Annotated in this window: 53 protein-coding genes, 1 tRNA gene and 2 pseudogenes (1 of these 56 cut by a window edge); 27 read left to right on the top strand and 29 right to left on the bottom strand. The window is 61.2% G+C overall.

Going from position 1 to position 57671, the window contains the following annotated elements:
- Positions 1-24: the 3' portion of an Lrp/AsnC family transcriptional regulator gene (locus ASG79_RS22865; RefSeq protein ID WP_056394529.1), read on the top strand. Its footprint begins 480 nt before the window's first position; only the last 24 of its 504 coding nucleotides appear in the window; its start codon lies beyond the left edge, outside the window; its stop codon occupies positions 22-24.
- 728 nt (positions 25-752) lie between these two features.
- Here the strand turns inward: ASG79_RS22865 and ASG79_RS24275 are convergent.
- Both ASG79_RS24275 and ASG79_RS24540 read right to left on the bottom strand, forming a co-directional pair.
- Positions 753-1292, bottom strand: coding sequence for a DUF2520 domain-containing protein (locus ASG79_RS24275; RefSeq protein WP_056394526.1), 540 nt, complete (start codon positions 1290-1292; stop codon positions 753-755).
- Between the two features lie 63 nt (positions 1293-1355).
- Positions 1356-1667 (bottom strand): annotated as a pseudogene (locus ASG79_RS24540) (NAD(P)-binding domain-containing protein); the annotation flags it as partial.
- A gap of 649 nt (positions 1668-2316) precedes the next feature.
- Between ASG79_RS24540 and ASG79_RS22850 the strand changes: the two are divergent.
- Complete coding sequence (locus ASG79_RS22850) at positions 2317-2973, top strand: GntR family transcriptional regulator (RefSeq protein WP_056394519.1); 657 nt, start codon at positions 2317-2319, stop codon at positions 2971-2973.
- Here the strand turns inward: ASG79_RS22850 and ASG79_RS22845 are convergent.
- Both ASG79_RS22845 and ASG79_RS22840 read right to left on the bottom strand, forming a co-directional pair.
- Positions 2970-3938, bottom strand: a pseudogene (locus ASG79_RS22845) (IS481 family transposase). The gene ASG79_RS22850 and the pseudogene ASG79_RS22845 overlap by 4 nt on opposite strands.
- Positions 3939-4180: 242 nt before the next feature.
- Complete coding sequence (locus ASG79_RS22840; protein ID WP_056394516.1) at positions 4181-5299, bottom strand: 3-isopropylmalate dehydrogenase; 1119 nt, start codon at positions 5297-5299, stop codon at positions 4181-4183.
- A 397-nt stretch (positions 5300-5696) separates the two neighbouring features.
- Here ASG79_RS22840 and ASG79_RS22835 point away from each other — a divergent pair, with 397 nt between their 5' ends.
- The 9 genes from ASG79_RS22835 (at position 5697) to ASG79_RS22790 (ending at position 17021) form a co-directional block, all read left to right on the top strand.
- The gene (locus ASG79_RS22835; RefSeq protein ID WP_056394515.1) at positions 5697-7166 is read left to right on the top strand and encodes an aldehyde dehydrogenase family protein; all 1470 of its coding nucleotides are present in this window, start codon (positions 5697-5699) and stop codon (positions 7164-7166) included.
- Positions 7163-7945: an SDR family NAD(P)-dependent oxidoreductase gene (locus tag ASG79_RS22830; protein WP_056394512.1), complete on the top strand. Its 783-nt coding sequence runs from the start codon at positions 7163-7165 to the stop codon at positions 7943-7945. The genes ASG79_RS22835 and ASG79_RS22830 overlap by 4 nt, the downstream gene beginning before the upstream one ends.
- A gap of 62 nt (positions 7946-8007) precedes the next feature.
- Complete coding sequence (locus ASG79_RS22825; protein ID WP_056394510.1) at positions 8008-8781, top strand: FadR/GntR family transcriptional regulator; 774 nt, start codon at positions 8008-8010, stop codon at positions 8779-8781.
- Between the two features lie 262 nt (positions 8782-9043).
- Entirely contained in the window at positions 9044-9928 is an 885-nt protein-coding gene (gene panC, locus ASG79_RS22820) for a pantoate--beta-alanine ligase (protein WP_056394507.1), read from the top strand.
- A gap of 110 nt (positions 9929-10038) precedes the next feature.
- The gene (locus ASG79_RS22815) at positions 10039-10986 is read left to right on the top strand and encodes a 1,4-dihydroxy-2-naphthoyl-CoA synthase (protein ID WP_056394504.1); all 948 of its coding nucleotides are present in this window, start codon (positions 10039-10041) and stop codon (positions 10984-10986) included.
- A 339-nt stretch (positions 10987-11325) separates the two neighbouring features.
- On the top strand, positions 11326-12882 hold the full coding sequence (locus ASG79_RS22810) for a Re/Si-specific NAD(P)(+) transhydrogenase subunit alpha (protein ID WP_056394501.1): 1557 nt from the start codon (positions 11326-11328) through the stop codon (positions 12880-12882).
- Positions 12879-14357 (top strand): Re/Si-specific NAD(P)(+) transhydrogenase subunit beta, encoded by a 1479-nt coding sequence (pntB, locus tag ASG79_RS22805; RefSeq protein WP_235509922.1) that lies wholly within the window; start codon positions 12879-12881, stop codon positions 14355-14357. The genes ASG79_RS22810 and pntB overlap by 4 nt, the downstream gene beginning before the upstream one ends.
- A 951-nt stretch (positions 14358-15308) precedes the next feature.
- The gene (locus tag ASG79_RS22795; RefSeq protein WP_056394495.1) at positions 15309-16397 is read left to right on the top strand and encodes an IS630 family transposase; all 1089 of its coding nucleotides are present in this window, start codon (positions 15309-15311) and stop codon (positions 16395-16397) included.
- A 336-nt stretch (positions 16398-16733) separates the two neighbouring features.
- Positions 16734-17021 carry a hypothetical protein gene (locus tag ASG79_RS22790; RefSeq protein WP_056394490.1) on the top strand — a complete coding sequence of 96 codons (288 nt, stop codon included), beginning with the start codon at positions 16734-16736 and terminating at the stop codon, positions 17019-17021.
- Positions 17022-17083: 62 nt separating this feature from the next.
- On the opposite strand, the gene ASG79_RS22785 is transcribed toward ASG79_RS22790, so the two are convergent.
- Positions 17084-17350: a hypothetical protein gene (locus ASG79_RS22785; protein ID WP_056394487.1), complete on the bottom strand. Its 267-nt coding sequence runs from the start codon at positions 17348-17350 to the stop codon at positions 17084-17086.
- 49 nt (positions 17351-17399) lie between these two features.
- Here ASG79_RS22785 and ASG79_RS23695 point away from each other — a divergent pair, with 49 nt between their 5' ends.
- Complete coding sequence (locus tag ASG79_RS23695; protein ID WP_156400279.1) at positions 17400-17567, top strand: hypothetical protein; 168 nt, start codon at positions 17400-17402, stop codon at positions 17565-17567.
- A gap of 252 nt (positions 17568-17819) precedes the next feature.
- On the opposite strand, the gene ASG79_RS22780 is transcribed toward ASG79_RS23695, so the two are convergent.
- The 11 genes from ASG79_RS22780 to ASG79_RS22730 are packed head-to-tail and all read right to left on the bottom strand — an operon-like array spanning position 17820 to position 29165.
- Positions 17820-18248, bottom strand: coding sequence for a DUF4913 domain-containing protein (locus ASG79_RS22780; protein WP_200953229.1), 429 nt, complete (start codon positions 18246-18248; stop codon positions 17820-17822).
- On the bottom strand, positions 18245-20014 hold the full coding sequence (locus ASG79_RS22775; protein WP_056394484.1) for a type IV secretory system conjugative DNA transfer family protein: 1770 nt from the start codon (positions 20012-20014) through the stop codon (positions 18245-18247). Before ASG79_RS22775 ends, ASG79_RS22780 begins: the two co-directional genes overlap by 4 nt.
- Positions 20011-21603, bottom strand: coding sequence for an ATP/GTP-binding protein (locus ASG79_RS22770; protein WP_056394481.1), 1593 nt, complete (start codon positions 21601-21603; stop codon positions 20011-20013). Before ASG79_RS22770 ends, ASG79_RS22775 begins: the two co-directional genes overlap by 4 nt.
- Positions 21604-23112 (bottom strand): SCO6880 family protein, encoded by a 1509-nt coding sequence (locus tag ASG79_RS22765; RefSeq protein WP_056394478.1) that lies wholly within the window; start codon positions 23110-23112, stop codon positions 21604-21606.
- On the bottom strand, positions 23099-24349 hold the full coding sequence (locus ASG79_RS22760) for a hypothetical protein (protein ID WP_235509921.1): 1251 nt from the start codon (positions 24347-24349) through the stop codon (positions 23099-23101). Before ASG79_RS22760 ends, ASG79_RS22765 begins: the two co-directional genes overlap by 14 nt.
- A 40-nt stretch (positions 24350-24389) precedes the next feature.
- Positions 24390-25136, bottom strand: coding sequence for a hypothetical protein (locus tag ASG79_RS22755; RefSeq protein ID WP_056394472.1), 747 nt, complete (start codon positions 25134-25136; stop codon positions 24390-24392).
- A gap of 21 nt (positions 25137-25157) precedes the next feature.
- The gene (locus tag ASG79_RS22750) at positions 25158-25427 is read right to left on the bottom strand and encodes a hypothetical protein (protein ID WP_012311500.1); all 270 of its coding nucleotides are present in this window, start codon (positions 25425-25427) and stop codon (positions 25158-25160) included.
- Between the two features lie 43 nt (positions 25428-25470).
- Entirely contained in the window at positions 25471-26061 is a 591-nt protein-coding gene (locus tag ASG79_RS22745) for a DUF6668 family protein (protein ID WP_056394471.1), read from the bottom strand.
- 43 nt (positions 26062-26104) lie between these two features.
- Positions 26105-27538 carry a MinD/ParA family protein gene (locus ASG79_RS22740; RefSeq protein ID WP_056394468.1) on the bottom strand — a complete coding sequence of 478 codons (1434 nt, stop codon included), beginning with the start codon at positions 27536-27538 and terminating at the stop codon, positions 26105-26107.
- A gap of 35 nt (positions 27539-27573) precedes the next feature.
- Positions 27574-28086 (bottom strand): hypothetical protein, encoded by a 513-nt coding sequence (locus tag ASG79_RS22735; protein WP_056394465.1) that lies wholly within the window; start codon positions 28084-28086, stop codon positions 27574-27576.
- Positions 28083-29165: a CHAP domain-containing protein gene (locus ASG79_RS22730; RefSeq protein WP_056394462.1), complete on the bottom strand. Its 1083-nt coding sequence runs from the start codon at positions 29163-29165 to the stop codon at positions 28083-28085. The genes ASG79_RS22735 and ASG79_RS22730 overlap by 4 nt, the downstream gene beginning before the upstream one ends.
- A gap of 302 nt (positions 29166-29467) precedes the next feature.
- Between ASG79_RS22730 and ASG79_RS22725 the strand changes: the two genes are divergently transcribed.
- From ASG79_RS22725 to ASG79_RS22695, 7 genes are all read left to right on the top strand, one after another.
- Positions 29468-29788: a helix-turn-helix domain-containing protein gene (locus ASG79_RS22725; protein WP_056394460.1), complete on the top strand. Its 321-nt coding sequence runs from the start codon at positions 29468-29470 to the stop codon at positions 29786-29788.
- Between the two features lie 69 nt (positions 29789-29857).
- Positions 29858-30085: a hypothetical protein gene (locus ASG79_RS22720; protein ID WP_235509920.1), complete on the top strand. Its 228-nt coding sequence runs from the start codon at positions 29858-29860 to the stop codon at positions 30083-30085.
- Between the two features lie 355 nt (positions 30086-30440).
- Positions 30441-32066: a hypothetical protein gene (locus ASG79_RS22715; RefSeq protein WP_235509919.1), complete on the top strand. Its 1626-nt coding sequence runs from the start codon at positions 30441-30443 to the stop codon at positions 32064-32066.
- A gap of 468 nt (positions 32067-32534) precedes the next feature.
- On the top strand, positions 32535-33449 hold the full coding sequence (locus tag ASG79_RS22710; protein ID WP_082581910.1) for a ParA family protein: 915 nt from the start codon (positions 32535-32537) through the stop codon (positions 33447-33449).
- Complete coding sequence (locus ASG79_RS24400; protein WP_056394456.1) at positions 33446-33814, top strand: ParB family protein; 369 nt, start codon at positions 33446-33448, stop codon at positions 33812-33814. The genes ASG79_RS22710 and ASG79_RS24400 overlap by 4 nt, the downstream gene beginning before the upstream one ends.
- A gap of 374 nt (positions 33815-34188) precedes the next feature.
- Entirely contained in the window at positions 34189-34842 is a 654-nt protein-coding gene (locus tag ASG79_RS22700) for a recombinase family protein (protein WP_056394454.1), read from the top strand.
- A 151-nt stretch (positions 34843-34993) separates the two neighbouring features.
- Entirely contained in the window at positions 34994-35704 is a 711-nt protein-coding gene (locus tag ASG79_RS22695; protein WP_156400278.1) for a hypothetical protein, read from the top strand.
- A 92-nt stretch (positions 35705-35796) separates the two neighbouring features.
- Here ASG79_RS22695 and ASG79_RS22690 read toward each other — a convergent pair whose 3' ends face one another.
- The 3 genes from ASG79_RS22690 to ASG79_RS22680 form a co-directional block, all read right to left on the bottom strand.
- A complete protein-coding gene (locus ASG79_RS22690; protein ID WP_156400277.1) occupies positions 35797-36753 on the bottom strand; it encodes a hypothetical protein in 957 nt (318 codons plus the stop codon).
- A 453-nt stretch (positions 36754-37206) separates the two neighbouring features.
- On the bottom strand, positions 37207-37413 hold the full coding sequence (locus ASG79_RS22685) for a hypothetical protein (protein WP_056394444.1): 207 nt from the start codon (positions 37411-37413) through the stop codon (positions 37207-37209).
- Positions 37410-37937 (bottom strand): hypothetical protein, encoded by a 528-nt coding sequence (locus ASG79_RS22680; RefSeq protein ID WP_056394441.1) that lies wholly within the window; start codon positions 37935-37937, stop codon positions 37410-37412. The genes ASG79_RS22685 and ASG79_RS22680 overlap by 4 nt, the downstream gene beginning before the upstream one ends.
- A 211-nt stretch (positions 37938-38148) precedes the next feature.
- Here ASG79_RS22680 and ASG79_RS23690 point away from each other — a divergent pair, with 211 nt between their 5' ends.
- The 3 genes from ASG79_RS23690 to ASG79_RS22670 all read left to right on the top strand — a co-directional run bounded on the left by ASG79_RS23690 (position 38149) and on the right by ASG79_RS22670 (position 40616).
- Positions 38149-38298, top strand: coding sequence for a hypothetical protein (locus ASG79_RS23690; RefSeq protein WP_156400276.1), 150 nt, complete (start codon positions 38149-38151; stop codon positions 38296-38298).
- Between the two features lie 140 nt (positions 38299-38438).
- The gene (locus ASG79_RS22675) at positions 38439-39680 is read left to right on the top strand and encodes a UPF0158 family protein (RefSeq protein WP_056394438.1); all 1242 of its coding nucleotides are present in this window, start codon (positions 38439-38441) and stop codon (positions 39678-39680) included.
- Between the two features lie 189 nt (positions 39681-39869).
- Entirely contained in the window at positions 39870-40616 is a 747-nt protein-coding gene (locus ASG79_RS22670) for a DUF5131 family protein (protein ID WP_056394435.1), read from the top strand.
- On the opposite strand, the gene tcmP is transcribed toward ASG79_RS22670, so the two are convergent.
- The 4 genes from tcmP to ASG79_RS22650 all read right to left on the bottom strand — a co-directional run bounded on the left by tcmP (position 40603) and on the right by ASG79_RS22650 (position 44463).
- A complete protein-coding gene (gene tcmP, locus ASG79_RS22665) occupies positions 40603-41802 on the bottom strand; it encodes a three-Cys-motif partner protein TcmP (RefSeq protein WP_082581909.1) in 1200 nt (399 codons plus the stop codon). The genes ASG79_RS22670 and tcmP overlap by 14 nt on opposite strands.
- Positions 41803-41997: 195 nt before the next feature.
- On the bottom strand, positions 41998-42816 hold the full coding sequence (locus ASG79_RS22660) for a hypothetical protein (RefSeq protein ID WP_156400275.1): 819 nt from the start codon (positions 42814-42816) through the stop codon (positions 41998-42000).
- A 216-nt stretch (positions 42817-43032) separates the two neighbouring features.
- A complete protein-coding gene (locus tag ASG79_RS22655; protein WP_156400274.1) occupies positions 43033-43308 on the bottom strand; it encodes a hypothetical protein in 276 nt (91 codons plus the stop codon).
- 636 nt (positions 43309-43944) lie between these two features.
- Positions 43945-44463: a hypothetical protein gene (locus tag ASG79_RS22650; protein WP_056394422.1), complete on the bottom strand. Its 519-nt coding sequence runs from the start codon at positions 44461-44463 to the stop codon at positions 43945-43947.
- A gap of 47 nt (positions 44464-44510) precedes the next feature.
- Between ASG79_RS22650 and ASG79_RS24535 the strand changes: the two genes are divergently transcribed.
- On the top strand, positions 44511-45107 hold the full coding sequence (locus ASG79_RS24535; RefSeq protein ID WP_414730920.1) for a GIY-YIG nuclease family protein: 597 nt from the start codon (positions 44511-44513) through the stop codon (positions 45105-45107).
- Positions 45108-45159: 52 nt separating this feature from the next.
- On the opposite strand, the gene ASG79_RS22640 is transcribed toward ASG79_RS24535, so the two are convergent.
- Complete coding sequence (locus tag ASG79_RS22640) at positions 45160-45801, bottom strand: DUF6308 family protein (RefSeq protein WP_156400273.1); 642 nt, start codon at positions 45799-45801, stop codon at positions 45160-45162.
- Positions 45802-45971: 170 nt separating this feature from the next.
- Complete coding sequence (locus ASG79_RS22635) at positions 45972-46922, bottom strand: GIY-YIG nuclease family protein (protein WP_235509918.1); 951 nt, start codon at positions 46920-46922, stop codon at positions 45972-45974.
- Positions 46923-48230: 1308 nt separating this feature from the next.
- Here ASG79_RS22635 and ASG79_RS22630 point away from each other — a divergent pair.
- The 3 genes from ASG79_RS22630 to ASG79_RS22620 all read left to right on the top strand — a co-directional run bounded on the left by ASG79_RS22630 (position 48231) and on the right by ASG79_RS22620 (position 54539).
- Positions 48231-51536 (top strand): helicase-related protein, encoded by a 3306-nt coding sequence (locus ASG79_RS22630; RefSeq protein ID WP_056394413.1) that lies wholly within the window; start codon positions 48231-48233, stop codon positions 51534-51536.
- On the top strand, positions 51536-54337 hold the full coding sequence (locus ASG79_RS22625) for a class I SAM-dependent DNA methyltransferase (protein ID WP_056394410.1): 2802 nt from the start codon (positions 51536-51538) through the stop codon (positions 54335-54337). Before ASG79_RS22630 ends, ASG79_RS22625 begins: the two co-directional genes overlap by 1 nt.
- 119 nt (positions 54338-54456) lie before the next feature.
- Positions 54457-54539, top strand: a tRNA-Leu gene (locus ASG79_RS22620).
- A gap of 95 nt (positions 54540-54634) precedes the next feature.
- Here ASG79_RS22620 and ASG79_RS22615 read toward each other — a convergent pair.
- The 3 genes from ASG79_RS22615 to ASG79_RS22605 all read right to left on the bottom strand — a co-directional run bounded on the left by ASG79_RS22615 (position 54635) and on the right by ASG79_RS22605 (position 56483).
- On the bottom strand, positions 54635-54949 hold the full coding sequence (locus ASG79_RS22615) for a hypothetical protein (protein WP_235509917.1): 315 nt from the start codon (positions 54947-54949) through the stop codon (positions 54635-54637).
- Positions 54930-55262, bottom strand: coding sequence for a hypothetical protein (locus ASG79_RS22610; protein ID WP_056394406.1), 333 nt, complete (start codon positions 55260-55262; stop codon positions 54930-54932). Before ASG79_RS22610 ends, ASG79_RS22615 begins: the two co-directional genes overlap by 20 nt.
- 210 nt (positions 55263-55472) lie before the next feature.
- Positions 55473-56483, bottom strand: a complete 1011-nt coding sequence (locus ASG79_RS22605; RefSeq protein ID WP_056394405.1) for an ATP-dependent DNA ligase — start codon at positions 56481-56483, stop codon at positions 55473-55475.
- 279 nt (positions 56484-56762) lie between these two features.
- On the opposite strand from ASG79_RS22605, the gene ASG79_RS23685 reads away from it, so the two are divergent.
- Positions 56763-56915, top strand: coding sequence for a hypothetical protein (locus ASG79_RS23685; RefSeq protein WP_156400272.1), 153 nt, complete (start codon positions 56763-56765; stop codon positions 56913-56915).
- Between the two features lie 236 nt (positions 56916-57151).
- Here ASG79_RS23685 and ASG79_RS22600 read toward each other — a convergent pair whose 3' ends face one another.
- Positions 57152-57448, bottom strand: coding sequence for a hypothetical protein (locus ASG79_RS22600; protein ID WP_200953227.1), 297 nt, complete (start codon positions 57446-57448; stop codon positions 57152-57154).
- Positions 57449-57671: the final 223 nt, after the last annotated feature.

Below are 57671 nucleotides of genomic sequence, written 5' to 3'. Positions count from 1 at the left end.
CGTTCTACTCCACTCCCCGACTGACCGGCTCTACCTGCCGGGCCGAGGCGCGCAGATGCGCGTGATTGCAGCGAAGGGTCGGCATGCCAAGCGTCCGCCGTTTCAAGGCCTTCCGCAAGCCTGCGATGCCAACGCCGGCTGGGCCGTTGCGGCCCCCTGTCCGTATCTCTGCGGTGCCCAGTCGGGGCTTTCAGGGGGTGATGTTTTTGGAATCTCTGCCTGCTGGAAGCCAGATTTCGTGGCCCGTCTTCGGGCAGGCCCTGAGCCGCCGTAAGGCAGTTTCCCGTGGCCGTCGACCTATGAGGTTGGAATCTCCGTTTCGACGACGAAACCGGAGAGGGCCGGCCGCGGCCCCGACCACCTAATGAGACCAGGGTGATGCAGGATCGATGTTCTCACTACGACGACTGGGCGAGGTGGCTAGCATCGGTGTGCACTGTTTTTGTGCTCGGGCGGCCAGGCGCCCTTGCTCTGGGCGCCCGGCCGTCGCTCCACCGGGAGGCAGAACGGGTGCCGCCCAACTTTTTCGGGGTTGGTTTCACATCCGTCCACAGGGCTGCTAAGTATTGCGGCAGGCGTGGGAGACCGAGGCAGGGCCGTTGTAACCGCCCTGCGAACCGAACGTGTCGGCTCCCGGAGCTTCCATCTCTGGGTCCCCATTCCGCCCGGTATTGCCTAGAAGTTAGCTGCAATGCCGACAGGAAATCATAGGGTCGCCCGGCGTCGGATGATCGGCGAGAATCGCCACAGATTTATGAACCACCACTGGCGTGCTGTGGTTCGGAATCGTTGGAGGGAACGCCCACTGCCTGCCCAACCCGCTGTTTTACGTCTTCGGAGATTCGTCCGGCGGTTAGGGCGATATCCGCTCCGGCCTGGGACATTACCCGGTACACGGGGAGGATTTCAGGCATTCGTTCCGAGAGGGCGCGGATATGCTCAGTCACCGTTCCGATGTCACCTCGTACCACTGGCCCGGTAGCTCCGGCGGTGCCTCGCATGAGCGCGTTTTCCAGCGCTGCCGCCAGCGCCGGGCGAAGCACTTCAGCTGTGTCCTTAACCGAGATGCTGGCGAGCATGGCCGATGACTGAACAATCAGGGTTACCAGGTGATTGCTGGCATGGGTCATAGCCGCGTGGTACAGGATCCGGTCTGATTCGTCGACCTTGAAGGGGATCCCGCCCATGTCCTGGACGAGGTTCTCTGCCGTCATCCGGTCCTCTGCAGTCACGGCAAAACGGGCACCGGCTATACGGCCCAGTTCGGTGTCCCGGTCTCCGCTGAAAGCCATTGCCGGGTGCAGTGCTATCGCCGCGGCTCCCTGCTCGCTCAGGGGGCCAAGCACAGCGGCCCCATATCTTCCGCTGACGTGAACGACATGGACGCCGCGCCAGTCGTTTCCTTCCGCGGCCAAGGTCTGGACGAGGCCTTGCAGAACGTCATCGGGCACGGCGAGAAGTACCAGATCGGCTCCGGCGGTAGCTTCAGCGACCGTTGACGCTGCCCGAAAGTCCCCCAGTGTTTCCCGCGCCCCGTCTATGGCAGTTGGCGACGGGTCCCACACGGAAACCACCGTGTGGCCAGCGCGAACCAACGCCGTTGCGAGAACTATGCCGACTTTGCCAGCTCCAACCAGACCAATGGATTGCTGGTGACGACTATGCATGGGGGTTCTCTTCGGACTTGCGTGAGTTTTCCTGAAAGCGCCTGGTTAAAGGGCGCATAGTGCTTCGTTCGAGTTCCGGCGTCCCGTCGAGGACACCGGCGGCAGTGATCAGTGCCACTGTTACCTTCTTTCGTTGTTGGCGGCGCGTTTCAGCCCATCAGCCAGTTCATGGCCGTGTGAGGGAGGGTGGCATCCGGGCTTACGGTTCTGCCGAAACGCCATCGTTGCGATCCTCCATTCTCAGCGGTGCAGCCTCTCTAGAGCCCTAAAACGGGAAAATTTGAACTCTTTGGATCCAGAGGTTTGATGAGACTTAGGTTCCACTGTGCCGCGGCAATCGGAACATGTCAATAGCCGCTAGAATCGCGGCCTCAGATGCAATACTGCAGGAGCAAGACATGAAATACAGCCCATCCAGAGGTAAGGCCGGTGCGGTCCGGGTCAGCACGTTGTGGCGAAATGGCAGTGCGGTTGCTGGTTTACTGGTCGCCGGAGCAGTAACTGGTTTCAAGCCCGGTCGCCACGCTCTTTTTGGCTCGACTAAGGTTGTGTTGACGAAAGGTTGTGGGTGGTGGGCGGTTCACAGTCAATTCAGCGCGGTCGCGGTGACGGCCTCGTTGATGCTCCTGCTCGGCGCAAGGTCCCTTTGGTGGATGAAGTCACTGCGCTTCTGCGCGAGCGAATTTATTCGCAGCAGTATCCTACAGGGGCCTGGCTTAAGCAGGAGGAGCTCTCCGAGGAATTGGGCGTGAGCCGTACGCCTCTGCGCGAAGCTCTGCGGCGGCTGGAACAGGAAGGACTGATCAAGTCTGATGCGCGCCGGGGAGTCAGAGTCATTTCAGGTGATGTCCAGACTTTGCTCGCTGCCTACGAGCTGCGGGCTGTGATCGATGGCTTGGCGGCGCGATTAGCTGCGGCGAACGTCTCGGTTGCACGCCTGCGTGACCTCAGACAAGTCATTGCTGCGCAGCGCAAGGCTGTCGACCCATGGAACCCGCGAGGGTATTCAAAGCTCAATGTTGATTTACACGAAATGATCGCGCAGATGACCAACAACGAGTTTGTGATTGCCCAGACCTCCATAATTCGGATGACAGCTCAGGTATTTGCCCCCGTTTCGATGATCGAGCCGAGCAGTGCACTTCGCGCCATCGATGAGCACACAGCAATTGTCGACGCGATCGAATTGGCGGATGGAGTCACGGCCGAGCGCCTCGCCAGGGACCATATCGAGAAAACGATCCATCAGCTCCGCAGCGGCGCTCCCCGGGAGTCCACAGCAGGATATTTACGAGCGCCTGCCTAGCTGTATTGACCTGAGAGGTTGGTGACGCGGCTGGCCGGTGCCTGACCTTTGAGGGCAGTGTGGGCTCGGTGTTGATTGTAGGCATGGAGCCACTCGGGGAAAGCTGCGACACGCTCGGCCTCGGACCGGTAGGGGCGGATGTATGCCTATTCCTCCAGCATGGTGCGGTTGAACCGTTCGACCTTGCCATTGGTCTGTGGGCGATAGGGTCGGGTTCGTTTGTGCTTGATGTCCGGGCCGAGGGCTTGGGCGAAGGTGCGGGACCGGTAGCAGTTCCCGTTGTCTGTCAGGACCCGCTGGACCGTGATCCCTTGGGCCTGGAACCAGGCGTTGGCGCGCTCCCGGAAGGCTGCTGCGGTTTCCTTTGTCTCGTCGTTAAGAATCTCGGTGTAGGCAAGGCGTGAATAGTCATCGACGGCGTTGTGGAGGTACTGGTAGCCGGGCCTGCGGTTGGCCGTGGTGCCGGTCTTGTTCTTCCAGCCGGCGACCCTGCCCAGGACCCGGTGTCCGCCGCCGTCCGGGATCCGGCCAAGTTTCTTGATGTCGACATGGATCAGGTCCCCGGGCCTGTCGTGTTCGTAGCGGCGGATCACCCTTCCGGTGCCACGGTCAAGCCAGGTCAGTTTCGCCAGCCGGTAGCGGGACAGGACGCGATGCACGGTGGAGGGGTGGATGCCCAGCAGATAGCCGATTCTTGCCGGTCCCCAGCGGCGGTTCACACGCACGGCGATGATCCGCCGCTCCGTACGTGTTGCCGTGCGCCGGGGCGAGGTATGCGGGCGGCTGGTGCGGTCGTTCATCGCCTCCGGGCCGTGCTCGCGGTAGCGCTGCGCCCATCGGGCCGCAGTCGGGACAGAGACCTGGAAGCGTTCGGCGGCGCGGCGCAGACTCCAGCACTGATCAACGACACATTGCGCGAGCTGCAGCCGCCCACGAGGGGTCAGAAGAGCGTTAGGGTGGGACATGAAGACCTCCGTGCGTGGAATTGGACTCTAGACAAGCCCCAATCCACCCGGAGGTCTTCTTCATGTCACCAAACCACGCCGAACGTCATCAACGTCTGTGGTCAATACACCTAGCTGAGCGCCGTGGGTTGCGGAGTAGTAGCCGGACTGGCCTAACGGCTAAACCCTTCGGGTTGGTTCTTCTGGCCCTGTACAGCAGGCACGCCAAATCTTGATTGGGTGCCTGCTGTACCAGTGTGGGGTCAGATCGCGGCCATCGCCGTCATGATGGATGTCTCTTCGATCTGGGAACTTATGCCCGTTTCGTCCGTGATTCGCTCAGCGATCCGATCGCCGATCTGCTCGGTCGTGGCCCCCATACCCGCTCCGGCCAAGGCCGGGAGTTCACCGAGTACCGAAGCCGCTGCGTTCTCCAGAGCCAGCGCTGCCTTGCCTTCGCCCAAGGATGCCAGGCATAGCGCGGCGGAAAGTACAGCCGCTGCCGGGTTCGCCCATCCCTTTCCGGCGATATCAGGCGCGGACCCGTGGACGGGTTCAAACATGCTGGGTGCGGTGCCATCCAAGTTAAGGTTGGCGCTGGCCGCAACGCCGAGGCCCCCTTGGATGGTGGCGCCCAGGTCTGAGATGATGTCGCCAAAGAGGTTGTCGGTCACGATTACGTCGAATCGCTCAGGATTCATCGGCATGTGCTGGCACATTGCATCGGCATGGACGTAGTCAACTTCGACGTCATCGTACTGGGCAGCGTGCTCGTTGACGATGCTTTGCCACAGTTCGCCGGCGTGGACGAGGACATTTTTCTTGTGGCAGAGCGTCAGCTTACCGCGGCGTGCCCGTGCGAGCCGGAAGGCGTAATCGACGACGTCAGAGATGGCCTGGGCCGTGTTAATCGATTCCTGGAGAGCTACCGCGTTCCTGGTCCCGGCATGGACTGTCGAACCTCCGCCCACATACATGCCCTCGGTGTTCTCACGAACGACCACGAAATCGCAACGCCCCGGGTCGAGATCTTTGATTGGCGTCGGGACTCCGGGATAGAGACGGACGGGTCGAAGGTTGACCTGCTGGCGAAGCTCGCGGCGCATCCTCAGGATCAAACCCCGTTCGAGGATCCCGGGGGTTACCCTAGGATCTCCCATGGCCCCGAACATTATGGCGTTGTGGGCCCGGAGACTGTCCATGGTGCCTGGGTCGATGAGTGTTCCGGTCTCGAGATATGCCTGTGCACCCAGCGGATATTCCGTCGTCTGCAGACCAAAACCGAAGCGGCTGGCCGCGGCGTTGAGCGCTTTGACAGCCTCCCGGTTGACCTCCGGGCCGATGCCGTCGCCATGAATTATGGCCAAGTCATAAGTAGTCAAGAATATCGCGTCCTAATTCATGAGGTTAAGGTCGGGCCGGGGCTTGTCGTCCCCGCGGGACGACATGTCTTGGTGATGCTCCGCCGGTGTCCGACAACAAGGAGATGCAGCAGTTAAGGAAGCGGCCTGCTCGGGCTTTTCGCATTTTTGAGGACTCGTGGCCGCTTTGGATCCAGAGGCTCTAGTATCCCGAGATGAACGACTTGCGTCAACAGTCATGGCCATTTCGATGACCATTGCAGTGAGGATTCCGGCGGTCGAGGCACCGTTTGATGGCGCGCTCAACTTGGTTTTTAGCTGCTGCGCTTGACGTGAGACTGCTCACTAGCGCATCCTGTTAGGAGCTACCGGCCTTACCAGTGGCTATTTATGAACCCCCGAAGGAGTGGACCGAACAGTGGGCCTTTTTAAACCCCCATACCCTAATGGACTACCTATTGCCGGAGAATGGGTTACCGACGGCGTCGGTACGTCCACCATTTCGTTTCCCTACGACGGCTCCGAGGTGGCGCAAGCCCCGGTCGGTACAACCGACCACGCCAGAAAAGCACTCGATGCCGGCCTCACCGCTCAGCCGCTGGTCGCAGCGCTGCCTGCATCCACCCGCCGCCAGCTGTTGTTGGATGTCCGCGAGGCCCTTGAGCAGCGCCGCTCCGAATTCGAGCAGCTCCTGGTGACAGAAACAGGCAAGCCGCTTGTGGATTGCCGAACGGAAGTAAGCCGCACCCTGTTCACCTGGGCCGCGGCGGCCGAGGCCATTTCCGCCCTCCACGGGGAGACGGTCCCGCTGGACATCCAGGCGGGCGGCGAGGGGCTGATCGGATACTGGACACGCAAGCCCATTGGCCTGGTCATCGGTATCGCCGGGTTCAACTATCCCCTGCTACTGGCCACGCACAAGATCGCACCGAGCATCGCCGCTGGATGCGCTGTGATCTGCAAGCCGGCACCCAATACACCCTTGTCGACCCTATGGCTGGTTCACCTGATTCGTCAGTCCGCCCAGGCCTTGAATGTCACCGAGGACATAGTTCAGATGATCACCGGCGGCCCGGAAGTCGGCAGCGTCCTTACCAGCGATCCCCGGATCGGTGCTGTCAGTTTCACAGGTTCTGCAGCTGTCGGACACCAGATTGCGCGGGACTGCGCCCCGCGCAAGGTACTACTTGAGCTCGGATCCAACGCTGCACTGATTGTGGCATCGGATGCTGATCTGGATGCAGCCGCCGACGCCGTCATCCGCGGCGGCTTCTACGGCAACGGGCAGGCATGCATATCAGTCCAACGCATCGTTGCTGACGAAAGCATCATCACTGATCTTTCCAAACGGGTGGTGGAGCGAATGGGAGAGGTGGTCGTCGGGGACCCCAGAAATGAACAAACCCGGGTAGCCAAACTCATCAATGAAGACTCAACCCGGCGGGTAACAGAATGGATTGACGAAGCTGTCAGCAACGGTGCCGAGATCGCCTTCGGCGGCGGAACCAAGGATGGGCTTCTCGAACCCACCGTCCTCGTTGACGTCCCGTCCGGGGTAAAAGTTTGGGATGAGGAAATCTTCGGGCCAGTTGTGTGTATTCGCTCCGCGCCCGATTTTGATGCAGCTATAGACCTCGTCAACAAATCCCGCTACGGCCTGCAAGCGAGCGTTTTTACAGCCTCGCTTGCCAAGGCCTACCAAGCAATAGACGGGCTCCACGTCGGCGGGGTGATCGTCAACGAGGTCCCCGGCTACCGGAATGACACGATGCCCTATGGCGGGGTCAAGGATTCAGGAACAGGACGTGAAGGCCCCCGCTTCGCAATGGAAGAACTGACCGTAACCCGCATGGCCGTTATTCGCCCTGACAGGAGAACCGCAAAGTGAACTACAGCAACCTTTTTCGACTTGATGACCGCAAGTCCTTCGTACTGGGAGCCGGAAGCGGCATCGGCCGTGAATCCTCGCTGGCGTTGGCCGCCCATGGCGCCCACGTTATCTGCGCCGATCGAGACTTAGATGCGGCCAAGCACACAGCAAAGTTGATCGCGAACGAAGGGGGGCACGCCCAAGCGTACGAACTCGATGTTCTCGATACCGATGCCGTCTTCGCTGCCGCTGCCGATCACCCAGATGTCGAAACACTGCTCTTCACCGCGGCAACCAACGTGCGCAAGAGGCTGCTCGACTACTCCTCTGAAGAGTACGACCGCGTCGTAAACCTCAATGTCCGGTCCAGCTTTGACCTCATCCGCGCCTTTGGCGCCAACATGGTCCGCCAGCAGAAGGGCAGTATCATCGGGTTCTCTTCAGTGCGCCACGTGGTGGTCGAACCCGGGCAAGGCGTCTACGCCGCCACCAAGGCAGCAACGGTACAACTGCTCCGGACAGCGGCTGCAGAGTTTGGCCCGGCCGGCGTCCGGGCAAATGCTGTAGCACCCGGATGTGTTGACACGCCTCTGACCGATTCCATCAAGGCAAACCCTGAATGGTACAACGCTTACGCCACCAAGGGGGCGCTGGGGCGCTGGTCCCAACCGAGCGAACTAACGGGCGCAGTCGTTTACCTGGCCTCTGACGCGGCCAGCTACGTGACCGGAACGGTACTGTATGTTGACGGCGGATGGACAGCAGTGGACGGCCGGTTTGATCCCCCAACCTCATAGGGCAGAGTCCCAAGACCGGGAGGTCTGAGAACCAAGGTGGAAAGAAAGGAAGGTGCGGAAGCGTGAACACCGAGCCATCGCAGCCCGGCCGCGCCTATCAGGTGATCGCTGGCCGCGTAGAGAGCGCTATCTTGTCGGGCGAATTGAAACCCGGAGACCGTCTCCCAAGCGAGCGGGAACTCGTGGAGCAATATGGCGTCAGCCGCCCAACGGTCAGGGAAGCCCTCCGGTTGCTTGAAAGCAACCATCTGGTCAGATCGCGCCTGGGCGACCGCCGCGGGCCCGTCGTCCTCCCGGCCAGTTCCCACTCCTTACAAAAATCATTGACGAGGCTCACTTCCGGAGACATCGTCGGCTTCGCTTCTTTGCTGCAGTTCCGCATGATTATCGAGAGCGCTGCAGTTGTGCTCGCCGCAACCAAGCGAAGCGAGTCGGAACTCCTGGAACTGGAACGCGCGAACGCACGCATGCGGGCCAGCGTTGAGTTAGGTTATGAGGATTTCAGCGCGGCTGACTTCGATTTTCACCGCATCGTGGCGCGTGCAAGCGGCAACCCTTTGTTGGAGCTTTCCGGGGAGGCCGTCCGTGAATCCGTCCTTAACCTCATCCAGCAACGCATCATCGATTCCGGAGACAGCCGGGGACAGATGTTGGCTTCTATCCGGCATCATGACGAATTACTGCATGCGATTCGGCATCGAGATGGCCGCCTAGCATCGTGGCTCACCCGGGATGGCTTGTTTTGGTACTACTACGATTACGTGGAGGAAAAGGAGCGGCCTGGGCTCCGGTCTCTGGCCGATGAAGTTCGTCCGGCAGAGAACGCCGGCAACTAACCGGCTGCCCTGCCTGCCCTTGCGGAACTCCTGCCAGGGGATGCCAAGAGCCGCGTATTCTGCTGTCCACTTGCTCAGTTCGCCCGTCAGGAATAGCGAGTGGCACCGTCAAAGACCCCTGCCTGCGGGCACGAGTTTGACGGGTACATCCCACCCTGAACTAAATAGTTGCCAGACCTGATTCCCACTGCTGTACGGATCGCACCAACGGTGCTGAGGCGATGAAGGGAACAGGCGCGACCACTTTAAGGAAACCCCCAAAATGCAACAGCACGCATCACCTAGTGAGGGGCACATCACCGTTCACGAAAGTTCCTCTTCTCTCGCCGCCGCCGTAGCCCGGCTTCGCGCTGCAGGTCGGTCGGTCGCGCTGGTTACGACCATGGGCGCCCTCCACAGCGGTCATCAGGAACTAATACGCCAAGCCGGCTCCGACGGTCGGACTTCCGTGGTGGTGTCGATCTTCGTCAATCCGCTGCAGTTCGGGCCCCATGAAGACTTCGCCCGCTACCCCCGTGATCTGGAGGCTGACGTCGCTAAAAGCCGCGAGGCGGGTGCTGATCTCATTTTCGCACCCAGCGTGGACGAGATGTACCCGTCAGGTGGTGCAGGCGTAGTGACCATCGTCCCTGGGCCGCTCGGCGACGCGCTGGAAGGTAGAACCCGGCCGGGACATTTCGCAGGTGTTCTCACCGTTGTGGCAAAGTTCCTCAACATCGTAAGGCCAGACCGAATTTACTTCGGCGAGAAGGACTACCAGCAATTGGTCCTGGTCCGATCGATGTCTTCCGACCTCAATATGGGCGTAGAAGTGGTAGGCGTGCCCACTCGGCGTGACGCCGATGGGTTGGCCTTGTCCTCACGCAATCGCTACCTTACTTTCGAGCAGCGCACCGCTGCACTCGCTCTCTCCCAAGCCCTGAAAGCGGCAGCAGCAGCCGCCGGCGGAGGACCCCGCGCCTCGTTGGAAGCCGCTCATGAAGCGCTGGCTGCGCAACCAGATGTGGTTCCCGACTACGTGGAACTACGAACGGCCAGCCTCGCTCCGTACAGCGGCGGTACGGATGCACGACTCCTGATCGCAGCGAGAGTCGGCACTACTCGCCTCATCGACAATGCTCATCTCAGTTTCCCTGAGACCTCCTAGCCACGGGCATTTGGAAAAGGCAAAAGCTGAATCTTTCGGCTTCATATCAGCTGCCCGAAATCTACGTGGCAGCCCAACGCCATCAACATGATCAACACAACCAAGGACCTATGAGTAACGAAATCCCCGCCAAAGTATCTGACGTCTTCGATCCCGCCCAGTGGCGCGAGGTCTCGGGTTTCGATTTTCAGGACGTGACCTACCATCGCCAGGTGAAACGTTCCGCGGACGGCACCATCAAGGACCTGCCCGCGGTCCGGATCGCGTTCAACCGCCCCGAGGTCCGCAACGCGTTCCGCCCCGTCACCGTGGACGAGCTGTACCGGGCACTGGACCACGCCCGGATGACGCCGGATGTAGCCACCGTCCTGCTCACCGGGAACGGCCCCTCCCCCAAGGACGGCGGCCACTCCTTCTGTGCGGGCGGAGACCAGCGCATCCGGGGCCGCGACGGGTACCGCTATGCCGACGGCGAGACCCAGGAAACCATCGACCCCGCGAGGGCCGGCCGGCTTCACATCATGGAAGTCCAGCGGCTGATGCGGACCATGCCCAAGGTGGTCATCGCGGTGGTCAACGGCTGGGCGGCCGGCGGCGGGCACTCGTTGCACGTGGTTGCAGACCTCACCATCGCTTCCCGGCAGCACGGCAAGTTCAAGCAGACCGACGCCACAGTGGGAAGCTTTGACGCCGGATACGGCTCGGCGCTGCTCGCGCGGCAGATCGGCCAGAAGTCCGCCCGGGAAATCTTCTTCCTGGCCCGTGAGTATTCCACTGAGGACATGGCCCGCGTGGGTGCCGTGAACGAGGCCGTGGACCACGAACGGCTCGAAGAAGTGGCCCTGGAATACGCGGCTGACATCGCCCGGCAGTCACCGCAGGCCATCCGGATGCTCAAGTTCGCCTTCAACCTGGCCGACGACGGACTGGCCGGCCAACAGGTCTTCGCCGGCGAAGCCACCAGGCTGGCCTACATGACGGACGAGGCGGTGGAGGGCAAGGAGGCTTTCCTTGAGAAACGCGACCCCGACTGGTCCCGCTTCCCCCACTACTTCTAAGGCAGGCGACGTCTTCGCAATGTAGCTGCATGCCTTGAGCCGGGCGGTGGGAGCGCTCCTGGTATGAAGCGGGGAAAGGGTTGCGAAGATGTCAGTCCGCCTCGCTACCTCACCGAGGCCCGCGGGAAGACAACCCCAAAGAGCTCGCCACCGTTTAGGACTTCATAAGATTCCGTCGCCGGGTACGCATGCCCTTCGCAACAGGCACCCCGAAATCCGGGCCGGCCCCGGCGACGGATCCATTACGGGTGCTGCTTCATTAGGAAACAGTGACCCCGGCTTGTCTCCCGGCAATCGAAATTGAATTGGCCCGACACCACATCTTAGAGAGAGCAATAAGTGACACGTATTGGCATTGTGGCCGAGTTAGGTCGCGAGACGAGGGTGGCGGCGACGCCCACCACGGTGAAGCAGTTGTTTGGGTTGGGCTACGAAATTGTGGTCGAGAAGGGCGCCGGGGAGTCCGCGGCGTTCCGTGATGAGGCGTATACCGAGGCCGGTGCCATGATCGTGGGTGCTGATGAGGCGTGGGGCAGTGAGGTGGTGCTGCGAATCAATCCACCCTCCGAGGAGGAGATCGACCGGCTGGCCGTGGGCGCGACACTGATCGGGTCGTTGAGCCCGGGCCTGCGGCCTGAGCTGGTCGACGCGTTGGCGGCCCGTCCGATCACGGCGCTGGCGCTGGATGCGGTGCCGCGGATTTCGCGGGCACAGTCGATGGACGTCCTCAGTTCGATGGCGAACATCGCCGGGTACCGTGCCGTGATTGAGGCCGCGCATGAGTTCGGCCGGTTCTTCACGGGTCAGGTGACGGCGGCGGGCAAGGTCCCGCCGGCGAAGGTCCTGGTCGCCGGTGCGGGTGTTGCGGGGTTGGCAGCGATCGGTGCGGCGTCCAGCCTGGGCGCGATTGTCCGGGCGACGGACCCGCGTCCCGAGGTCGCTGACCAGGTGAAGTCCATCGGTGGGACCTACCTCAAGGTCGAGGTCGCCGAGGAGATGAAGTCCTCCGACGGGTACGCGAAAGCCACGTCCGAGGCGTATAACGCCCGCGCTGCGGAGATTTACTCGGAGCAGGCAGCGGATGTGGACATCATCATCACCACCGCCCTGATTCCGGGGCGTCCTGCGCCGAAGCTGCTCACGGCCGACGATGTCGCGGGTATGAAGTCCGGCAGCGTGATCGTTGACATGGCAGCCGGGCAGGGCGGGAACGTGGAAGGCTCCGTCGCCGGCGAACGGGTGGTCACGGACAACGGTGTGGTGATCCTGGGTTATACGGATCTTCCGGCCCGGCTGCCGGCCCAGGCCTCCCAGCTGTACGGGACGAACATGCTGAACCTCCTCAAGCTCCTGACCCCGGAGAAGGACGGGGTGTTGCGGATCGATTTTGATGATGTGGTGCAGCGGTCGGTGACCGTGGTGCGTGAAGGTGAGAAGACCTGGCCGCCGCCCCCGGTCCAAGTCTCCGCCGCACCCGCAGTGAAGACGGACGCCGGAACGGCCGCCGAAATTACGGCACCGAAGAAGAAACAGGGCCTTGGCGCTGCCGGCAAGGCAGGGCTCTTCGCCGCCGGCATCGCGGCACTGTTCGGGATCAACGCGGTCGCCCCGGCGCCGCTGCCCCAGCACTTCACGGTGCTGATGCTCTCCATCGTGGTCGGCTTCTACGTCATCGGCAAAGTCCACCACGCCCTGCACACCCCGCTGATGTCCGTCACGAACGCCATCTCGGGGATCATCGTCGTCGGGGCCCTGCTGCAGGTCACCTCCGACAACGTCGTGATGCAGGTCCTCGCCGCCGTCGCGGTGCTGCTCGCCAGCATTAACATCTTTGGCGGCTTCGCCGTCACCCGGCGGATGCTCGCGATGTTCTCGGCCGGGAAGGTCCGTTCATGAACGCCGTCACCGAAGCAGCAGCAGCAACACTTACGAGGAGCCTTACCGTGTCTGACACCGTCTCCGGTCCGTTGACCGCCGACTCCATCGCCGGCGCCGCGTACATCGTCGCGGCCCTGCTGTTCATCCTCAGCCTGGCCGGGCTGAGCAAACACGAAAAGGCCAAAGCGGGCGTGGTCTACGGCATCACCGGGATGGTCATCGCCCTCGCCGCGACCGTGTGGCTGACCCTGCAGGACGCCTGGGGTACCGGCCGCGGCCTCACCGGCCTGGGCCTGCTCCTGGTAGCGGTGATCGTCGGCGGCGCCATCGGGCTCTGGCGCGCCCGGGTCGTGGAGATGACGGGCATGCCCGAACTCATTGCACTGCTGCACAGCTTCGTGGGCCTCGCCGCGGTCCTGGTCGGCTGGAACGGGCATCTCGAAGCCCCCGCGCTGTCTTCAGACCTGATGGCGATTCACCACGCTGAGGTGTTCATCGGCGTGTTCATCGGCGCGGTGACGTTCACCGGTTCGATCGTGGCGTTCCTGAAACTGTCGGCCCGGATGAGGTCGGCGCCGCTGATGCTGCCGGGCAAGAACGCCATCAACCTCGGCGCGCTGGCCGCGTTTGTGACACTCACTGTCTGGTATGTCAACGACTCCCAGCTGTGGCTGCTGGTTGTTGTCACGGCGCTGGCTCTGGGGCTGGGCTGGCACCTGGTCGCCTCCATCGGCGGCGGCGACATGCCCGTCGTCGTCTCCATGCTCAACAGCTACTCCGGCTGGGCCGCCGCCGCCGCCGGGTTCCTGCTCAACAACGACCTGCTCATCATCACCGGCGCCCTCGTCGGCTCCTCCGGTGCCTACCTGTCCTACATCATGTGCAAGGCCATGAACCGGTCCTTCATCTCCGTGATCGCCGGCGGCTTCGGCATCGCAGCACCCGCCAGCAAGGGGGATACAGACCAGGGCGAACACCGGGAAATCACCGCCGAAGCCACCGCCGAGATGCTGACCAACGCCTCGTCCGTGGTCATCACCCCCGGCTACGGCATGGCAGTGGCCCAGGCCCAATACCCCGTCGCCGAACTCGCCCACCAGCTTCGCGAACGCGGAGTCAATGTCAGGTTCGGGATCCACCCGGTCGCCGGGCGCCTGCCCGGACACATGAACGTCCTCCTCGCCGAAGCCAAAGTCCCCTACGATATCGTCCTGGAAATGGACGAAATCAACGACGACCTCGGCGACACCTCCGTGGTCCTCGTCATCGGCGCCAACGACACCGTCAACCCCTCCGCCGCCGAAGACCCCGGCAGCCCCATCGCCGGGATGCCCGTCCTCAAAGTCTGGGAAGCCGAGAACGTCATCGTCTTCAAACGCTCCATGGCCGCCGGCTACGCCGGCGTCCAAAACCCGCTCTTCTACCGCGAGAACTCACAAATGCTCTTCGGCGACGCCAAACAACGTGTCGAGGACATCCTCCGCGCATTTTAACGAGAGAAGAGAATATATGTGCCGACGCGGGGTTCTTCCCAATGGCATCGGTCAGAAGGCGTCGCCCTCGGGCGTGCAGGAACCGGGCTTCCTGCGCAGAGGAAAAACCAACACCCCGACGAAATGTCAACATTGACGAGGTTTGCGCATCCACATGGGTCGGCCTCCACTACCGCCATGAGTTTCTGCTCCATCACAGCACGAACTGTTAGCCGCAACCCGAGGGACTGAGAAGCTCACGCGGAAGGGCGTTCATGTGGAGTTTTGCAAAAGAAAACGAGTCGTCACAGGTGAGGACCCCACCGCAGCGACCCTGATCCTCTCGGTTTTGAAGCCTGGCGAGCCCTTATAGGTGAACGACAGTCGGAAGGCATTTCACCGGCGAACCTCGGAGAGTTCGTTAGTTGTAAGACATGCCTTTGCCTGGATCGGTCTTTGTCAGGTTGGCTACAGCCTAATCTGACGCCGCCTCGACCAAGAATCTCAAAGTCATTGGGACAAGCTTCAGAACTTAACCCGACATGTGTGGGTTGCGACCCAACGCGATATGCGACCGTGCATGCCGATCGACCTAATAAAGGAGGACTCGTGTCCCACAGTTCGCATCTATTGGTAACCAGCGCTACCTTCCCAATAACGGGCGGCGACCTTATTCCGGGCACGGGGCTTCCTCTTTCCCTTGAAGTCATCACTGTGGAGCAGCCCCAGAGGACGGACGAAATGCTTAGCCGTGCCGTCAACAGACTGATACCCGCAGCTTTGGAACGCAGGCAGGGAATCCTCGTCATACAACGCGATTACGGAAAGTACACCGTTCGAGTCGACCCCGAAGTGCCATGCGGCACAATTCAGGAGTCCCGCCTTTAGGTCCTGCGAAGGTGAACTACAAGAACCAAACGTCCTAGTGGTGTGTCTCCAAAATAACTAGATGTTGGCTGTTAATGTTGGGGTATGTCGAATCGTGCTCCTGCTTTGGTGGTTTCGGATGCCCAGCGCGGGCTTCTTGAGAAGCTTTCCAAGTCCCAGACGGCATCGCACCGGGAGGTCCAACGGGCGCAGGTTTTGTTGATGGCTGCGGAGGGATTGGCCAGCGAGTGGATCGCGGGGGTGGTTGGTGTGAGTCCGGCGACGGTCAGATCGTGGCGTGCCCGGTTCGCCGAGGATGGTCTCGCGCATCTGGGTGAGGTGCGTCCGGGGCGGGGTCGTAAGCCGGTCATTCCACAGTCAAAGATCGACGAGATCGTTGATTTGACGCTGAATTCAAGGCCGGAGGGGCAGACGCACTGGTCGGTGCGGACGATGGCCGCGAAGGTCGGTGTGTCCCCGGCTCAGGTGCAGCGGATCTGGGCAGCCCGGGGCCTGAAGCCGCATCTGGTGGATACCTTCAAGCTCTCTAACGACCCGAAATTTGAGGAAAAACTGATCGACGTCGTGGGCCTCTATCTGAACCCGCCGGAGAAGGCGATCGTGCTGTGCATGGACGAGAAGTCATCCATCCAGGCCCTGGATCGCACTCAGCCGTCACTGCCAATGACGAAGGGCCGGGCGGAAACGATGACGCATGACTACAAACGCAACGGCACGACCACCCTGTTCGCGGCCCTGGACGTCGCGACCGGAAAAGTCATCGGTTCCTGCCTGCCCAAGCATCGCCACGAGGAGTTCCTGGTGTTCCTCAAGACCATCAACAAGGAAGTCCCGCCCGGCCTGGATGTCCACCTGATCCTGGATAACTACGCCACCCACAAGCACCCCGACGTGAAGGCCTGGCTGGCGAAGAATCCCCGATTCCACCTGCATTTCACGCCCACGTCGTCCTCATGGCTGAACCTGGTAGAGCGCTGGTTCCGGGAACTCACGGACAAAGCCCTGCGCCGCGGAGCATTCCACTCAGTTCCGGACCTGATCACCAAAATCGAGGATTACCTTGCCGCCCACAACACCGAACCCAAACCGCTGGTCTGGACCGCGACCGCAGACTCAATCCTGAAGAAAGTCGCCCGCGGCCGCGTCGCCCTCGAAACCATCAAACAAAACTGAGACACACCACTAGTTGCGCGCCGAGAACAAGGACCTGCCCTCGATTTCGGCAGGCTCTCGGACTAGATTCAAGGATCAGATCTCAGCCCGAGGAGGAGGCTCGCTCTCGCTATGAGCTACACCCCAACCTGACGTCAGGCAGAAGTGAAAAGCTCGTCAGAAAAGGGTCGGGAAAGCAGTTTCTGCACGTGTGCGCCGCTCCGTCTTAGATACAAACCTGACAGCTGCGACTGTGGATGCTATCTCACGGCGCGGAAGACGGCATAGGAAGATCGCCTAGAAGTCGGGGCATCCTTTGCCTGTACTCTTCGAGTAGACACACCATTCAGGGGGAACATGAGGTACAAACCTGCGGCCGGCATCTTCGTTGGCGGCGCAACTATGTCCATTTGCGGTCCGATCCTGGGAAGCGCTTCAGGCTTCTTCGCCAGCTGGGCTCTCGCCCGGGGTGACAGCGATATGGCCACGGTGTTCTTCGGAGTTGCCGCGCTCGGAGCCCTACTCGCGCTGATCGGATTCTTCATGCTGATCGCTGCCACTCACCGGGCCCTTGTGAAAATCGATGATCTTCACGTGCCGGCGCAGGCCCGCCAAAATGAGGACTGGCCCTCGCGTCAGTACTAACGACCTAAAGCGCCCACCTCGGAAAGGATGGGGCGCCATATCCAACGGTTCACGTTGGCCGGTCAGCTGTCGTAGTAGAAGGGGTCAACCTGATAGAGGCGGGTGCCCTTCGCCGGGATCTCCTTGAGGAAGACGTGGGTTCCCTGGACAACGGCTCCGTTCGATTCGCCCACCTCCCAGACTTCCTCGACCTCGAAGAAGCCCTTTGGGGCGCCCTCGTAGGGGTACATGCGGTCACCCGCCCGCGGAATGTAGCGGGCCTCATCGGTCTGCCATTCGTCACCGCTTTCGGTATGGAAGTTGACGATGAACCGTGGTGAATCATTCATGCCGCCATCGTAACCGTTCAGAAGTTTTGGAAGCCTTACTGTGGGGGACATGGAAACGTATCGACTGACTTACAAAAACGGCGACGAGATCACGATTTTTGACGCACGCCATACCGGCGAGGCCATCACCTTTGCGAACGAATTCGACCAGAGGCATGGCAACAGCGATACCATCCTGTGGATCCGTCAGGACAACGGCGACTGGATCGCTGTTTGACCCGCCCCAGGCGAGCAGCAGACAGCACAGGGCCCGCTGCCCACAGCCGGGGACAATCCTTGGTGGGTTATCCACCGCTACTGCTGCCGAGGGAGCTACCCCAACGGCTCCCAATTTCCAGCCGTGGATAACCCGAATTGACCCCAGCCATGGGCAGCTGAAGCCGGTTCAGCTCCGCGGCGTGGTCCGGGGCGGCAAAAGGCCTAAGCGCGGCCCGGCGTTCTTTCATCCGATCTTGACCATCCAGGTGTGCTAGTCAAAGATTCCTGCTTCAGGGGTTTTATGGGGAAGAGCAGTTCGGTCCCGGGCGGGGGTTTTGTGTCCGTCGTAGGCGCATTTCTTGAATGGGCCTTCTTTGTCCATGAGTACGCGCATGTGTGGGTCGGCGTGGTTCAGCCACCAGGTGCTGACGCCCAGGGCGGGTTCGAGCCGTAGGTGTTCCCAAGCCCGCCAGATGGCTTCCATCCGGATGAGGGCTTCGGGGTGTTTGTACCACTCAGGGCACCACGCGTTGGCTGCGCCTTCGTTGACTTCCCGGACGTAGGACTGGGCCAGGAGGTCAGCGAAGAACTCGACGGCGCTGGAGTACACCAGTTTCGGTTCGGGTGCGGCGTGGCTGTGCCCGCCGGCCGGGGACTGCTCCTCTTCGTACCCGAAGGCGTCCGCGAACTCTTCACTCACGCCTTGTCCCGGTCCGTCCAGGGGTTATGGGCGGCAACAGCCACAGGGGCACGCTCAATTGTTTCCTCGGCTGCGAGGGAATCTTTGACCTTCTGGGCGTGCGGTCCGTTCATCCAGGGAATCGTTTCGATCATGGTGGCCGGGGCGCCGGAGGCGAGCAGGATGGCCCGGAACCGTGGCAGCGCTGTCAGGTCGGCGACGGAGAGGATCTCGTCCTTGCTTTCCTGCCTGGATGAGGAAGACCCGGTTCTGCTGTGGCTGCGGGAGACGTTGATGTAGCTGTATTGGCCGATGAGGCGGGAGAGCTCGTCGAGGTAGCCGACCTCGGAGACGCCGCCGCCGTAGATTTTGACGTTGGATGCTGACCAGAGCTTCCGCATTCCTTCGAGGTTCCAGACTTCCACGCCCTGGGACCAGGACTGCAGGATGGTCATGAGGATGATGCCGCGGGATCCGTAGTGGCTGTATTGGTCCGGCAGTGCTTTCCACCGGCAGACGTTCGCGGCTTCATCGAGGATGCCCAGCAGCGGGGTTGCGAGGCGCCCGCCGGGTTGGGAGGTGGCGTACTTTTCGGCAGCTTCGACCACAGCGACGGTCAGGGCCGTGACCAGGGGGCCTGCGGTTCCGACGCCTTCGCGGGAGAGGCTGTAAAGCGTGCCTTTGCCGCGGACGAAGTCTTCGGGGACGAACTGCGGCCGGGGGTCCGTGTCGACCGTTGTACCCGGTGTGGGGGTGACCCATTGGCTGACGTCCCGGTCGGTGAGGCAGGAAACCATTTGCCGGGCGGTGCCATAGACGCCGGCCCGCTGCTTTTCCGGTTCCCGGATGTGGCCGATGACCATGTCTGCCAGCAGGTCAAAGCCGGCGGTGCGGAGGATGTCAGCCGGTGCTTCGTCGTGCGGGCGGGTCAGCCAGGTGTACACCTGCGTGATCGGTGCGGCGCTGAGGGAGGCGGCGAGCAGGAGAGCTTTGAGCAGGTTTTGCCCGGCCGGGTCGAAGTAGGCATCGGGCTTTGTTCCGGGTTCCCGGGAACCCGCGGCGAAGTGCTGGGCCATGTTCCCTGCCGTGGCTTCGTTCTTCACGTACGAGAGCGGGTTCCACCACCAGGACGGCTCTTCCTCCGCCACGGCTTGCGGGTCAAAGACCCACACCTGCCCGGCCTCCGAGCGGATGGGGCGGGTGACGTCGACGATGTCACGTTTGTTCGAGGTGGCGATCACTGCCCCGGGTGCGTCAAGGATGGCGGGGACGGCGTAGGAGGTGGTCTTCATCGTGCGCGGCCCGGCGATGAGGATCAGCATGTCCTCCCAAGATGCCCAGAGCGGGCGCTTCCCGGCCACGCTGCGGCCAAGGCGGACACCGGTGGAATTTTCCACCCCGAGGCGCACGGCCGTTGCAGCGGCGCCCTTGGTCGAGAGGTGGTTCAGGTCCTTGCCCCGGCCCATGTACACGGCAGCCTTGTCCACCCGGGTGCGTTTGCTCGCGGTCCGGGACCGCACCACCAGAACTGTCACCAGCAGTGCGATCAGGACCCCGGCCAGCACGCAGGCCACCACAGTTGCTTGGTCCGGCCAGGGCACACGCCCCTTGGCCAGCCCCGCGACAAGATCGATCGGGTGCGCCGGAGGGGCGGCAAGGCCGGCCATCCAGGACCCGAGGTGGGCGGCGACCCAGGTACCGCCGCCGAAGATGGTGGCGGCCCCAATGGCCAGCCAAATCCCCAAAGCGTCGCCGAGGCCTGTTCCCTTGCGGTTCGGGGCACTCATGCCGCACCTTCTTCCCGGATCGGAGCTGCCGCATCCAGCAGAGTTTCTGCCGGTGCATGCCAACGCTTATTTGTGTCATTCAGGGAGGCCTCGATGGAGGTCAAACCGATGGTCACGGGGATGCCTGGGCGGCCGCCGACCTTGATCAGGAACTTTCCCCGGCCCGGGGGTTCGACATCACCCCCGCGGGAATCCCACGCGGGCGGATCCTGCCACGAGATGAGCTTCTGCTGTTCCTGCCTCGACAGCGGGATCGCAGCCGTCAGCAGCGGCATCTCCGAAGCCGGGAGCCCTGCACAGATGACCATGCCGGAACGTTCGACAAACCCGCGCGCTTTCATTCTGTCGTCCTCCGCCGGGAGGGCCAGCAGGTCGGACATGGTGTGGGAGATCATGACCTGCCCGACACCAACACTCCTGTTCAGCCGGGTAAGGGCGTCGACGCGATCGACCATACCCTTGCCGGAGCGCAGCGCCCGCCACAGCTCGTCCAGGACCACAAAGTAGTTCCTGCGCGGCTCCAGCCCGGCGTCCGCCAGGGCGTTGGCGACGTTGACGGTCCCGAATCCGTAGGACCAGCACGCCAGGAGGACCGCTGCCTGCAGGTCGGTTTCGGTTTCGTCAATGCTGGAGACATCGAAGACCACGGCCCGGTCCCGCCGCATCGGGTTAGTGGTCTGGGCGGAGAAGATTTCGCCGAGCTTCCCGCCACCGGTCAGGCCCAGCAGGGTCGCTTCCAGCGCCCGGGTTTCCTGCAGGTAGACCGCCATGTCGCCGCGGTCCAGGGCGACCTGGCGCAGCTCGGCCGGGGCCGCGGTGATGACGTCGAGTAGGTCTTTCAGGACCGGGATGCCGTCGAAGGTGTCGTCGAGTACCCGCAGGGCACGGTCAAGGATCGTCTGTTCCTGATCCGTCGGGGGTGAGTTCCGGCTGATCGTGATCAGGGAGACGACCATATTCAACCGTCGGCCGTGGGCGTCGGCACGGACCCGGACGGCCGCGTCGTGGTGCCCTTCTTCCTCCAGCAGCTGGGCGACCTCGACGGCCTGGCCGGGATCAAGGATATTCAGGTAGCCCCGTCCCCGGCCGAGCCGAATGACTTGACCGCCCAACGCCTCGACCGCGTCGACGTGCTCTGCCTTCAGGTCCCCCAGCACGAGGGGATGCACGCCCTGGCCGGAAAGGCCCAGGAACATCCTGCGAACCAGCGTGGACTTACCCAGCCCGGGCTTGCCAAGAATGAACGCAGACGGGTTGGAGATCAGGTGGGCGCGCTGGAACCAGCTGATCGGGTCGCAACAGACCGTCGCCTGGGTCTCCTCATGCCGGCCTAAAGGCACACCAATCATCGGCGACGACGTGCCGGAACTGAACGGCCACAACCCGCACACCTGCACCGTCGTGCCCCGGTACTCCCGCACCGCAGGAACCAGGGCGGCCGCTCCCCCGCCACGGCCGCCCCAGCCGCGTGAGCCGGGACCCCGGACACGGCCAGGACGCGACGTCCCCTCCCCCTGGCCCGTGGGAGCCTTTGTTGCTGTATTTACTGTTTTAACTTTTTTCGCTTGCAGGAACTTGAAGCGGGCCATTTAGAGGGCCTCCCTGATTTCGCTGGGCAGCAGGATGTGTTTGGGCAGCACCAGGCCCAGCGGCAAGGACGCGGCGAAAGCGGTGTCCTGTGAGCCGTAGGCGCGACGGAGCAGGACCCGGGCGGTCCCTGAGGTCTGCTCGATCGCGGCCACCGCATCCGGAAGCCGGGTAGCGTCGGTAACCGTGGCGGTGACGACCATGCCAAAGTTCACGAGCCCGGCACCCTGGGCTTCTTCCTGAGCAGTCTGAGCCGCCGACCGGGCATCGACCAGGGCCCGGGCACTGGGCCGGTTTCCGGAGGTGATGCGGACGTTGGCGTTGTTCTGGTCCCGCTCGACCACGGCAGCTGCCCGGGCCGAATCCATCGGGCGGTAGAGCAGGGAGACGCGTTTGCGGTCAACGTCCCCGTGCGGGGCCAGCAGCCGGGACAAGACCGAAGAGTTCACCGAACCCCGGGGTGCACCCGTCATGGTCCAGGATACAGAGAACGCGGAATCGTGCCTGTAGTCGTCCCAGCCGGCCTGGGTAGCGGTGGGGCCGACCTCGCCCCAGGCCAGGGCAACAGGGGAACCGGCCGCGTGGGCCTCGTCAATGATCAAAGCGGCGGGCGGGTCGTAGGCAATCCGGACCACCTCGCAAAGTTCCTGCGCGGACATCGGCCGGGCGATACCGGCGCCGGTGGACTGCAATCGGGCACCCAGCCCAGGGATGCGGGAGGCGATGTCGCGGGCGACGTCCTCCGGTTCCCGCTTCCGGGACCCTGCACGGAGGGAGGCGTTGAATGTCAGGGACACCCATGCCCGCACGGTGGCAGATCCTTCCGGGTAGGTCCGGATAACCTCGCGGAGGATGGCCTTGGCCGCTTCGGGGGCGTTCTCGTCAATGTTCATCTCGACTTCATTGCGCAACCGGTAGCCGGAGTCCGGGGCAGTTTCCACGGTTACTGCGGCGGCTTCCAGCCCTGCCTCATCGCCCAGTCCGGCGAGCCAGCCGCCCCAGTTCGCCACCCACGCATCGACCTGCTCGGGATCCACAAGGGAGGCGCCGTCGGGTTCGGTGGAGAAGATGACGGTGAAGTGGTTGGTGGTCGGTACGTGGAGCATGGCGAAGGGGCGGTTGTAGGAGTCAGCGAACTCATACAGGCGCGACTTTGCCGCCAACCCCGGGAGCTGGTACATGCCCCACTCCGTCACCCCCAGCGGGCCCGAGCGGTACAGGTTCGCACCCGAGGAACGGGCGAGGCGGAAATTCATCCGGGTCGCGAAACGGTCCACCACGGACTGGCCGTGCTTATCCTTGACGGTCAGCAGCAGGACCAGCACCCCGGCGACGGCCAGGACGCCGAGGCCGACGAAGAGGCCCCAGATGGCGAAGCTGATGATGCCCAGCAACAGCCCGGCCATCACAATCCCCGTGCCGATAGCGCCAAGGTCGCCCAGACCGGCGGACCTCGGGACCCGCCAGTTGCCGTAAGACGGTTCCTTGTATTCGGTGTTAATTGCTGCCACTGGGGCCCTCCCCGGTTGAATCCTGCGCGGTCTTGGCGATTGCCTGCGACGTCCTGGACGCCACCTGTGCCCCGGCAGCTACGGCCATCCCAGCCGGGCCTGCTGCTGCCGCTCCGGTTGCTGCTCCTGCAGTGCCGGCGGTTGCCCCGGTCCCTGCCATACCCGCTTTGCCTGCTGCTGCGGCGCCAGCGGCCCTCCCCGGACCGGTAGCGCCGGGTGTGGGCTCACCTCCCCCGCCGCGGGGGGCCGACGTTCCGGCGCTGCCCTTTGGAGACGCACCTGGCTGGTTGCTCTGCGTCGTAGCTGGCGTCGGTGAGGCGTTGCCCCTGCCGCTGCCACTGCGGCCCAAGGACACGGCACCGGTGGCCATGGCCCCGACGGCTGCCCCTGCCCCGGCTCCCCCACCGGAGGCAACCGCCCCCACCATCGGGGTGACGAACCGCATCAGCGCCGGCAGTGCGAACAGGGCAACGACCATCAGCGTGAAACCAGTGATCGAACCGATCAAGGGGACCTGAGTTTTATTGCCCATCAGGAGGAATGCGACTGAGTAGACGATCGCCGCAGCTGGCTTATAGAGAATGAAGGCAATGGTCCAGCCGACTGCTTTCTGGAACCACTGTCTGCCCATCTCCGTGTTCGTGAACGCGGCTGTGGTGGGCAGGATGCCGGCCAGGATTACCAACATGCCGCTGCGCACCACCATCAGCACGATCTGGACGAGGGAAGCAATCAACCCGATCAGGCCCAGGATGATGAGGATGAACACCCCGACCCCGGTCTGGTTGGTCATGACGAGGATGCTCATCGACTCTGCGAAACCCTTGCCGTCCGTGGAGCGGTCGATGATGGCGGCAGAGAAGGCGTCGGCTGCGATCACCAGAATTGAGATGACACCCAGGCCGAGGCCGGACACCAGAGTGAGCGTGAGCAGTGAACGAAGCAGGTCCTTTAACGGCGCACCGCGTTGTTCCCAGATCATCCGGATGCCGCCGAGGATAACGGCGAGGACGGCCAGAGCCAGCGTCCAAGGCATCAATTCGCTATTGACCGCAGAGACAACGGGACTGGGTGTGGTGCCGTCGTCGCTGGCGAGGTTCACGGTGGGTATGGACACCCAGAAGGTAGACAGTGTTGTCACCATCTGGCTCATGCCCTCCATGATGGCTTTTGCAAGATTGTTGATTGCGTCGTCCGCAATCCCCGCCGCAACATTGCCGAGACGCTGTTCGCCCATGCAGACGACGTTCCAAACTTCGCATTCTTTTTCTGCCATGTCAGACGCCGGCCCACGGGATAAATGAACTCAGGTCACTGACCTGCCGAACTGCGCCCCCGCCAGCGGCAGGGATATCCATTTTCCAGTCGCCGTCCTCCCACAGCAGAGACGTCGAGAGAGCCCCGTATCCGCCATCTGCGGTCTCGAAGGCCAACTCCACGACTGAGGCTTCTGGGGTGTATGAATGGACCATGAACCCAGCGATCTGTACCTTCAGGGAGGTCCCTCCGCTGACGTCTTTGCCTTCCTTTATGGCTTGCACAGCTTTGTCGCGCGAAGGGCTGTCTGCCGAAAGCTCCAGGTAGACCTGTTTTGCATAGCCATTGAACGACGACGCCCAAATGTTCGCCGTCGCATAGAGGGCTCCCGTCGGGGACTGGGCAAAGCACGACCTCAGGCCATCAGTGCCGACTGTTCCAGGACCTGCCGTGGCCGGATCCGAGGGGACAGCCATGGTTCCGACCAGTTCCCACTTGGACTTAGGCGCAGTTCCAAGTGCGGTTTCGCCACTGCTGGGAAGCCCGCAGACGCTCTTACCAGCCTCAGCTGAAGCGCTGGGGCTGGCAGCGGCTGAGCTGCCGGATTCTGCGGGGGCAGGGGCCGGCTGTGCGTTTCCCTGTCCCTTAGGGAGCAGGAAGATGACGATGACGGCTGCTATCAGTGCGACCACGAGGGCGGCCGAAATGATGAATCCGGGTTTGGTGAATGGATTCTGTTCGGTGTTGTTCTGTGTGGATTCGCTCATGATGAACCTCCGGGGGTCGGGTTAGACGAATGCGCGGACGATGCCGGAGGCGCCGGTGATGATGATGCAGCCGGCGAGGACCCAGCCGAGTTTGGCGATTGATTCGCCGCCTTCGCCGCGGCGGAGCTGAATGACCATGCCGATGCCGACGATGATTACGCCCAGCACGCCGAGGACCAGGCCGATGCCGGAGGCCCAGTTCAGTACGGTGAGCAGGCCCTGTGCCTGGGGAGGGACGACAGGGGTCGGGTTCGGGATGACGCTGGCGGGAAGAGCTGCGATGAAGTTCATGGTGAGACCTTTCGAAGTATGGCGCTGTGAAGCTGTTGATTGGTTAGTTGGTGAGGGCTGTGAGGTCGGTGATCAGGCGTTGATACTCGCGGCCGGGTGTTCCGGTGTTGGTGTCCCCTAGCCGCCAGGATTCGACCCAGGGGAGCATCCAGAGCCGGGGGGCTCCCCCGCCGATAAGAGCTGCGAAGTCCCGCAGGGCTTTGGGCAGTTTTCCTGGTGCATCGGCCAGGACCGCGAGGCCTAGCAGGTTGACGTCGGGGGCTGCGCCGGAGGCCCATTGGATGAGGGCGACTTGCGCGGCTTTCAGGCCGTGCATGTCTGAGCGGCAGACCAGCAGGACCGCGGGCTTGCTGAAGCCGTCTTCAAGGATGGGCCAGGCGTGTTCTGTCGGGCGTGCGCCCTCCACGAGGCGGCTGAGTCGGGTTTCGCCCGCTCCTCCGTGGACACCGGTAACCCAGATCGTTGCCGTACCGGTGACCGCGCGGCGGACGAGGCGGTCAGCTGCGTCCGGTTCCACCATCCCCAGGACCGGGCCGGTGATGATCGCCGGCGGAGAAACATATTCATCTGCAGCTGCCTCTTCAGGCTCTGCCGTTTCTGGGCTGGTGATCCAGGGGTTCAGGTGCTGGTTCATCTGCGTCCTCCTTTCGGGCTGGATTGGGGCGGTCAAGGGGCAGTTAGAAGCCGCTGGCAACGGCGGCCGCGGCGGCCAGCCATGCCCGCTGGGTAGCGGGCTGGAGGGCTTCGTAGCGGATGGGGCCGTTGACCAGGGCCGGGTCGTAGGGAATCCGGACGACGGCCCGGACATAAGGGGCGAAGCCATCAGCGATGCGCTGGGCTTCGTCTTTGGCGCGCTTCAAGGCATCCCCTGACATCGCCCGCTTGGCGTCAGTGGATTCGGAGACGATAACGACCGCGTTGCGCGCCAGTTCGGCATCGTGGCCGCCGCGGGATTCGAGGGTCTGCAGCGTCAGGCGTGCAGCCTCTGCGCGGTCTTCGATGGCAGTGACGGGGACGACGAGCTGGTCGGTGTGATCGATCATCCGCCGCCAGTTCGCTGCCCGGGCGGTGTTGCCCGAATCCATGATCACCAGTCGGTAGTACCGGGTAAGGACCTGATGGGCGATATCCACTTCCTCGGCGGTCACTTCGTGATCGCCTTCCTCGTTCTCATCCGAGCGCAGGACATCGAACTTGTCAGCAGTCTGGTGGTGAACGAAGTTGGCGATTTCCGCGGCGTTGGTTGACGGTGAAAGCAAGGTCTGGGACGAGTCGATGAGGTCCAGGACGCTCTTGTCGTGGGAGCCCTTTTCGGTCCGCCAGCCCAGGGTGCCTTGGGATTCGTTGTTGTCCCAGGCGCAGGTCGCCGCGCCGCTGTAGCGGGCGAGGATGGCCGAGAGCATCACCACTGTGGGTGTCTTGTTCGCCCCGCCCTTGCGGTTGACCACGGCGACGGTGCGCGGGCCGGGCCAGTGCTGGCTGACGGTGCGGATGTCTTCACGCTCCGCCATCTCTTCCTCGGACGGGTCCATGCGGAACCCCAGCCGGGTCAGGGCACCGCGCCAGCCTTTCGTGGCCGGTTCCAGAACCGGGGCGCTGACCAGGAAGGAGGTTTCCTTCAGGCTGCGCCGGGTCGGTGCCTCCTGCGCCTCCGGGGTCGGCGTGGACGTGGTTTCGGATGTCAGGGTCATGGATGGTCCTGTCGCTAGTGGGACGGTGCCCGGGACGTCAGTAATCGGCTCGTCATTGATGGGCGCTGGAATGGTTTCTGCAGCTGCAGGAGCGAGAGGTGCTGCCGTGGGGGTGGAAGCTTCAGCCACGCGGCGGCGTAAGGCCTTGGCCACGTAGCTGACGGACTCCTTGGTGCCGTCCGGGTTCACGATCAGCTCACCCTGGCCTTCGGGGTCATCGACCTGGACCCGGACCGGGCGGTTCAGCGTCTTCGCTTCCCTAACCACGAGGGACAAGGCATTGTCGCGCAGCTGCTGCAGGGACTCCGCTGCTTTCACATTCCGGGAGTTGCCGGCAACAACGACCTCAGCGGTTCCGTTGGCACGGACGATGGCGCTGATCTTCGGGAAAGCCGGGACATCTGTCTGGTTCAAGACCATAGCGTTCTACCTTTCTGAAACGTGGAGGGTGGGGATCAGGAAACGGGTGGGGTGAGGCGGTTGACCTTCCACGGTGCGTCCTTGCCCGTGCGAAGCAGCTGCACCGTGTAGGTCCCGGCATTGGTGGGGACCGCTGCCATGACCGCGTAGCCGTTGGCTTCATCGACGCTCAGCGTGACCGGGCCGGTGACGCGGCTGGCCGGGATGTTGGCCGGGTCCACCGCCGAGTAGTCAGCTGTGGCCTGTGGCGTCAGCCAGCGGGCAAGATCGTTGGCCCACTGCCTTTCCTCCACGCCCGGGCGGGCAAAGTCCGCCATGGCCTTCTCGGCGATGTCCGCGGCCGCGTCCTTGCTGGCCTGATCCCAGGTGATTCCGATCGTGGCCGGGACCGTGCCTCCGGGAGCTTGGGGACCGCTGCTGGCGCTCAGGGATACGGGGGCCGACGGCGTAGTGGTGGTTGATTCTGCCGGTGCAGGCGTGGTGTTCGCTGCCGGGGCGCACGCCGCGCAGAGCAGGGCTACTGCGAGCACGGCCAGGGGCTTTTTCACTTCTTCTCCTCTTGGGTTGGCAGGTACAGGAAAGCTGACGGGACATCGCTGCTGACGGTCCGTGTGTAGTAGTTGTGGTCATCCGGGGGCGGGTTGCCGTTGTAGCCCTCTTCGACGTAGGTCCCGTCGTCCCTGACTTCTTTGACCACGGCGACGTGGCCGAAGGTCGGGTCCGCTCCCCCGGCACCTGGCGCGTACCAGACGACGGCACCGACCCGGGGTGTGTTGCCGGTGGGCCAGCCTTTGGTGTCCCAGCCGGCCTTCCACGTGACGGCAGAGCCAAGGCGCTGGCCGTCGGGGCGGAACGTGCCGTTGAGGAATTTGAACGGTTCCCCGGCGGACCCCATCTGCTGGTTCACCCGCCACAGCGCGAAGTCCACGCACTCCCGGTAGTAGAAGTTCAGTGGTGAAGTGCTGGCGTCGTTGGTTCCGACCTGCATCCAGGTAGGAGAGTCTTTCCATGGGTAGTCATCCCCGGCACCGGACTGGCCAGGAATGGCACAGTCGCTGCCTTCAAGCACGAACTGGCCGTCCGAGAGTGCCTGGACGAGTTTGACGGCCTCGGGCCAGTACTTCTGGTAGTGGTACGGGTCGGCGTTGCGCTGGACCTTGTTGCCGGCAATGGTCGGCTCCAGCAGCTCCCAGCCTTCGACCTTCTGCAGGGCGTTGATGAAGTTCGTGGCGCTGATGGCCGGATCCATGCGGTCCGCGTAGGAGCCCCACGCGCCGTTGTCGCGCTGCTGGAACAATCCACGGGAGTCAGGGCCCGGTCCGTCGCCGTAGTCCAAGACCCGCAAGCCAGACTCCCCCAGGGAAACCATGACGCTGATCATCTGACCCTTCACGGACAGGTCCAGGGCCTTGCCTGCACCCATGATCGCCGCCGCGTTCTTCAACTGCTCCCCGGTGTAGCCCTCGACCTTCGTATCAGCGTCGATGACAACAGAGACGGCGGAAGCGCAGGTAGCCACAGCAGGCTTCGCGGGGGCCAACAGCAAAAGCATGGTGAAGATCAACCCGAGGAACAGGCCAGGGATAGCGATAAGGGCCACTAAGCCAAGCGACTTACGTTGGCTCATGACGACCACTCCGTGCCAACTGCCACAAATCGGTCACTGCCTGCCACTCCCCCAAAAAATACATCGTTTCTACAACTACCAACCGGTGCGGACATTTCTCCACCGATGGACGCCGCAGGCCATTGTCCACGGGTCACACGCAAAATGCTTGTCAAATGCCTGTTTGTGCTCGCTGTCACGCCCCCGCAGGCCCTTTGCTGGCTCCGAGCGGCTCGACAGATAAGACACTACATCTAAAACGACATTTAATGTAGTCTTCTTGGATCAGATACGAACTAGCAAGGAAGTGAGACTATGAATGAATGCCCCGATACATTCGCCCCCCGAGCGCCCTATTTCGGGACGTGGACATGGCGATTGAGTCATTCGGGACGATGTTCTCCCGAGCCATACTGCGGCATTTGTCGACCCATGGCCCCACAGGGGCAGCGGACCTTGCCAGGGAACTGGGCACCGACGCCAACACTGCTAGAAGGACGCTGCAAAATCTAGAGGAGGTCGGACTAGTTGAAGCTGATGTCCCAGCCGGCCAACGGCGCGGGCGGACAGTGACGTTCGCCGTGCAACCAGAGCGTCTAGAGCAATTGCTCGCTGCGCTTAAGGACTATTTACTGGGGCGTTAAATGTTGTCTTATAGCGACACGCCGCCCACGTTTCCATCTTTCAGTAATCAAAACCGATTAGATGTGACTATGGCAATCCAAAAGCTCAATCTGGGCGGGCGCCCTTCGAAGGGCCCGCGGCATACTTTTGTGGTCAAGCCCGACATGGCGCGTGCCCAGAAACTTCGGAGGATCCTAGAGATCCTTGACACGAACGCCGTGGACTATCTCACGCCGCTCGTAGCTGAGCACATTGATTCCATCGACATCGACGATCTGCAGAACCAGGAGGCTTTGCCTATCGCGCAGGCCGGTTAAAAACTGAAGGCCCGCACGAGGCGGGCCTTCACAAAGTATGTCGTTCAGATCTCGTTCTTGGCGGGATTCGATCTGAACTTATCCAACACCCACCCAGTGGGTGGATCTTGTCATATCCATCCATAAAGGAAGGCTATTGCTGTCTATGGTACCGGAAGCCGATTCCGCGTCAACACATGCCGTTCAGGGTGTCGCGCGTCAAGTCAGGCCCGAACAGGCCTGGGTTCTTGCCCCCCTGATTGCTGGACAGCCCACTTATAGGACAGGTCGTTGGATCGGTACACGCTTCCAGTACCCCCGCCCCAAGACCCTTCCCAGAATTACTGCGGCTCTCCCGACACGGCCGGCGGCCGTCATGGTCCACGGCACGGACGGCAGCGTAAGCACCCTGTGCCTTGACCTCGATACCTCCAAGGCGCACAAAGCTGTTCTGGAAGAGGACATCGCCCAAATCCGACGCCTACTTAGCGGCAGCGGGTTGCGCTGGGTTGAGGACTTCTCCCCCAGCGGTGGGCGCCACGTGTACATCCCTCTCCGAGAACTAATGAGTGCCTCCGAGGCACGGGAGCTCGTTGAAGCCCTCGCCCTTACAGCAGCCAGTCTCGATCCCAGCCCCCACCAGAACATCACGGACGGATGCATCCGCGTCCCCGGAAGCATCCACAAGTCTGGTGGCTACCAGATACTGGTCACTCCCCTCAGTGAGGCCTACGACATCCTGCGCCGCCGCAACGGCTCAGATGCTATCGCTCGACTTCAAGCAGCGCTGATGCCGGAGCTGCGCCGGCAGAAGGAACTCGCAGCACGAAGGGCCAAGGCCGCCGTCCGTACTCCCCATTCTGTTCCTGCGCCTCGGCCGGGAGCAGAACTTCCGCTGCGCCGGGTGGCCCGTACCGGTCTCTACGACACTGCACGGTACAAGAGCCCTTCAGAGGCCCGCATGGCCGTCCTGAACCACTTCAGCGCCTGCGGTTGGACCCGCGAGCACGTACAAAACGAGCTCACCGGCCAGTTCCCCGGGCTGGCCGCCCTATATGGCACACCTGCTAACCAGGAACGGCTCCTAAGTACCGAATGGGCCAAGGCCCAGGCCTACGCCTCCAGCGGGTCCGACCAAAACGCTCGGACCCGCAAAGCCGGTGAAAAAGATGTACTTATTAACAACACAAGCCCCACTGGACTCACAGGGGGGGCAATCAAACCCAGCTCTGGAGCAATCCATCAGCTCGTGAACGACCTGGAAAATATCCTCTACGCGGTGCTCGATCACCGCTTGCAAGCCCGTGGCCGCGAAGGCCTTAGCCTTCGTCTTCTGATCCGGGGACTCTTGGCCTACATGCGGGCCAAGGAAACCGACATCGTTGACGTTGGTTGCCGCACACTTGCTGTGGCAATGGGAAAACACCACGTCACCATCGCGAGACTCCTGCCTGTCCTGGCAAAAGCATCAGACGGGATCCTGACCAAGGTTGCAGATGCCCGCCACAAAGCCGCCGATGTCTATCTGATCCAGTTACCTGAGCAGTACCAGCAGCTGGCCCGCGAACTCACGTGGCGGCGGGGGAAAATCCATGCCATTCGGCCTGTATTCCGGGCGCTCGGCGATGCTGCTGCCCTCGTATACGAAGCCATCGAACGAGGTCGCCGCTCCCCCACCACGGCAGAAATCGTGAGAACCACCGGAATCAGTCGTAACGCCATCACAAAAGCACTTGCCGACATGGAGGCCCTAGCCATGATCAGGCGCGACGAAGGCCGTTGGAAGACCACTTCAGTCAATCTGCGTGATCTCGCGACACGGCTGGGCGTGCAGGACGATTACCAAGCACATATCAGCCGGAATCGGCGCGAACGAGCTGCCTGGCACGCTTACCTCGATCGCTTCCTGAACGCTCGAATGATGGAAACGGACCTGTACGACTACGAACGAGAAGAACACTGGATACCACCCGACGACGCAGCGTTGTGGTTGGCAGCTTAAACCGACTTTGCACGCCCTTCTGCTGTAGGTTTTTCCCTCGGCACTCGCCCAGGCTGCATTCACTGCGGCAGCGATTAGGGAAGAAGCTTGCATACGCGTGTTGGTCAGGGCGGCGGGTCTGGTTCCGTCAGCTGACCCTTAGTCACTGGTCGACGTATTTACAAGTGAACCCAGTGTTGTTGGTGAACCCGGCGAACTCATGAAGGCTTGTTTTGCCCGATTCGGTTGGTTCAACGGATTCACAAGTGAAAAAAGAGAAAACACACAAGCAATCGTTAAAGGTGAACCCGGCGAACCAAGCGTAGTTGGTGAACCCGGTGAACCCGGCGAACTCATGAAGACTTGTTTTGCCCGGTTCGCTTGTTTCAACGGATTCACAAGTGAAAAAAGAAAAGACACGTAAGCAAGCTTCCCAAGGGAAGCCGGTGTTGTTGGCTACGCTGGAATCACTTTGGAAGGGGAAACTTGATGAAACTCGATCTGGACCGCGGTGCCCTTAGCCGCGTAATCGCGGTAATCAACGGCAAGGGCGGGGTCTTCAAGACGAGCCTGGTGGCCAATGTAGGGGGACTACTGGCTGAGGGCGGATCGCGTGTGCTCCTCGTGGATCTTGACCCTCAGGGCAATCTTGCTGAGGACCTCGGGTATGCGGACCAAGGCGACGGTGGTAGAAGCCTGGCGGCCTCGCTGTGCTTTGGGGGAGAGCCCGATCTGCTACTGGGTGTTCGACCCAACTTGGACGTCATCGCCGGAGGCCCTCACCTCGACGACGCTGCCGCATTCCTTGGAGCTAAGGCCCAGAAGGACCGTGATGCTGCACAGCTAGCCTTGGCTAAACTGCTTGCCAGTGTCGCGGGGGAGTACGACTTGGTCTTGCTCGACTGCCCGCCAGGGAACGAGCCGCTACAGGCGGCAGCGGTGGCCGCTGCACGGTATGCGGTGGTGCCGTTGAAGACTGATATGTCTAGCCGAAAGGGTGTTGCTGCAGTCGCGGCACGCATGGACAGCGTTGTCGGACTCAACCCATCTTTGGACCTACTGGGTGTCGTTTTAGTCGGGACCGGCACCAATTCCAAGCAGGTCCACAAAGTCACTCGCGATCACCTCACAGCGGATTTTGGTACAGACGAAGTGCTGTTTCCGATGTCCATTCGTCACGCAGAGGCAACTGCCCAGGCGTGCCGTGAGCGTGGATTGCTGGCTCACGAGCTAGAACGTGAACTTAGCAAGGGTCCCAAGTGGTGGGAGGTCCTGCGCGGGGAAGCGAAAGCCGGGAACGCGGGGCCAAAGTCTGCTTCCAGCGTGGCCGAGGACCTCCATGCAGTCGCCATGGAAGTAACACGACGCATCGCCGTCGCAGAGTCTCAGGAGATCAACGCATGAGCGCAGAGCCCACATCGAGCCGACCCGCGCTAGGCCTGCCCCCGCGGCGCACCGCGGCACCCGTAGCAGAGGCCCCCCTCGCAAGGATGCTCCCCGGGCACCGGCCTGAGACGCCGAAGAAGGCAGACCCTAAGGACACCGAAACGGCGAATATGACGGTAAGCATCCCCGCTGCGCTTCGCAATCGGGCGCGCGCTGCGTACAGGGCGACCAGCTACGCCGAAGGGGATAACACGTGGAGTCACTTCGTGGCGAAAGCGATCGAAGCAGAGACGGCACGTCGCGAAGCCGAGCACAATGGGGGAGCGATGTACCCGTCGTGGGGCGAAAACCTTCCAGGGGGCCGCCGGCTCAAGGACAGCTGAAGCAGCGCAGCCGGTTCAGCCATCACCGGTGCTGACCCACGGCTGAGCGCGAGTGCCGTCCGCTCTCCCTAAAAGCCGTAGAGGTACCGGCGTGCATTGAACGCGTCCCGACCGCCTTCCAGCAGTTCCTCCACCATCATTCGTACGGGCACATCGGTAACCCACGTCACGTGTGCCCAGTACTGCTCGCGACGTCAAAAACGACCATTTCTGACTAGTCTTTTCGGCGCGCCGGAAGCGGTCCCGAAAAATGACATTTGGACGCTTATTTTTGATCAGAACCCGTTGCCGGTATCAAAGCCGGTCGGAACGCGGGAAAGAGGGTTTTTGACGTGTTTTCGACACGGGCACCCTGATTATTGAAAGGCGGCCGTATGAGCCGGAACGTGATTGGCTATGCCCGAGTCAGCACCCGGGGGCAATCCCTGGATGCACAGGTCGATGCGCTCGTGGGCGCCGGCGCCATCAAGGTCTTCATGGAGCACGCCTCGGGCGCTACGCAGGCACGAGCGCGGTGGCAGGACTGTCTGGAGCACTTGCAACCGGGCAACATCTTGGTGGTTACGGATCTGACCAGGCTGGGGCGCAGCACCGCGGACCTGTCCGATATTGTCACGGTACTCGGGCGCCGGGGGATAGGCTTCCGATCACTGGCGGAACCCTGGCTGGACACGACCAGCGCGCACGGGAAGCTGATCTTCGACATGTTCGCCTCCTTGGCCGAGTACGAACGTTCGCGTTTGTCCGAACGCACTAAGGCAGGATTAGCGGCCGCGAAGGCCAGGGGCCGGCTTGGCGGCCGTCCGCCGGCGATGACCGCTGCGAAACTTGAGGCAGCCAGAGACCTGCGCCGCCAGGGTAAGAAACTGCAGGAGATCGCGGAGACCCTGAGCGTGAGCATGTCCACTGTGACCAGGACCCTTGGCCCGAGAACAACCAAGCCAGGACCGGAGTCCGAGGCCATCGTTCGCAGCGTCGCTTACGCCAGTTCCGTACGCGTTGGCGAAACCCCGGTTCAGGGGTATTAGGAACCAGCCGGCCGGTTCCTGACGGCCGTGTAAGTCAGAGTGACCAGCCGGGCATGGCAGAGCGGTCGAAAGACTCTATCGCAGGGGTAAACACTGCTCACAGCGTATCTCCGGGGGAAGAACCTGAACCAATACAGGTAGCCTCGGTGCCATGAACGATGCGACGACCCCTGAAGTTTCAGTGTCCTGGCCGCTGGGCCCGCTCTACTACGAACTCCCCGGCGCGGATGGGAGCGATGCCAGATCCTGGGTGAACTACAAGCTCACCGCTGCACACTGGTACATCGGCACACTTCAGCAGCTCATCGAAGAGGCCGGGTTCGAACGCTACGTCGGCGTGGAGATGGCACTGGACGGCGCCTTGTCCTCACTGAACGGGGCCTTCGACGCCGCAGCGGGGGGACTCATCAGAGCCGCCGAAATGTACCTCCTCAAGGAAGAAAAAGATCCGGTGTTTACCCGGCCCCACGAATTCAAGGACCGGGTCTTCGTAAACCGCATGGCCGAGTTGGACAGGCAGAAACTGGACATTGACGTAGCTGGCGTTGCCGCGAATGTGGCCTCTGCGTTGGAGATCGGGCCAGACCGGGACAACCCCACAGGGTGGTTGCAACAATTCCGTCGACTCCGGAATACGCCCATGCACCAAAACACGGCGCCTCGCCACATCGACGTCGTTGTTGGCACTGACGCGGTCACGAGCCTGTCCGTGGCCGGCAATGCCCAGGGACCCGTCGAGTACCTGACAGAAACGGAGCAGAAGATCCTTGCGCTGACGGGGCCGATCCTAGGCATCATCGACCACATCATTCCCCATGGAATCCCGTCTCTTCGACCGCTCCGAAAACCTGAGGCTACCTAGCGAAACTCAGCCCAACCCGCTGTATGCCGCGTTTGTTGCGAACTTGGAGAGTGTGGCATCAACGAAACTGTGCGGTCCTTACTCGTTGAGTCTCAGTAGTCCATGTTTACGGCACGGTCATCAAGGTACGCGTTGTAGTCGACGTATTTTGAGAATCGTTCAGGGCTTTCCATGGCGTCCACGAGTTCAGCCCGGAAAGCATGATCGAATCGGACCTGCAAACCAGAGGTGATCCACTCCATGGCGTAACGCATACGCGTGTCACTGAGCCACGCGTCGAACTCATCGAACAGCTCGAAAACGTGGTTGATGTCTTCATCTGTCGCGTGCGTGAAAAAGATGCCGACGCGCTCAGTTGCGGAGCTCAGCCCCACGGGGATGGCCCCAATCCCTTCATAGTGAAGGTAGACCGAAGAGCCGTGACCCTTCTCAAACCCCCCGTGAGAATAGGTGTTGCGCCAGCGTTCGACTACCTCGACCAGCCTGTCGTAGTAGCGTTTGTCATCCTTCCGCGTCAGGTCAAAAATTTGCCCGTACTTATCTCCCCACCGGCAACCTATGAACTTTTCGAGAGAGTGCTTGGAAGGGTCGAAGCCTTGGAAAGGCAACGCCAGAACCATGTGGTGTTCAAGAAGACTGAGGTAGGCGTTAACTGAGGCAACCAAGTCATGGAACGAATTCAGCTGCATCAGCAGCTTTCCTGATTGAAAGGTTGTTCCACGAGCAATCCCATCCCCGGCACCGAAATGCTTCACCTCGTCTTCGATGACGGACGGATTTGATGCACGCTCACGAAAATACTCGTAGGTCCGACGCAGACTCGTGTGCTGGTTGATTACACTAGCTTCGCCGTTACGGAAGAGCCCGGAGGCAGCCGGGGCCAGGACTAAGCTCTCAACAGCCCGCATGCTGGAGCCGAGCTTCTTCACGATTTTGTTTGCCACCTGATTAGCCCGCGTTTCGTCGTTATCGACGATTTCGACGTACAACCGTAAGCCAAACTTCTCTAACTCAAGTTCGCATTGGCGGCCCTGAAACAGGAAGTTCACCCACCACGCCACCTTCTCACCAGGGCCGGCCGAAGGCAGGCCGACTAGTTTTAGTGCGTACCGCGCCAACCCGGGAAGTGCTATCTCCTCACGGGAAACTGGCCGCCGGTATCGCCGGTATCGTCTGGTCGTGTCCTTATCATTTTTAGGGTCTAGAAACTCGCGCAACGACGTCGCACTTAGCCGCTTAGCGGCATCCTCTGATCCGGCTAGTCGCGCTGATGTCATGCAGGCAGTTTATTGGTGCCGATGTCGGGAAAGGCATGAAAGGCATCCGTCGCCGTCGTTAAATGCCGGAGGAAGCAACCTAGAGATCAGTGCCCGCAAGCCGGTCCCTCCCTGTGCCGCGGAAGTTCGGCGGCAGGGTCCATATAGTTGCTGATCGCGGCCGGGTACGGGAGACCCGCACCCGGCCGGAGCACGGAGACTGGGGGATTCCCGCGACGGTCATTCTCATGGCTGGTCAGATTTGCTGAATGATCGCGAGATGGCCTGGATGGGGTAAGCCGTCAGCCGGATAATCCCGGCAACAACTAGAAGAATCCCCACCGTGGTCAGCTGCCCTATGAACATCAGCAGCGCCACGACCAACGTTCCGCCGTAGGTCAAGGAAAAACTCAACGTGTCCGCATCAAGGGGCGCCGCTGGGTGCAGCGTCACTGCTTTTCTGCCCAACGTTCGTGGGCGGACTGGCGGCTGATGCCGACGGCGCGGCCGATGTCGGCCCAGGATGCACCGGCCGCCTTGGCCGCTGCGACCGTCTTGTCCAGCCGGTGGCCGGCCTGGCTGTATTCACGCGCTGCCGCTTCCACACCGAGGATGGCTTCCGAGGGAGCGATATGGGCATTCCACTCGTCCTGGATGGCGTCTTCGACTTCGCTTGAGGCATTGGCGAATTCGCCCGGGGCAACGTAGTCCCTGCGGCGGCTGAAGTCGGCGGCCGCCGGGGTCGTGACCCGTTCCCACATTTCGCCTTGCCAGCCGCATACACAGGCTCCCCGCCAGCCGATGATCTCCTTGTCCGGGATTAGCTCGTAATCGGGCATCGTGACATCCGGGACGTAGCGCCCCGTGAGACCTTTGACGAGCATTCCTTCGGCAGTCGAAGATGCGGACAAGCGTCCGTCGGGCGCCACGGGCGCCGCCCAGCCCTCGTGCTCGTTGTCGTTTGATACCCAGCCCATAACCACACCTTTCGTCAGGAAACCCTGACAGTAAGTGTTTCAGTGACCTCTGACAAAAGCCAGAGCCTTCAGGCTTGGCTGCCAGATCACTGAGACGTCTCGTATCCCAAGGGTTAGGAGACAACCGCCGTGGCGGCGTCGGCTGCATAGAGAGATGTACCGGCCCTTAAAAGGCCGCGTCCCACCTCTCCTAAGCGAAAGCGCGCCTGATATGAGCATGAGTAAAGACCTCGCCGAAACACTGACCGCCCTTGCCACCCTCGTAATCCTTCCTGAACTAACCACCTCCCAGCTTGGCTGGCTCGAGGTGCTGGTCCTGCTGTTCGACAGGCGGGACCGACGCAACGGTGAGGACGAGTGAAGCATTTAGAGGCACTCAGGCCGCGCAGCCTGGGGGACCGCACTGGAAGTGGGCTTAGCCCTTGGTGATGGGACTCTGTGGGCGGGACCCCGGCAGTAACGTTGCTACGGCACCGCCGCGGCGCCTGCCATCCTTGGGATATGACACGAACGTGGTTGTCGGTGACGGTGGAACTGCTCGGCGGTCGGGGCCAGGAGCTGTGGCCGTGGCCTGGGCGTATCTTCGCGGTCGGACCGGCGCATACCTTCCTGGATCTCGCCGACGCCATCAACGATGCCTTCGCCCGGTGGGACCGCTCGCACCTGTCACTGTTTACCCTGGCCGACGGCCGGGTCATCACTGATGAAGAGACGGGAGCAGAGATGGCCGGAGCAACCAGTGGGCCGATCATTGCACCGATTGACATTGCTGCTGCCAAGGTCGTCCGGACACTGGAGCCGGGGGCTGAGTTTCAGTTCACGTTCGATCTCGGTGACGCCTGGATGCACCGGTGCGTGGTCGGGGAGGTGAAGGTCGACCCGCTGGAGGTATTGGGTGTCCGTCCCGATGTCCCCCTGCCGTACTGGGGCTGGGGCAGCATCCCGGACCAGTACGGGCGCCGGTGGGCTGCCGACGACGGGGAGAGCCGGGCACCGGGGAAACCGGGCCGGCCGCACCCGATGCTGCTGCACGCCTGGCCCGCACAGGTGCAGGTGCCGGCGCTCGACCTGTCCGAGCTGCGTGAAGCCATCGCGGCGGCAGATGCGGCCCGCTTCCTCGCGGCAGTCACGGGGCGGGAGATTGACGACGCTCTGCAACAGGTCGGCGCCGGGATACCGATGGCGCTGAAGCAGAGACGCCAGGACGCCGAGCCGGTGGCACTGTCAGTCATCAACCGGCTGACAGGGCGCGGCCGGCCTGGTGACCAGGTGCTGGCCGAGGACCTGCTGGCCGGTCTGCGCCGCGAGCCGCTGACAGGCCGGCTGGTGCCGGTAGACCTCGACATGCTCAGCATCGTGCTGGAAGGGGACCCCGACCTTTCAACCGGAGGCTATCTCGACCTGCGCACCGGGCAGGTGTACGACGAGGCCGCCACTGACCCGATGATGGTCGGGGAGGACGCTGCCATCACGGTCGAGGAGGAGCCGGACCGTTGGCTTCGCCTCGACCGCGCCGGGTCGCGGGACGGCTGGCGGGACATGGAGGCCTTCGCCGAGCGGCAGCACGATAAGGCCCTCCGTGAGCGGCTGGAGCGGGCGATCGAGGGCAAAGGCGCCTTCTACCGGTTCCGAGACCTCCTCCACGGCGAGAACTTCAGCGAACAGTGGCACGCCTTCTCCACCGACCGCCAGATGGGCCGCGCCCGCGAGTTCCTCGCTGACAATGGCATCCGCGTCGGCTGACGAGCCGAGACCGTGCGGTACGGCTAAGTTACGTGGCGGCCTGCGATTCGCGGCTTAGCGGGGGAGCGTTCCACTAGAGACGCCCCGTTCCAAGGTTCTATGGGATGCTGTCGGCGTGCAGTCATCACGCCACTAGGCCCAGTGACATGTCTGAGCAGTCGTAGCTCCTGCGCAACGTACGCTTAGGGCATGGCGGACGGTAGCGGCATCGAGTGGACAGAAGCGACGTGGAACCCCACTACAGGATGCGACCGGATCAGCCCAGGCTGCGACAACTGCTACGCCCTCACGTTGGCGAAGCGGCTGAAGGCGATGGGCAACCCGAAGTACCAGGAAGACGGCGATCCGCGCACCAGCGGACCCGGTTTTGCTATCACGGAGCATCCCTCAGCCTTGGACATTCCCCGTCGCTGGTCGGCTCCCCGACTCATCTTTGTCAACAGCATGTCTGACTTGTTCCACGCCCGCGTGTCCTCGTCATTTATTCAGGAGGTCTTCCGCGTGATGGAGGAGACGCCTCGGCACACATACCAGTTGCTTACAAAGAGACCGCGCCGGGCAATGCGCATGGCGGCCGAGCTTCCATGGCCGAGTAATGTTTGGCTGGGCGTCAGCGTCGAGACGTCGGACCAGTTGTGGCGTCTCGATGATCTACGCCGCGTGCCTGCCGCAACCCGTTTCGTCTCGGCCGAACCGCTAATCGATTCGCTCGCAGGGCTTGATCTGACCGGCATGCACTGGTTGATCGCTGGCGGCGAGAGCGGACCAAAGCACCGTCCGCTCGACCCGATCTGGGTGCGCGAGCTTCGCGACGAATGCCGCGATCAGGGGGTCGCGTTCTTCTTCAAGCAGTGGGGTGGGCGTACGCCGAAGACCAACGGCCGCGAGCTCGATGGACGTTTGTGGGATGAAATGCCGACACCTACGCGGGCATGAGAATCAGCCTGTAGAGGTCCGAGACCCCTTTTGGGTTGGTAGTCGTCTTGTTCGCCGCCAGAACCTTGTTGATCGCGGCACGGAAATGCATCGTGCGAACAACACCGGCGAGGTCGTCGCCGAGGATCTCGTCGTCCCGGTCAATGATCCGGAATGCGTGCCCCTTCGCCAGTTCGGACGTCAGCCGCCCGGCGAGCGTATCGACCCATTCGTTCTTAAGTTTATTCTCCTCGAGCTTCCAAACAGCCTCCCAATCTGCAGCGTCGCCAAACAGTGTATCCTCAGCTACCTGCTCGGCATTGTGCTTCCGCCAACGCTCTAGGCCTATGGACGTCGCCTCGCCGAAAGTCACCAACCCGTCCACATGCCTGGAAGCGAACACCAGATAGTAAATTGGCTTGAGGTTGGCACGCGGCTTGACGTCGATAATCCAGGTGCCCGCTCCACCTGCCCTCTGACGCAGCCGCTCGGCGTATCCCTCGACGACGGCCAGCTCCGCGGCCATCTTCTGATCTTCGGAGCCCTCCTTTGTCGGACACTTCTCGCGCCAAACATCGCGCCACCATTCCCCACCGAAGGCCTCGTCAAGTCTTTTCAGTGAGTTCGCGACAGCCTTGTCGCTGTAGAGCATCCCAGCGAAGCGCCGCAGGCCGGCGGTCAGGTTTATCAGAACCTCCGTCGCCGGGGTACCGTATCCGCTGGGGCGGTCAAAGATAAGGGCAACCTCGTTCAGTGGGATGGGCAGACCGCAGGGGTCGAGGTAGACGAACAGAGGGATGTCCTTCACCTCGTCAAGGAGTTTCGGCAGGTGCGCGGAAATGTTCTCATCAGTGATCGTGTAGGTGACTCCCTCACCCTCGGCGGCCGCCACGTCGCGAAGCCGAGCTACTGTCTCGGGGTCGTTCTCGACGAAGTGACACTCCACCTTGCGGGGCAGGGTTGCCAGCTCTTTGGCCTTCCGCAGCAGCATCGCACCAGAGCCCTCCGTGCCATCCTCATACCGCCCCGGCCCCGCGTACCCATCAACGAAGGCCACTCGGTTGCCTTTGGATGTGCTGCCGGTTTTACTCGCGAATGGCGTCACATAGCTGTTGATAACCGCATGTTTTAGCACAGCTGCAGACTGTTTGCTCTTATGAAAATTGCTGGTGTCGCTGGACACTCTTGCCCCCCGGTAATCAGACATCTGAGGTGGTCAGATTATGTGAAGTTGTGCCTCCCGGTGAACATCGCCGCGCGGTCGCGGAGAGGGCATTGTCCCGAACGAAGGACCTCGTTATTGCTTGCTCGGTACCGGCGCGTAAGACCTAGCTCGTTTTGAGTAGTGCGGGCGGTTCTACTCGGTAGGAGAACAGGACCATGCGCGCGGGATGATGTGGGGCTAGGCATCCCGGTAGTGGAGGCGCCGGAGTGGGGAAGACGGTTCATCCGGCTTTGGAAAAGTCGTCCCGAATTTCGCCCAGCGGCCGCTGCAGACGTGAAGTCCCTCTACGACATCGCGGTTCCCGTAACGGTATAAGAGCCAAACGTGAATGTCGGCCAGTGGCGGATTCAATTTCGGCGGCATGAGGTCGCGTGAATTCGACGGGGGCACATAGTGGCTGAAAGCTGCTGTCAGATTCCCTGGCGGACCGAACGGGTACATCACCAGGTGCTTGTTTGGGTACCCGTTCAACTTCTTGGCCAGAGCCTCCACTCCGCCGTGCTGCTTCCTGTCGACGATGTGCAGCGATTGCCGAATCAACGTCCATGGATCACCGGGTGAGGGTTCGTGTACGAGAGACCACTCGATCTGATGAGGCTTTACGTTCGAATGCTGACAGGGCTGAACGCACCACACTGTGACGCCGTCGTCGTAATCCCGAAGGAATAGGATCGGATCGGGCTCGACGCCCGGGAGCAACTGCTGTTCGTCGCCCGATGACCAGTGATACCTGCATTCGGGATTCGCCGTCCACCGCAGGACATCTGCCTTGATTTTGTGGCGGGCGGCTTGGGTGGCGCCTCCCACGATCTTGTACGGCAGGATCACCCGTACGCAGTGGGGCAGTGTCGCATCCGGCATCGGTTTCAGGTTTTGTTCTGCCTCACGGACGGTGGGCGGGGTGGTCGTAATCACTTCCGCCACGTGGTTCCCGTCCAAAGATAAAAGGTCGGGCATTCTCGGTTTTGATCCGTCGTCGTGGTGTTGGAATTCCACTCCGAGCTCGCCTTCGAGCAAGATTCTCGCGTACTCTTCTTCCGGCCTAAACACCATCCTCCGCCCTCCCACGTGAACTTCCGACGACCTCTCAACCAGGCTTCACCCGGCGAGCGGGGCATTACTCGCCATGCTACCGGGGCGAGCATTGAGGTGCCGCTGAGGGATGCGGTTGCGCATCACCACTAATGGAGTCTGAGGTGTCAGAGGCCCTAGCTAGTCCTTGTCGGCCGCGGCCTCGCGTGTAGCCTGCCGATCGCGACGCACCAGAACGGCGTACCGTATTCCGATTTGTGCGACGAGCACAGCAGCTGTGATCCCGTAGATTGCGAGCTGGGCTTGCAGCGATTTCTGGCCCAGAACCCGCATGCCACCAATGATGCCGCCGCCGCCTGCGGCCTTCGCACCACCGGCAACCGCAGCCATCGTCGCGCGCTTTGCCGTGACACCTCTGAGCAAAGGGATTGGTGTACCGGTGCTGGCGTTCTTCATGGCTGCTCTGTTGAGTATCGACTGTCGGACCGCAGGTCCAGCCTTGGCACCAGCTATGCTGCCTGGGACCGCGACGTCGATGCCGGCATCGGTGAGGACGTCGTGGATTGCGATAAGGAGTCGAGGGTCCATCGTTCACCTTTGCGTGCGCACAGAACGCAGCCCGGACTGTGCTGCTCCTCCATCCTAGCGATGGCGAGGGTTCCGGCACGACGGCCGGGAATGGCAGAGGCGAACGTCCGGAGCTATGGGGTCTCCACTGTCAAGAAGGTGGCCAGCTCAACGTCAGTTGGTTCTCTAAGTTCGACCGGAATTATCGCCGGGATTGGGGTCAGATAGTCATTGATGGATGTCTGGCCGTCAAGTTGAGTGGGTAGCTGGTGCTCGGCATCTGCGTGCATAACGGGCCTTCCGGGTTCGTTGTTCAGAAATACCGTAGCCCGGCGGCAGACAGTTGTGCTGCAAGCTGAGCAGATGCCGTCCGCCGATGCTGTTGCGCAGCAGACTCGGCGAATCACAGATGCTTTCCTGTGGCAGGAGTCCCGGTTTCACGGAACTGGAACACTCTCGAAATTACTCCCTGGAGCGTCGCCGAACTAAGTAGCAGGGCTGGCGAAGTGCAAGAAAGCTGGTGCCCTATTTAGGTGGGAGGGTGTAGCCGAGAGCATGCACGTCGTCGTTTCCGATGGTGCGAAACAGTTCCACGAACGTCTCGGTGGCGATGAAGAACAAAGCCTTCTTACTTTCGTATTCGGAGTTGACGAACATGCCTGCCAGACCGTCGTTATCCGGCGTCGGGTGGAACGCGAAGACGAAGCTGTGAATTAGGGAGTTGCAGAAATGGCGGAGAGGGATGCGCTGTGTGCTGTACGTCTCCATGTCGTAGAGCTCCCACCAATGAAGAGCCGTCCACCAGGTCACGCGCGTCGTGGTGTCCAGCGAGTGACTAAGCACAGGCACGTGGAGAGTTCTAGCGTGATCAGAGACCCTGCCAGGAGTTTCCAGCAGTTTCCGAATCGCGTAGGCGCCAACCATGACATCTCGCTCAACAATGAAAGCCGTCTGATCAGTCCAACGCTTTTGGGTTGTCTTCTTCTCTAATCTCGCGGCGGATCTAAGGAGTTCTTGTTTCCACTGGAGAGCACTAGTGAGCATCAGGTTCCTTTTTCACGTGGCTCCAACGCGTTCGATACAGTGCTGGCATGCACCCAAGCGAGATGGACCCAGCGGTCGAAGCCATGAGCGCTCTTGCCGGTCCCGGCCATAAGATTTCTGACGCCACGGATCACATACCCAATGCACCCGGCCTGTATGCGGTCCATGCGGAACCTCACACTTGGCGGACGCTTGGGCTGGAGGGCCATGACCCCAAGAGACCACTGTATGTGGGGAAGTCTGAAGACGATCTCGTAACGAGGGATTTGAAAACCCACTTTGCCATTGAGCGGGGAGACAGATCCACGACCGGTTCGTCCACAGTCCGTCGATCGTTTGCAGCCCTCCTCCGGGAGCCACTCGAACTCCGTGGAGTACCTCGCAATAAATCGAAGCCCGGCCACTTTTCCAACTACGCCCTTGAGAAGGACGCAGACGAACGGCTGACCGACTGGATGCACAAGCATCTGACAATCGCTGTGTGGCGGAAGCCGGCAGGGGTGGACCTCATACTCACGGAAGTCGAGAAGCGAATTCTCCGTCAGTGGGGACCTCCGCTCAATCTCACCCATGTGCCGGCCCCTTTGCAGCAGCTGCGCTCCGCGCGCGCGGTCATGGCGGCAGAGGCACGGTCATGGACATAGTTCTGTGACCGTACGCTGCTGACGGCGGCGCCAGCCACCCTCTTTCAAGAAGTCACCTTCTGCGTTTGCCGAGTTCCCAGCCGATGATGTCCAATGCCCGCAACGGCGTGATTTGTGGTCCGGGCGCGATCGCTGCGATCTCTTTCCACTGGTCCAGCTGACTGTGAAGGTCCTTTTGCACTGCCCTAAGCCAGGCGGACCGGTACCCTGCATAGCTTCGTCCGGGTTGTTCCGGTACAGGGGCGTCTGGTCGCAGCGTGTAACACCAATAGATGTGTGCATCGAAAAGCGGGATGAGCTTGGGCCGTTTGCGATGCAGGACCTTGGATAGGGTAACCAGCTTCACGTATTTTGTCGGCCGCTCTTCCAAAACGCCAAACAGTTCAACGAGATGGTCGATGGTTTTCGAACCTGCGGTGGCAAGCTCGGTCTGTAGGGGAAGGGCGTCCAGTCGCTCATTGAGGGGCCCCATCAGCGCTTCGAGCCCGTAGTACGCCGGTATCGGGTTCTGACTGACGTTGAGCAGGGCCGGCGCGAGCAGATCCTGCGGCCCGATAAAGGTCGTGGGTGATCCAGGGTAGCCGTCATACGCTGGATAAGCCGACAATATCCGGTCGTTCGCCAGATAGTCATACGCCCAAATTTTTGCCTCGTCGAAATCTACTGATGCCCCGCCCACGCACAATTCCGTCATGTCCACAGCCTAAGGGAGCACGGCAGGTGCAGGTGCAGGCGTCGCGTGCCGCGCCCTAATCGTTGCCCAGCCCACAGATCGGAGGGAAAGTGCCAGGGTGCAGTCCTGAACCGCGAACCGGAAATAACAGCGTACGTTGGCAACAACGTGGAGCCGATTCGGCGGCTTGATCAGTTCCTGTTGAGGCCGAATTGGCGTGTCATCAGTGCCGCCTTGTAGTGGGACTCGGCTGAGTTGACCTCTGAGGAGGGTGTGCTGGGTCCGAACACGCGCAGGAGGCTGAAAACGAAGTGCCGGGCATGGTCCGTCTTCATTCTTGTCATTTCCCCAGCTGCGCTCTGGTGGGCAAGCTCACGGAGGGCTACGTTACCGCCGTGGCCGTCCCGTGCGTACGCTGTCCACCGGCCGAGAATTCGTTCGGCACCATCGGCTTTGCCAACGTACTGTTTGCCGTTTGTGGAGTCTGTGATGAGGTAGATTCCTTGGACCTCTGACAGGGCGATACGCCAGTCAGCGTAGCGGGGATCGTCCACCATGTCGCGCAGTTGGTGGTACGTGAGTAGCACGCCGTCGAAGCCTGGGAAGTGGACCTTGTCGCGGTCGGCGATCTCCAGGACAGGCATGCGCGCGCCTGTGGCTGAGCCTGCGTTTCGGTGCCAGCTGCGGGGGTTGTCCCATTCGACCACGAGCCGGTCATTGAGGGGTGCAAGGAATTCTGTCGCGCGCAGATCGAAGCATCTGTAGTTCTTGGTGGACGCTGTTGCCACCTCGCCGTGGTTCTCGTAGGTACCCCAGAGACGGGAGCGGCGTCCACCGTCGGCAATGAGGATCACCCAGTATCGGGGAGGATTTGCGGGGAAGCGGGGTGGAATGTCTTGCTCTCGGGTGTAGGCGAGGACGCGCTCCTGGGTCAGATCCTCCGGTCCACGCAGTGCACCCGGATCACTCGGCTTAAAGGTGTGGCGGATGATGTGTATGTCCTCCAGCCCGACCGCTGGGTCATAATCCGCACCTATGCCACTAAGCACATGACCCAGGGTAAGGGACACGCGGGAAGCCGGCTCTTCAGAGACCGTTGTCTCCGCAGGCACGTAAAGGGTAGAGGATTGCAGATCAGACACTGGAACACCTTATGCCACGGGCTCATGGGTTCTAATCAGTTGGTGGGACGTCTCGTATGTCTAGGGACAGGAGACGTCAGAATGCCCTTCAGGTACATCGCCAGCGCTAAACCTGGCAAGATAACCGGGGCATGTGGCGCCTTAGGATCAATGACCTGGAGGACTACATCACGGGAGCATACCGACGCGCCGAGGAGCGCATTGCTTCTGGCGAGATTGTGGATGACGCTGAGCCCGACGCTGACTACGGTCAGTAATGCCTTCTCCTTCGTGAGTCCATCCGTCGATACTCGGTGATGACTTCGGCGTCGTTCCTCTACCCGCGGGGCAGCGCATGTCTCCGCAAGCCTTGCCAGGTCGCCAGAAGGGGATGCCGGGAGGAGGAGCCAGCCGAAGCTGTGTCTACGCCGTGAAACGCACGAAGGCTAACGCACTCGCTCCTAGCTAGTATTCTTGCGCGGTGCCCATGGACCCTATTCTTGTCGAGCTTGTTGGCCAACACTGGTGGCAAAGCCTTCTGCCCGTTATCGCCATCTTCATTTCACTTGCTTCAGTTGCCCTTACTCTCGTATTGAGGTTCCGGGATGACGCCCGAATAACCGTCACCAGCAATATTGGTGTCTTCGTCGGCGGAGCAAGTGGCCAGTCGCACGTCAGTCTCACAGCGACCAACGTCGGTCGCACTGGAAAGACCGTCCTCACTTCCCTCCATCTCAGGATCCCAAAGGGGGTCAGTCTTCACACGCCGAGACCCCTCGCTGGAGCAACGACGCTGCCCGCCACACTTGAACCCGGTGCGTCTGCACACCAGTTCATTCCTGTCTCGGAGATCCAGCGTTCTCTGAGGGAGGCTGGTATCGATCCCATGAAGCTTGTGGTGGTCGTGTCTACCGGCCATGGAGAACGTGCCTATGCGCTTAGCAAGCAAGTACGTCAAGCGCTGGCACCATGACTCAGGCTCCGCGTTTGGAAAGGTGGGGACCTGTGAGCGGACGCCTGACCGCTGGGTGGTCCCGTCCAAAGGCTGCTCGGAGAAAGTCCCACTCGGCACCAAGAACCCACCTCAGCGCCCGAGGCTTTCCGTGAGCACTCCCCATTAAAAGTCGGAGTAAGGGCCCAAGGCTTCCGTATTCTTGCTTGTTTTTAATCCCGGGGGTTGCGGTCAACGCAGTAGCGTGACTGTGGCCGCCCCGCTAGAGGACATCGCAGGACGCGGGCATGCCGAGACACGCGTGGCTCAAGCCATAAGATTGCAGTCATAATCGCGCCGGTACGAGACAAGGAGCGGGAAGACGCTAGTGGGGGACAATGCCGACAATCTTCGACAACTCTGAGACCAACACTCTTGGAGGCAGCCTCCTTAAGACCTTTCCAGAGCACAATCGAATAGATGTTGCCACCGGTTATTTCGACCTGCGCGGATGGGGAACGTTCTCTGATCTCGTTGATGCCAAGCAACTGCCAGAGCGAGATGCCGGGGACCCCGCAGCTCGGATCCTTGTAGGAATGGTCGCACCTTCAGCAGCGGAAGCTATGTTGCAGGACCTTCAGGATCAGGTTCGGGTACCAGACCCTCACGCAAATATCGCGGACTTCGAGTCAGCCCGTCATCGGCAAGCTCAGCTTGTTAACCATTTGCGGGAACAACTCATGCGGGGTCTGTCGACAAAAGAGGGCCAGTCATCATTGCGTGCGTTGAAAAGACAGCTCCGTGCGGGCTTGGTCGAAATCAAGGTATTTACCAGGCGGCCGCTGCACGGCAAAGCGTACATCCTTCACAATCCTGGGCACTACGCACTGCCCATCATGGGGTACCTGGGATCATCGAACCTCACTGCATCTGGTCTCTACAGGAACCTTGAACTCAATGTCGATGTCTTAGACCAAGACGCTGCCCAAAAGCTGGATGAGTGGTTCACCACCCACTGGGATGATCCATTCTCCCTGCCGATCACTGAACAAATCATCGAGCTAATCGAGGAATCCTGGGCGGCAGAAAAACAGCCGACACCGTTTGAGGTCTTCCTGAAGGTCTGCCATTCCATGTCCCAGGACGTTCGTGATGGCTACGGCTACGTGCTGCCGCCGTCCATGCAGAATCTGCTGCTCGAATATCAGGAGAGTGCCGTCCGAATCCTCGCCCGCCGGATAATTCGTCGCGGAGGCACGATGTTGGGGGACGTGGTTGGCCTAGGCAAAACGCTGACAGCGGTAGCCACCGCCATGCTTCTTCAAGCGGGGGAAGACTACTCCACCCTGGTTTTGTGCCCGAAAAACCTGGAGGAGATGTGGCAGAAACATCTTGATGCCTATGACATCAACGGCCGAGTAGTCCCGTACTCCATGGCAGCGAAGGTACTTCCGGAACTAAAGCGATTCCAGCTCGTAATCTGTGACGAGTCCCACAACTTGCGCACAAACACGAGAAAGGATTACGAGGCTATACAGCAGTACGTCCGTGGCAACGATTCTAAAGTACTGCTGCTGACGGCTACCCCGTACAACCTTGCGTTTGAAGACGTAGCCAACCAAATCGGCCTCTACCTGGATGAAGATGACGATCTAGGTATTGAACCGATGGCAGCATTGGCAGTAGACCCCGCCCTCGCCGAAAAGGTTGATGGAAAAATCAACACTCTGGCAGCTTTCCGTCTGTCGGAGGAGGCGGAGGACTGGAAGCGGTTGATGAGCGATCATCTAGTCCGCCGTACCCGGTCCTTCATTAAGAGAACCGCCAAGAAGAAGCAGGTCGAGCTAGCTGATGGGCAGACTGTAGAGCTCGAATACCTGCAGTTTTCGGACGGCAAGCCGTTCTTCTTTCCAACGCGAATATCGAAACCCGTCAGTCATGATTTCGATGATGACGACCCTGCGCGTCTGATGGAAGACGATGAAACTCTCGATGCCATCAAGTCGCTGTTGCTTCCCCGGTACGTCTTGGCCTCCTACGATTCACCCAAACGCCGGCACACGGACGAGGACAAGAAGATCCTTGAGGACATCAAAACCGGCAGAGGCAACGTAGCAGGCTTTGTAAGGACAGGTCTATTCAAGCGACTTTCGTCTTCCGGGCACTCCTTCATCCAGTCCCTGCAGCGGCAGCGTTCTAGGAACGAGCTGTTTCTGTACGCCATCGAAAACCGGCTCCGAGTGCCTCTTGGCAACTTCAGCGATAAGCAATTTGGAGTTAGTGACGAGGACATCGAGGACGCCGACGGCACCCATGGCTCACCGTCCTCACGATATGAACACCTCCAAAAACACTTGTCGGAATCCACAAAGTGGCTCAACTCGAGCATCTTCACCGATGCTTTGGCAGCCGACCTCAAGCGCGACAACGACACACTGACCTGGCTTCTGGAGAGATATGGTGCCTGGGACTCGTCCAAGGACTCCAAAATCAATGCGTTGGTCGACCTCCTCACCAAGGAGCATCCCGGCGAGAAAGTCCTTGTTTTTACTGAGTACAAGGACACTGCTGAATATGTTGCGCGCGCTTTACAAGAAGCAGGCATTCAGAACGTTGGCCTAGCCACAGGAGACAAGGCCAGTCGACCCGCCGACGCCGCTCGTAGATTTTCCCCGGCATCCAACACGCTTCCGGGCGCCGAGCCAAGTGACCAAGAAGTTGAGGATCCTATAAATGTTTTGATCGCGACGGATGTGTTGTCGGAGGGCCAGAACCTTCAGGATGCGCACATTGTGGTGAACTACGACCTACCCTGGGCGATCATCCGGCTCATCCAGCGCGCCGGTCGTGTCGACCGAATTGGTCAGAAATCTCTGAGCGTCTACGTCTACTTGATCTCACACGAAAGAGTTGAAGAACAGATCAGCCTCCGTCAGCGCATCAAGCAACGTCTTGAGTCATCGGCACAGGCCTTTGGCTCCGATGAGCAGTTCTTTGGAAGCGATAGCGAAATACGAATCCTCGACAACTTCTACGATGGAACGCTTGAAGACGATGGAGTTGGCGATGAGGAGGCTGACGCGGTCAGTGAAGCGTGGCTGGTCTGGAGCAACGCTCTTGAGAAGCATTCCGACATTGCGCATCGAGTATTGGCAATGCCGGACATGGTGCAGTCAACCCGTAACCAATACATTCACGAGTCCAACAGCTGCGTCGTTTGCTATGTCAACACAACGTCAGGTGTGGATGCATTCGCCGTCTCCAAGGGCGGCGAGGACGGCATGAGGGAGCGCGAAAGACTGATCACGCCTTACGAGGCTTTCAAGCTCTTCTATGCTGAACCGGAAACCCCCACCGCAGAGCTCCGAGATGATCACTTCGAGCGGCTGCAGCACTTGGTTCATGGTCCGCTCTCCAGCGAAGGTGTGGCCACAGGCAACCTAAAAGGCGTCCGGAAACGGATCTGGGAACGATTTACCGGCACACTCTTCATGCGAGGTGGAGAGGACGCCCTGAACGCATTGCATGAGCGACCGCTGCAGAAAGCAGCCGAAATGAAACTCCGCGGCGCTCTGAGGAATCGCGTCTCCGATGATGATCTCGTCGCCATCCTTAACCAGCTTCATGAAGACGAAAAACTTGTAATCAAATCCGTGGACAAAGACCCGTTGCGGGTTGTCTGCTCGCTAGGAGTCCGGGACTAATGCCGAACACGCTGACTGACCTCGTTGACAAGCATGACTATCAAACGCTCTTCCTGGAACACCTGAGATGGTCCAGACCGGACCAGCCAACCCTCAAGGTCCAACTAGACGGTGCTGACAGTTACAGCGTCTCTAACGTGTCCAGCTATAAGGGGCTCCGAGTGTGGGTATGCCCCGAGTTTCCCAGTTCATCGGACCAAGCGGCCATTGACCGTGCCATCGCCAAGAAGTCCACGGACCGCCTGGTCATTTTTCACAATGACACAAAACAGGTCTGGCGCTGGCCAGTCCGAACCGTCAAAGCCGGCAGCATCAACACGAGACTTACGTCGCACCTGCATACGGCTGGCAAGGAGAACCCGAAGCTCCTGAAACGGCTTGAGGCCATCACTCTGGGAGTGACCGAAAGCCTAAGCGCCACCGATGTGATTGAACGCGTAAAAAGAGCCTTCGATGTCGAGACGGAGAAGGAAACCAAGCGTGCATCCAAGCTCATGGCTTCGATGTTCGATGCACTGAAAGTGGCGGGGGCCCCCGAGCACAAAATCTCGGTAACCTTGGCCAGGATTCTCTTCCTCATGTTCGGAGACGACACGGACATGTGGGACAAGGACTTGTTCCAGAATTTCATCATCAACCACACGCGCCCAGACGGCAGCGACCTAGCCGACCGCCTCAACGATCTGTTCGAATATTTGGATACAACTCCCGCGGACAGGGGAACTACGCCGGCGCACTTCAATGGATTTAGATATGTGAACGGCGGCCTTTTCCGCGAGCGGATCACACTACCGCCCGTTGCACAGTCACTCCGGACAGCCATCCTGGAGGCTAGTTCATCAAACTGGGCGGACATCTCACCGGCCATCTTTGGTTCCATGTTCCAGTCTGTCCGCGACGCCAAAACGCGGCGCGAGTTCGGGGAACACTACACGTCGGAGAAGGACATCCTTCGAACCCTCGATCCTCTGTTCCTAGATGAACTTCGCGCGGAATTCGCGAAAGCCGTTGATCACCGGGAAGAGACTGCAATGCTGACCAGGCTTCGCGAGAGGCTTGGGCGCATTCGCTTCTTGGACCCAGCGTGCGGGTGCGGAAACTTCATCATCATCGCCTACCGTGAACTGCGTCTGCTGGAAATTTCGATCCTGGAGAGATTGAAGCTCAAGGAAGCGCAACGTGGCAACGTTGATGCCGGCCAGCTGGAGATGCCTGTGGGAACGGTCGACGACCGTCAAGGGCGAGGCAAGAAGTCTTTCCTCGACCCTAAGGTTGTTCTCGACAACTTTTTCGGTATTGAAATCGATGAGTGGCCCGCGAAGATAGCTGAAACGGCGATGTTCCTCATGGACCGACAGTGCGATCTCCAGATGATCACCCGGCTGGGATACGCACCCGAGAGGCTCCCAATCCAGCGTCAAGCCACCATCGTAACTGCAACTGAAGACAACCTGGGCAGGGGCAACAGCCTCCGCTTTGACTGGACGGACCTCTTCCAACCGGACGACGACACTATCGTCGCGGGTAACCCTCCATACGCCGGTCAATCACTCCGAACAGCTGAGCAAACTGCAGACCTCCAGCTGGCGTGGGGAGCGCAATATGACGGCTACCTCGATTACGTCACTGGATGGCACGCCAAAGCGCTCAGCTTCCTCGCTCCAGCCCAAGGAGCGCGGTTCGCGTACGTCACGACAAACTCAATTGCCCAGGGACAGCCTGTACCAGCCCTCTTCGAACCCATCTTCAAAGCTGGCTGGAGAGTTCGCTTCGCTCACCGAACGTTTCCTTGGGAATCGGAAGCCTCCGGCAAGGCTGCAGTCCACTGCGTCATCGTTGGATTCGATAAAGAAGGCCCTGAACCTCAGCTATGGGACTACAACGAAGGGAAAGGACCCATCCAACACAGGGAAGTCCCGTTCATAAACGCCTACCTGGTTGATGGACCCAACGTCTTAGTCAGGAAACGTTCCAAGCCGCTGACGGCATCCCTGCCTGAGGTGAATTATGGGTCCAAACCAGCGGACGGAGGGAGTCTGGTAGTGAAAAAGCCCGCTTACGCCAGCGTTATGGCCGACCCCCTTGCAGCAAAATATGTGCGGTCGTTTGTTGGCGCTGACGAGCTAATCAGCGGCGCAGATCGGTGGTGTCTGTGGCTTGTAGGAGCACCAAGAACCGAAATTGAAGCCTCGCCGGTCCTGCGGGAACGGGTAGCCAACGTCAAACGAATGCGCCAAGCCAGTACAAAAGCAGCTACTCGCGATCAGGCAGCCATCCCTCACCTGTTCACTGAGATTCGCCAACCGGAAGTTTCCTACTTGTGCATACCGCGTCACTTCTCAGCCGACCGGGACTACTGCACGGCCCAGAGGTTCGAACCGTCAGTCATCTCCAGCGACGCCAACTTCACCGCATCTGACGCTGACGGGTTCCTGTTTGCCTTGATTTCGTCATCGCTTTTTATCGATTGGCAACGCCTGGTCGGTGGCCGTATCAAGTCAGACTTCCGATTTTCGAACACAATCGTTTGGAACAACTTCCCACTTGGCATGGCAGATGCTGACTCGCGAAAGGCAATTGTTGATGCCGGGGCAGCGGTTCTCGCCGCGCGTGCCAACCATCCCGGTGTCTCGCTGGAAAATCTCTATGAGCCTGAAGCAATGCCACAGGATTTGCTGAACGCCCATTTCGCACTCGACGAGCAAGTGAATGCTTTCTTCGACATCCCGAAGGACGCCGTCCAGTTGGATCGAGAGAGACTATTGCTCGAGCGATACGTCAAATATTCGCGGCACCGTTAAGGCGTTGCCACGGACTGCTGGATCATTGGGTTTGGTTTGAGGAACGCTGTGCTAATGTTCTTCTCGCTGCTGCGGAGGAATGTAAAGCCAATGGGCCTTCATCTCCGCATCACCATCACGCGCGGGTGGCGGAATGGCAGACGCGCTAGCTTGAGGTGCTAGTCCTCGAAAGGGGGTGGGGGTTCAAGTCCCCCTTCGCGCACCGAAAGACCCCCGGAAACCCATGGGTTTCCGGGGGTCATTTCTGTTACGACCAGGTCATGGTCCGCTTTGAGGAGCATTGCCGTAGAGCATGCCTCAGTTGTCAGTGACGGTCTCCAGCAGCCATTGGTCCGACAGCGGGGCGCGGCGCAGCTCGAAGGTACGCAGCGCCGAGGTCGAGGCGCCGAGTCGGACCTGCACCCGCCAGTGCTCGATGCTGACCAGGTCACCGCTGCCCTTGGCGGCGGTGCGGCGGGTCTCCCACCAGGAATCCCTACTGAACCAGTGCAGGGGTTCGGCTGCCACGGCCCACACGCGCCCGTCGTAGCGGACGGCCAGGGGAGTGCCGGCGGCGGTAAACCGGACATCCACCGGTGCGTCGAGGGTTGTTTCACTTATTGTTGCTGTCACGGTTGGTTCGTTCTCCCAAGTTCGCTTTGTTCAAATCTTCCCGGCGGGTTACCGCCGAGCTCCACACCCAGGTCCGGTAGGTCACCGGCCCGTCTTTCCACGTCACTTCGGCCGCTTTCGCGGTCCAGGCGAACACTTCCCCGTTGACCAGTTCCGCGCAGTTCGGGAACCGGATCCACGCTTTCACCGGGATCCCGGGGAAGCCGTTCTTGGCCGGGAAGTGCTCAAAATCGAGCTCTTCCACCGTCAGCCCGATCGGACCGGCACGCCGCGCGTACTGCCTTTGCAGTTCGGAGGCTTGTTCTGGTCCTATAGCACAACCTTAGAACATATATACGAATAGCCACGCCACTAAAAAGCGCGACCATGCGGTATGGCACATGCTGCATGATCCACGCAATATTCAGTTTGGCGGGGGGGTACGACAAAGAACGGGTTGCACGCCAATGGGGACAGCTTTGAGCTGTGCGAAGGGCTACACCTGCCCCCAGTGGGCACAACCCGTCCAAGGCGACGTCCGGGGTCACCGGGCTTTGATGTGCGGGGGGAGTTCGACGTCGGCGGGATCCAGTTCGGGTCTGGCCCGTTGGTAGGTCAGTGGGTGGCGGAAGGAGGTGCCGGACCAGGCGACGTCGGCCGCGACTTCCACCACGAGCGGTTCGATCAGCGTCAGGTGCACGGGGCCTTTGTCTTTGCTGAATCTGTTCAGCGAGGTTTCGCTGATCTCTTCGGGCCAGGGATGCCCGGGCTGCGCCGGCGTGAGCTGGCGGCCCAGCTCACGCCCTGTCCGGGTTGAGAGGACCGTGGATCGGCCAACGATCCGCAGCTGCCCGTCCACCGGCAAGCCGGCGACGATGGCCTGGGGCTGGGTCAGGGAACCTATGACGGCAGCACAGACAACGTCCAGGACATTTTTGTGCTTCAACTTCAGCCAGGAACGAGTGCCGTCATAGGGCTGCGATCCTCCCTTGAAGACCAACCCTTCAATCCCTGTGGCGGGCAAGTCTTTCAGCCACGTCTTGGCCAGTTCCAGGTCCGTGGTGGCGGGGGAGAGGTTCAGCGGCGCGGCCCAGTCCCGGGCGAGTTCCTCAAGCAGCTGCCGGCGGCCGGTGAACGGGACATCCCGGACGTCCTGCCCGGCGACGGCCAGAACATCGAAGGCCGCGAACGCGGCCGGCAACTTCCTCACCAGCGCCGGCAGAGCCGCCCTGGAAGTGACCATGCGCCGCTGCAACGCGTCGAAGTCCAGCCTGTCCCCGTTCCAAATCACCGCCTCGCCATCGAGGACCACACCGGGAGGCACCTGAGCCGCGAGGGCTTCGGCCAGATCGGGCAGGACAGTGAGCTCTTTACCCTGACGAGACCAGAGCGTCACCCTGTCGGGTTCAATAAAGGCTGTCGCGCGAAATCCGTCCCACTTGGGTTCTGCGTATATCCCGCCTGGCAACGCCTTGGGTCCTGGGAACGTTTTGACGAGTTTCGCCAGGGCAACAGCAATCGGCGGTTGCAGTGCCGGCGGGATGGACTCAGCCACGGAGCTCTCCTCTGGTTGCAAGGATCGTCCTCCACTTCGCTGCGGGCCGTAAAGCCTTTCTTTGCCCTACATGTGGCTGGGTTGTTCTCCGTACAAGGCCACTGATCGTAGCCGTCCGGGGGCCCGACCCGTCAACCCACGCGGATGCGCAGGGCCAGGCGGTCGCTGCGCTCCCTTATTTCCTGTCCCAGCGCGTCCGCTCTACGGGGTTTGACGGCCCACCCTCGACCGGCTGGACCAGTGGGGCCTCGCACGGCGGGGCAGGAAGGAGGTGGCTACATGAGCATCGACGAAGCGATCAAGCTCGCGACTTCGGTCGTGAGCCTGCTGACAGCTGTCATCGCTCTACTCTCCATGCGGAACGCGCGCTTAAAGAGCAAACGCTCCCGAGCTGGAACTCGGAAGCGTAAGCGTAAAGCAAGGAAGGTGTAGCTACTGAAAATCCGGTGGTCGTGACCGCAAGGTTGCGGCCACCGGGCTCCTTCCTCAGGATATGGCCACCTCAACGATAAGGAAACCCTCATGGAACCACTGACCATCGTGAACTTCGTGCTCTCGCTGACAGCGCTTGGCGCTTCGATCATGGCGTACCGCGCCAACTCCAAGGTCGGCAACGACGAAGGAAGCTAACTGGGCCAGTGCGGGTCTGCCACCCGGCAGGCCCGTCCTTACCGCGCCGGACCGTCCTGGGGATCCTCGGCAGTGTACTTCTGGGTGCGCCTGATCGTGTCCGCCATGGAGCGCACGGACTCCGGATTGTCCTGCCAGCGGCTCCCGTCCCGTGTGCAGGCATGAAACGAGGTCACCCCTGACTCTTGGACCGCCTGACGCAGTTCGGCCCACGCCACTTCCAGGTCTGCCAGCTGCGCGGGCGTCAGCGGCTCGCGTTCTGTGGCCACCACGACGGCGGAGGACTCTCCTGCAGCTGGTGTTCGGCGCCGGGTGAAGAAGCTTCGCAGTCCCACTGTGCATCTCTCCTTCTGACAAAGAATGGCCCGCCTGGGATTGGGGGAACCCAGGCGGGACAATTCCACCGTACCAACCCAGTCCGAGGGGAAGGGCATGCTCGCAGGGCTCACCCTGGTTCCGCTGCGCTGCAACCAGTTGATGGGCGTCCGCTGGCGCGGCCGGCTGTTGGGCGCTGCCGGTCCGTCGCAGAGCTCCTGCCCGTCATCACCTGGTTGTTTA

Source organism: Arthrobacter sp. Soil761, assembly GCF_001428325.1.
Classification (GTDB): Bacteria; Actinomycetota; Actinomycetes; order Actinomycetales; family Micrococcaceae; genus Arthrobacter.
Note: the sequence above shows the minus strand (reverse complement) of the source record. Positions and strands in the feature narration are given on the sequence as shown.

Coding starts and splice junctions, on each gene's coding strand:
- ASG79_RS24275 (WP_056394526.1), bottom strand. CDS start 1,292: ATGGCTTTCAGCGGAGACCGGGACACCGAACTGGGCCGTATAGCCGGT.
- panC (WP_056394507.1), top strand. CDS start 9,044: ATGCAACAGCACGCATCACCTAGTGAGGGGCACATCACCGTTCACGAA.
- ASG79_RS22815 (WP_056394504.1), top strand. CDS start 10,039: ATGAGTAACGAAATCCCCGCCAAAGTATCTGACGTCTTCGATCCCGCC.
- pntB (WP_235509922.1), top strand. CDS start 12,879: ATGAACGCCGTCACCGAAGCAGCAGCAGCAACACTTACGAGGAGCCTT.
- ASG79_RS22795 (WP_056394495.1), top strand. CDS start 15,309: ATGTCGAATCGTGCTCCTGCTTTGGTGGTTTCGGATGCCCAGCGCGGG.
- ASG79_RS22790 (WP_056394490.1), top strand. CDS start 16,734: ATGAGGTACAAACCTGCGGCCGGCATCTTCGTTGGCGGCGCAACTATG.
- ASG79_RS22785 (WP_056394487.1), bottom strand. CDS start 17,350: ATGAATGATTCACCACGGTTCATCGTCAACTTCCATACCGAAAGCGGT.
- ASG79_RS23695 (WP_156400279.1), top strand. CDS start 17,400: ATGGAAACGTATCGACTGACTTACAAAAACGGCGACGAGATCACGATT.
- ASG79_RS22775 (WP_056394484.1), bottom strand. CDS start 20,014: ATGAGTGCCCCGAACCGCAAGGGAACAGGCCTCGGCGACGCTTTGGGG.
- ASG79_RS22770 (WP_056394481.1), bottom strand. CDS start 21,603: ATGGCCCGCTTCAAGTTCCTGCAAGCGAAAAAAGTTAAAACAGTAAAT.
- ASG79_RS22760 (WP_235509921.1), bottom strand. CDS start 24,349: ATGGGCGAACAGCGTCTCGGCAATGTTGCGGCGGGGATTGCGGACGAC.
- ASG79_RS22755 (WP_056394472.1), bottom strand. CDS start 25,136: ATGAGCGAATCCACACAGAACAACACCGAACAGAATCCATTCACCAAA.
- ASG79_RS22750 (WP_012311500.1), bottom strand. CDS start 25,427: ATGAACTTCATCGCAGCTCTTCCCGCCAGCGTCATCCCGAACCCGACC.
- ASG79_RS22745 (WP_056394471.1), bottom strand. CDS start 26,061: ATGAACCAGCACCTGAACCCCTGGATCACCAGCCCAGAAACGGCAGAG.
- ASG79_RS22740 (WP_056394468.1), bottom strand. CDS start 27,538: ATGGTCTTGAACCAGACAGATGTCCCGGCTTTCCCGAAGATCAGCGCC.
- ASG79_RS22730 (WP_056394462.1), bottom strand. CDS start 29,165: ATGAGCCAACGTAAGTCGCTTGGCTTAGTGGCCCTTATCGCTATCCCT.
- ASG79_RS22725 (WP_056394460.1), top strand. CDS start 29,468: ATGCCCCGATACATTCGCCCCCCGAGCGCCCTATTTCGGGACGTGGAC.
- ASG79_RS22720 (WP_235509920.1), top strand. CDS start 29,858: ATGGCAATCCAAAAGCTCAATCTGGGCGGGCGCCCTTCGAAGGGCCCG.
- ASG79_RS22715 (WP_235509919.1), top strand. CDS start 30,441: ATGGTCCACGGCACGGACGGCAGCGTAAGCACCCTGTGCCTTGACCTC.
- ASG79_RS22710 (WP_082581910.1), top strand. CDS start 32,535: ATGAAACTCGATCTGGACCGCGGTGCCCTTAGCCGCGTAATCGCGGTA.
- ASG79_RS24400 (WP_056394456.1), top strand. CDS start 33,446: ATGAGCGCAGAGCCCACATCGAGCCGACCCGCGCTAGGCCTGCCCCCG.
- ASG79_RS22700 (WP_056394454.1), top strand. CDS start 34,189: ATGAGCCGGAACGTGATTGGCTATGCCCGAGTCAGCACCCGGGGGCAA.
- ASG79_RS22695 (WP_156400278.1), top strand. CDS start 34,994: ATGAACGATGCGACGACCCCTGAAGTTTCAGTGTCCTGGCCGCTGGGC.
- ASG79_RS22680 (WP_056394441.1), bottom strand. CDS start 37,937: ATGGGCTGGGTATCAAACGACAACGAGCACGAGGGCTGGGCGGCGCCC.
- ASG79_RS23690 (WP_156400276.1), top strand. CDS start 38,149: ATGAGCATGAGTAAAGACCTCGCCGAAACACTGACCGCCCTTGCCACC.
- ASG79_RS22675 (WP_056394438.1), top strand. CDS start 38,439: ATGACACGAACGTGGTTGTCGGTGACGGTGGAACTGCTCGGCGGTCGG.
- ASG79_RS22670 (WP_056394435.1), top strand. CDS start 39,870: ATGGCGGACGGTAGCGGCATCGAGTGGACAGAAGCGACGTGGAACCCC.
- tcmP (WP_082581909.1), bottom strand. CDS start 41,802: ATGTCTGATTACCGGGGGGCAAGAGTGTCCAGCGACACCAGCAATTTT.
- ASG79_RS22655 (WP_156400274.1), bottom strand. CDS start 43,308: ATGAAGAACGCCAGCACCGGTACACCAATCCCTTTGCTCAGAGGTGTC.
- ASG79_RS22650 (WP_056394422.1), bottom strand. CDS start 44,463: ATGCTCACTAGTGCTCTCCAGTGGAAACAAGAACTCCTTAGATCCGCC.
- ASG79_RS24535 (WP_414730920.1), top strand. CDS start 44,511: ATGCACCCAAGCGAGATGGACCCAGCGGTCGAAGCCATGAGCGCTCTT.
- ASG79_RS22640 (WP_156400273.1), bottom strand. CDS start 45,801: ATGACGGAATTGTGCGTGGGCGGGGCATCAGTAGATTTCGACGAGGCA.
- ASG79_RS22630 (WP_056394413.1), top strand. CDS start 48,231: ATGCCGACAATCTTCGACAACTCTGAGACCAACACTCTTGGAGGCAGC.
- ASG79_RS22625 (WP_056394410.1), top strand. CDS start 51,536: ATGCCGAACACGCTGACTGACCTCGTTGACAAGCATGACTATCAAACG.
- ASG79_RS23685 (WP_156400272.1), top strand. CDS start 56,763: ATGAGCATCGACGAAGCGATCAAGCTCGCGACTTCGGTCGTGAGCCTG.